Below are 51874 nucleotides of genomic sequence, written 5' to 3' on the forward strand. Positions count from 1 at the left end.
TTTCCTTTTCCACTGCCTAGACTTAAAATAATCCTCTCCAGTTTTCCATTATGAGATTTATAGCTCCACGGCGGCTTTGCCACAGTTGCAATCTTTAATCTATTAGTACTAAACTTCCAATGATCGCTACTATCCATCCCAAACCACCGTAAAAGGGTCGCATTTATGGTTGATATACTTTTTCTATTCATAACCCTAGTTCCCACCACCTGTGAAGTTGTATAATCTGTCCAGATTCACGGCCAGAATCGCCCCTAAAATCCTGACAACCAACCCCTCAAACTAACACTCCTGCTCGGCCTCAGAAGAAACTCAGAAAACTTCGAAAACAAAGTCTCAATCCTCCTGCGAAAGTCAGACAAGTACTTGTAAAACTTCTTCTCCTCCAGATTACTAATCTGATTCCCCCGCTTTACTGGCGTGTAAACAACGCCAAACCTCAGAAATTCCTCCTCGAGCCCCCTGCTAACATACCCCTTATCCAAAAACAGAAAACAGCCGGAAAACTCCTCAACAATCACCCAGAACTTTTCCCGGACAACACTCACATCATGCTTGTTTGCCGGATCAACGGACAGCAAAAGCCAACAGGTTCCCATCAGAGTAACAGGTCAGCTTGTACCCATAGTAAAACTTTTTTTAGAGGGAACAAACCCAACTGCGGGCTTTTCAGAGATGATTTCTGAAGAACCCTTCTTCTCCTTCCTGTTTTTCTGGCCAACTCCTTGGTCTGAATGGGCTTTGAGTCCAGTATTCTAACGTATTCTCTGGCGTGTTTTTGAATAATTCTTCCTGCGCTAGGAGCAGGAGTTTTCGTGCCTGTTCAAGCGTTCTGTTAGTTGTTGTACCTGATTTTGGGGAACAGCTTCATTCTTCGATTAGGACTCTGTAAGCGTGCTTGTAAACTCCGTTAAAAGTGCAAGTGTGCTAGTATTGCGAAGGTTATTAGGTCGTAGAGGCTGATTATTTCCCTGTGAGTGTTTTTCGGGTAGTGTTTGCTGATTATCGGATAGATTTCGGATTTTATGATCAGGATTTTCTTCTGAAAGTTCGTAACAACCACCAATCAACCAAAAGACTTAAGTGCTTATAACTCTAACGATCTAATGGGAACTAGGGTATACCGTATCTTCGGGGGAGAACCCAACGTTGAGGCCCACGAGGCAGCCCCGCTCATGCTCGCGGGGGAATCCATTCTGGCTTTCCTGTGTGTGGCCGCGGGAATATTCCCCGGCGTGATAGCCGGGCTGTTAGACGTCGAGGTCGGAAACCCATGGCTGATTTCGCTCGGTGGAGCGACCTTTAACGTACTGCTCTTTGCAGGGGTGCTGCTCTCTATCATACTCGCAGTGGCAATAGCCTTGCCTACAAAGAAGAATCTGGACACTCCATGGACTACGGGCGAGCCGGCTGAGAAGTTTGAGCAGAGGCCCGAGCACATGTTCGCCCCGGTATCAAGGTGGGGCGAGAAACTCGGTATCATCGGCAGGAAGATTGAGAAGAAGCTCTCAGCCTTCGAAAGGTGGTACTCCTCTAGAGACATGGGATACCTCGACGAGATGGTGTTCATGCCGGTAATCCGACTGATGGCAGGGACTTCCTACGTGATAAGGGAGCTGTCCAAGAACCTGAACGCTCTGCTCGCGGTGACGTTCCTGGTGCTGTTTACGATAATCCTGACGATGGCCGTACTAGTGGGGGTGATCTGATATGGAGATCATCGGGGCAATCATTGCTCCATTTTTACCACCACTGCTGGATGGCGTTGCGAGAAAAGTGAAGGCGATGATACAGAACAGGGTAGGGCCCTCAATCCTCCAGACGTGGTACGACATAATCACGCTCCTCTCAATGGACTCAATACTCCCCACGTCCTCGCTCGCATTTAGACTGGCTCCCTACGTCGCACTCGCGAGCGCACTCTGCATGGCCCTCATGCTGCCCTACGGGTCAGACGCGATAATAAACTTCGGAGGGGACTTGATAGCGTTCATATACGTCTTCACCCTGTTTTCCGCGGCTTTGGTATTTGGAGCCCTGAGCGTGGACAATTCGTACTCCCACGCGGGAGCTAACAGGGAGTTAACGCTCTCGCTGGTATTCAAGCCTCTCTTCGCGATTACGATAGGCATATTCGCCCTCAAGACTGGCTCGCTAAGCATAACTGAGATTGCCCGCTCAATCTCCCTGAGCCCCTCAATCATCGGAGCCTACCTGCTGCTCCTCTACGTTACCTACGTGGAGTCGGGGTTCATACCCTATGACATTGCCGAAGCTGAGACGGAAATCCTAGAAGGTCCCCTCACAGAGTACAGCGGCAGGCTTCTCGGTCTGTTCAAGTGGGCACTCCAAATAAAGAGGTTCGCGATGATATGGCTGTTCGCGTCTTTCGTGGCCCTTCCTGTGGCAAAAGGCGCCGCCGCATTTGCCCTCCAGCTACTGGTATTCCTGCTCACTTACCTGCTGATGGTGACCTACGAGTCCCTGAACGCCCGCCACAGGCTCGACCAGGCAACGAAACAGGGAGTCAAGGGCATCATTATCGGTGTGATAATCATGATAATCGCGTGGCTAGGATGGTGAGACTATGATAAGAGAGTTTGAAGAAAAATTTGGCTCGACGCTTGAGAAAAAGGTCATCGCAAAGAACAAAGTACTTTACACGCTGATGGTGAGGAGAGAGGACTTTCCCAACATAATCAACTACATCCTCAGCAGGCCGAACACAAGACTCTTCACAATGGTCGGAATGGATGAGAGGAACACCGAAGAGGCCTTCAGTGTGACCTACTGGTTCCTTGACTGGAAGGACAACGAAGTCATTGGGATAAGGCTCTACGTCCCCGAAGATGAACCCTACTTCCCCAGCGTGGGAGCTTTTCACAAGGGAGCAATATGGTTCGAGAGGGAAGTTCAGGACTTGCTGGGCCTTAAGGCGGAGGGGCTTCCAGACCCAAGAAGGCTGGTACTCCCTGACGACTGGCCAGAAGGAGTTTACCCGTTGAGGGAGGACTTTCAGTACTGCCACTCCCCAGCTGGAACGAAGAGCTACCCCTACAGGGAGCCGCCCGAAGATTCTACGGTGCACCCGATGGGGCCGTACCACGTCGCGCTGGACGAGCCGGCGCACTTCAGGCTCTTTGTGAAGGGTGAGGAAATCGTTGACGTGGACTATCGCGGCTTCTACTCCCACAGGGGCATAGAAAAGCTCGCAAGGGGAAGGCTAAACTACAACCAGATAGTATTCATCGCGGAGAGGATATGCGGTATATGCGGATTCGCTCACTCCGTAGCGTACGCCCAGGCCGTCGAGGAGGCGGCCGGAATTGAAGTGCCGGACAGGGCGAGGTACATCAGAACGATACTCCTTGAGATTGAGAGGCTGCACTCCCACCTCCTCTGGCTGGGCGTTGCGGCTCATTTAACCGGCTTTGATACAGCATTTATGCGCTCGTGGGAGATTAGGGAGCAGGTCATGGAGCTCGCCGAGAGGCTCACCGGCAACAGGAAGACGTACGGCCTTGTTCTCGTTGGCGGAGTCAGGAGAGACCTCCTGGACTACAGGAAGTCCCTGATTCTTGAGACGCTTAAGAACCTGAAGAGAGAGTTCGACGAGCTCGTTGACATGCTCGTATCAACGAAGAGCTTCGTAAAGAGATGTGAGGGCATCGGTGTGCTCCCGAAGGAGAAAGCAAGGGAGTGGGACACCGCTGGCCCACTGGCGAGGGCTTCTGGAATTGACTACGACACGAGAAAGGGCCTCCCGTACGCGGCATACGATGAGCTGAGCTTTGACGTCCCCGTCTACAAGGACGGAGACGTTCTGGCAAGGGCACTCGTGAGGATTGACGAAGTGAAGGAGAGCATCTCCTTGCTGGAACAGGCCATTGACACTATTCCAGGCGGACCCGTGATGGCGGAGTTCAACGAAATCCCAAGCTGGAAGGAGGGCATATCAGCCGTTGAAGCCCCAAGAGGCGAGAATACCCACTACGTAATGACCGGAGAGGTTAACAGAATCTATAGGTGGAGGGTGAAGGCGCCGACGTACAACAACCTCCAGGCGGTTCCGGACATGCTGAGGGGCTACACAATAGCCGATGCTCCGCTGATAGTAGCCTCGATAGACCCCTGCTACTCATGTACCGAGAGGGTTCAGGTCGTTGACGTGAAGTCAGGAAAGACAAAGGTAATCTCACTGGGCGGAGGGATAGGGACATGCCCGTGACAAAGTACTATCCCTTCGAGCCGGAGCAGGCTCCGCCTGAGTACAGGGGAATCCCGGAGATAGACCCCCGCCTGTGCGTGGGATGCGGCGCATGTGTGAACGCATGTCCCCCTGACGCGCTGATCAAGATAGACGACTACGAGAAGGGGACGAGAAAGATAGTACTCGACATCGGCAGGTGCATAAGGTGCGCGAGGTGTGAGGAGGTCTGTCCAACCGGGGCTATAAGACTAACGCAGGAGTTCGAAGCGGCGAGCGACGACAGAAGCTCTCACGTGGAGGTAATAGAGCTGAGGCTCGCAAAGTGCAGGGGCTGTGGAAAGTACACCGACTACACCGAGAGACAGCTCCAGAAAGTCCTCTCAATGATACCCCCAGGCATCGTTGAGTTCGACAGGGTGAGAGAGAAGCTCCCGCTCTGCAGGAAATGTAAAAGGCTCCTGACGGTTGTTAACGCCACAAAGTTCGAGGAGGAGATGAGAGAATGAAGCTCAGATCCGTTTGGGTCTTTCACCTCAACACCGGGGCGTGCAACGGGTGCGACATAGAGATACTCAACGTCCTCACCCCCTACTACGACGTCGAAAGGCTTGGTGTCAAGCTCGTCTCAACTCCTAGACACGCTCACGCCTTACTGGTCACCGGACCTCTAACGAGGCAGTCATACTACTCCGCTAAGAGGGCCTACGAGGCAATGCCCCCCAAGCCGAGGATAGTCATCGCCATAGGCACCTGTGCCTGTAGCGGCGGAATCTTCTACAACAGTTACGCCGTGAGGCGGGAGTCCGAAAGGCTCGGACTGGAGTACCCGAGGGCAGGAGGAACTTCTGAGTTCCTACCTGTGGACGTGTATATTCCGGGGTGCCCGCCAAGGCCGGAGGAGATACTCTACGGGCTTGCACTCCTGCTCGGGGTTGCCGAGAGGAAGCTCTCCCCGCGCCACTACACAGAGGAAGAGTTCACCCTCCCGCGTACCCAGTTCAAGGCATGGGTTGAGGTAATCCTCAAGGCGAGGATCAGGAAGGAGCTCGGCTACTTCGACGGCTACAGGCTCCTTGAGAGGTTCATGGATCTCGTGGACGCTGCAGAGACGCCGGAAGCCCTCAAGAGGCTTGTCGAAGAAGAGAAACTCAAAGAAAAGGACAGCCGGCTCAGGTACGGGCTGGATAAGCTCTATGAGTACTACCTAGAGGTGGTGAGGACGTATGAAGACATACTTGGTCAGAAAAGGAGAGTATTTAGAGTTCAAAAATGACGTCGCACGGGTGCTCGATCACTTCGAGTCCAACTTTTCAACCGAGGAAATCGTCGGAGAGGTTAGCGAGAGGAGTGCAAAGCTGGTCGAAAAGGGTGTGACAGATATAGATGCCTACCCGGAGGAGGATAAGGAGACGATAGCCAGACTGCTTCCCGAGATAGAAAAGGGTCTCATAGCCGTGAGGAGGGTCTTTAGATGATTGAGACGGCAATTTACGTGCTGTTTGCGGTTTACGGGCTCTCAGGTGTGCTCTATTTCATCAGACTGCTCAGGGGACCAACCGTGGTAGACTCAATCCTCGCCGCGGACTGTGTGTCCCTCGATGTCGCGCTGATAGCGTTGCTCCTGTCAATCTACTACAAGAACTCGTTCCTGGCAGTCGGGGCACTATTCCTGGTGCTCTGGGCGTTTATCCTAGACGTGTTCGCAGCCAAGTACCTCACGAGAGGGGAGGTGGGAACTTGATACTCACAGTCATCGGGCTTATACTCCTCGCTATAGGAGCAGTCTGTGACCTCCTCGGTGCGATAGGAATGCACAGGTTTAACACGTTCTACCTTAGACTGCACGCCGCGACCGTGGGCACCGTCGGAGGAAAGTTCTACCCGCTCCTCGGAGTTGCGTTTATAGCAGCGGAGCAGGGCCTGTGGCCCGTTGTCGGAATCTCGGTACTTGCGGCGCTCCTTGTCCTGGTCACGACCCCCGTGGGAAGCCATGCACTTGCATACGCCGCGAGCAAAGCCAAGATAGTGGAGATGGAGCTTGATGAGTTCAGGGGGGAGAAAGATGTTTGAGCTGGCGGCAATTTTCCTCTTGTGCGCAGTGGCCCTTAGCTACCTCATAGTCACAGAGACAGACCTGCTGAAGGCCATCGCTTATTCTGGCGTCTTCGGGGGACTCATACTGCTGACGCTGTATGTTCTGATGGCCCCCGACGTAATCCTCGCGTACGTTGCGATAGCTGTGGGACTCTCCACCGGCCTTATGGTGTTCGTGGTAAGCAAAACGACGAGACACGAGGTGGTCTGAAGTGAGGAAGTTCATCACACTCTCCCTCATCATGCTGGCGGTCATAGCGGGGGCATACTACCTCTCCCCACACCTGGTCCCCAAGACGGAGCTAAACGCACTTGGCGAGTTTTACCTTAGAAACAGCTACTTCGGGGAGTACTCTGCCGGTTCACCTGAAGTTGTGACCGCGATCCTCTGGGATTACAGAGGGCTTGACACATACTTTGAGACCGCCGTCCTGTTCATGGCAATAATCGGTGCGGTATCAATCTTTAGGAACATGCCCAACGTGAGCTTCCACCCCTATGGCTTCACTGACATCACAAGAACCGGAGTGAAGATAGTTGGCTTAATCACGTTCGTAGCAGCTGCCACAACCGCATTCCACGGCCACATAACACCCGGAGGTGGTTTCCAGGGCGGTTCAATGCTCGCTGTGGTGCCCCTGCTGGTAATAGTTGCATTCTCTAAGAAGGCACTTGAGAAAGCAGGGCTTACCAAGGAGAGGGCCCTCGTCATAAGAACGATAGGCCTCCTCACAATAGCCATCGTTGCGTTCTACCCCCTCCTTGTGGGGGGATACTTCATGCAAAACCTGCCGGTGTACCCGAAGGAGCTCTACGGAATGCTTGTCAGCGGAAGCCTGTCCCTCTTCAACATGGCGGAGTTCTTAGCAGTCGGAGCAGGGTTCACGATAATATTCTTACTTCTTTCAAACCCAGAAGGAGGGAGCGAAGCATGACGTTTGCCCTTGCGTTGATAGTGAGCAGCATAGTCGCGATCATCATAATCTCGCTGTACGGCATAGCGGTGAGACCAAACCTAGTGAAGAAGATAATCTGCCTGGGCATATTCTCCGACATCATCAACGTGGCGGTCATACTGCTTGGCTACCGCGCCGTCGAGAGACCCCTCCCACCAGTGCTTACTGACTACTCACAGAAGGGCGTTGAGGAGCTCGTCAAGGGGGCAGTGGATCCACTTCCGCAGGCCCTCACCATTACCGCAATAGTCATCGGGCTTGCAATAACCGTGCTCATGGCCTATGGCGCAATCCACATCCAGAGGAAGTACGGCACTGTGGACGTTAGAAAGCTCGCGAGGTGGGAGGAATGAGGTTCCTGCCGGTGATGTTGCTCGCGTTCATACTGTACATCATAATAACGGGCTCGGCCACTCCATACGACATTGTAACGGGGGTAATAACAGCTCTCGTCGCAGGCCTGCTCTTCGGCAGATACCTAGTGAAAAACCCCAAGAAAGCCCTCAACCCGGCAAGATGGGTCGCCATGGTGGTCTACTTCATCAAGTACATTACGGTAATCGAGCTCAGGGCCCACTTGGATGTCATAAAGCGCATAATCTTCGGCGATACGAACCCGGGCATCATTAAGGTTCCCATTACCGTGAAGGACGAGTACGCTAGGTTTCTGGTCGCCAACTCAATAACGAACACCCCAGGCACCGTAACGGTGTACATGGACGAGAAATACGCTTACGTCAACTGGATAGACGTGAAGACGAGAGACCCGGACGAGGCCAGGAAGGAAATCCTTGAGGAGTTCGAAAAACATGCAAAGAGGATTTTTGAGGGGTGATCCAGATGGACGCACTGATACTCCCCACGATTCCAATGGCGTTTGCATTCGCGCTCCCCGTATTATCCCAGCTACTTAAGGGCAACAAGAAGTTCGTCAACGCCTACGCCATGATAGTCACGGGGCTAACGTTCGTGCTGAGCCTTGACGTCTTCAGGGCAGCGTACTCCTCAGAAAAGCCGCTGATCTACACCTTCGGTGGGTGGAAGACCCCGATAGGCATAATATATGAGGTAGACAAGTTCGGGGCACTGCTCGCCCTCACGACGTCGTTCCTCATGTTCATAATAACGTTCTACTCGATCAGGTACCTTGAGCACGAGACCGGCGTCGAGTGGTACTACACACTCTACCTCGGGCTTGAGGCGGGACTCCTAGGAATATTCCTCACTGGGGACGCGTTCAACCTCTTCGTAATGCTCGAGGTCACCGCAGTCGCTGCCTATGGGCTTGTGATGTTCTACACGGAGGAAGGCTACCCAGCATACTCCGGTGTTAGGTACGCCATCATAAGCTCCATCGGAACGACCTTCTATTTCCTAGCGCTTGGCGTGCTCTACTACGGCTTCGGCACGGTGAATTTTGCAGATCTTGCAGCGAAGGCAAGGGGCTACCCGTTCCCGGTGTCAGAGGCCGCTGGCAACCTCCTGACGGTGTTCGCCCTCGCAATGGCACTCATAACGTGGGCATTCACCATAAAGTCGGCAATCATGCCCAATCACTTCTGGCTTCCGGGGGCACACTCCTCAGCACCGTCCCCGATATCGGCAGTCTTGAGTGGCCTTGTAGTTAATGCAGGAATTTACGGTTTGGCAAGGTTCATATGGCTGTTCACGGGAATTTCAGAATTCGAAAACGCTGTGAGAGTTGTTTCGACGGTGCTGATAGGACTTGGTGCGGTATCGGCACTGCTGGCTTCCTTAGCAATGACCGCACACGACGACGTCAAGAGGATCGTCGCCTACTCAACAATCCTCCACATGGGATACCTCGCAATGGCGGTTGGCCTGAGGACTGAACTCGGAACCAAGGCGGTGGTCTTCCACATGCTCAACCACTCACTGGGTAAGGCGCTCCTCTTCCTTGCCGTTGGCGTCTTCATCCACGAAGCTGGAAGCAGAAAACTCCAAGATCTCGCTGGACTCGGCAAGAAGATGCCCCTCACCACGGTAAGCCTCGCCATAGCGACGATATCCCTCGTCGGCCTTCCACCGACCAACGTGTTCTTCAGCAAGCTCGTGCTCTACTATGCCTACCTGGAGAAGAGCGTGGCCCTGGTAGTTGTCCTTGTGCTCTCAAGCGTCTTTGCCCTCGTGAGCTACATGAAGATGCTCTACTGGCTCTGGATCAAGAAGACAGAGAACAACACCGAGGTGAAAGAACCCAAGAGCATGGTGGCAGTGCTACTGTTGCTCGCCGTGCTGTGCCTTGCGATTGGAATCCTCTCGCCGCTGATAATCGAAAAAGTAATTGACCCTGCTACAGTACAGGCCCTCGACGTTGAGGGATACATACAGGCAGCCATAAATGTCCTAGGAGGGAAGTGAAATGCCCCTTGAACTCCTGAAAAGGCACTACGGAGACAATCTACTTGCGGTTGCCCAAGTAAGGGATACCCTGCTGGTAATACTCAAGGAGGGAGACAAGGTCGAACTGCTGGCCGATGCAGCTGAAAGCATTTTCGAACCCCTTGCTGAGAAGGGTTACGATGTAATGCTGTGGCTTTCGGACTCAATCGACACCCTCCATCCTGAAGTGTTTGGGGATATGGACGACTTTCGTGTTTTGTATGACCCCGAGGACTTCCTCTCACCCCATCTTTCGAAGTTATTGGAGATGAAAGGAGCCCTTCCAACGCTCAAAAACCTTGACAAGATGCTGATTAAGGAGGTGGTAGAATGAACGGAATGAGATTTGCATTCTTGTGTAGAGAAAAACCAAACCCCACTGGCAAAAAAGTAGCAATAATCGGCGCAGGGCCGGCAGGCCTCAGTGCCGCGGGCTACTTGGTCTGCCACGGCCACGAAGTTCATGTTTACGATAAACTTCCAGAACCTGGAGGATTAATGCTCTTTGGAATCCCCGAGTTTAGAATTCCAATCTACCGCGTCAGGGAAGGATATAAAGAGCTCGAAAACGTGTTCGAAGTCAAATTTTACCCGAACACCAAGGTAAGCTTTGAGGAAGGGGAAGAAGAGGGAGACGATTTCGTCAAGAACGTCGTGAACTTTGACAAGCTCGTCCAGAACTATGATGCAGTTTTAATCGCAACAGGAACATGGAAATCCTCAATTCCAAACATAGAAGGAGTTGAGCTAGAAGGAGTTTACCCAGCACTTGGATATCTGTTCAGGATAAAAAGCGCCAAGCTCGGCCACCTGAGCTGGGATGAAGTCGTTCCAGTAGAAGGGAAGAGAGTGATGGTTATTGGAGCAGGTCACACGGCCGTTGATGCGGCAATGGAAAGCCTGCTCCTTGGTGCAGAAAAGGTCTACATGAGCTACAGGAGGACAATAAAAGAAGCCCCTGCCGGAGCATACGAGATTAACCTCCTCCAGAAGAGGGGTGTTAAGTGGCTTGAGCTGACCGTTCCGGTCCGCATAATAGGAGAGAACGGCAAAGTCAGGGCCATTGAACTCCAAAAGTGCAAACTGAGCGAGCCTGACGAGACTGGAAGGAGGAGGCCCATACCAATTGAGGGCTCGAACTTCCAGATAGACGTTGACTACGTAATCTTTGCCGTTGGTCAGAGCCCAACCCCACCCAAGGGAGCAGAGATTGCCATTGACAATAAGGGCAGGATACTAGTGGACTCACGGCACATGACAAGCATAGAGGGAGTTTTCGCCGCCGGTGATGTTGTTACTGGCCCCTCAAAGGTAGGAAGAGCCGTTTTGGACGGTCTTTTGGCGGCTGAAAGCATGCACCACTGGCTTATGGAGGTGAGAAAATGAGGAGGATACTCCACGTTGACTACAGCCTCTGTATCGGGTGTGAGACGTGCCAAGGAGTCTGTGAGTTCCTTCACCATGGGAAACCAAACATAAAAATCTATTACACCATGAGCGGCCTTCCAATCCCGATAAACTGCCGCCACTGTGAAAAGGCTCCGTGTATGGAGATATGTCCCGTTGGTGCAATCTCAAGGGACCACGATGGCGCTGTAATAGTGGATCCCCAGAGGTGCATTGGATGTTTCATGTGCCTTGCGGTGTGTCCGTTTGGTGTCCCAAGCTTCAACGTGGAAGTGAGAGCCATTACAAAGTGCGACATGTGTGCGGACAGGCGTGAGCTTGGCATGGAGCCGGCCTGTAAGGAGATGTGCCCGGCGGAGGCGATATTCTTCGGAAAGCCAGAGGAAGTCGAGGATAGGGTCAGAAGGAGGACTGCGGAGAAGATAGCGAGGGAGAGGATTTCGTCAGAGTCTTTCGAGAGCTTTGGACAGATGCTTTAATTTCTCTTTTTATTTTCTGATCTTTTCTCTTGCACCAGTATCAATAAGCTCAAAAGGTACATCCCAGAAATTGAATAAAACGCCACTTCATAACCCATCCTATCTATTAAAATTCCAATGAAATATGGGCCAGCAGTCGCTCCCAAAAAGCCCATCATATTCACAAAACCCATAACTGTCCCAAGATTCTCCTCACTCGCATGCTCACTTGTATAGGCGGTAACTATCGGACCAACGGAGTAGAAAAACAACCCCAATAACAAAACCAATACGGGATAAGCGGTTTTTACCAACAGGAAAGACAACAAGGCATTGAACATAAGAACAAAGAAGAGGCTGGTTTTCCCAACCCTATCATACACGTTCCCTCCAGCAATAGAGCCAAACACCCCCACTATTGAAAGAAGCGAAAAGTAAAGAGAAGCTTCTTCTACACTTCTACCTTTGTTTACAAAGAAGTCTGGAAGGAAGGTTAGTATCCCAAAAAAGGCAGCCAAGACTATGAAGTTCATAATGCTGAGCCCAAACACGTTCTTGGGTATAGCGAACTTCGGTTTTTCAACCCGTCTTACTTCTCCCTTGATTATCAGCATAAGCGCTAGTCCAACTGTTAAACTCATAAGCGAGAGAACTAAAAATGAATACCTCCACTCCAAGGCTAAGGCTATTGGAACAACAATTGCTGGAGCAATGGCACTTCCTATTGGAGGCCCAACCATAAAAACGCCCAATGCAGAACCCGTTTTCTCCTTGTAAATCCCACTTATAAGAGCCGTCGCCGGAGCATAATATAAGCCCGCAAAAATCCCGTAAAGGGCCCTAATCCCAATAAGATGCCAGTATTGGCGGGCAAAGATAATCAAGGAACTTGCTAATGAATACCCAACGATGCTGATAACTACGAGCTTTTTTCTTCCGAGCCTGTCTCCAAAATAACCGGCCGGGACTTGGATTAAAGCGTATGGAAGGAGAAGGGATGTCATTAGAAGTCCAGCCTGAGCGTTTGTTATAGCTAACTCTTCTTTGATTAGTGGAATAAGGGGAGGAATAGCCATTCTGTGAGCATAATTAAATATCCATCCAAGAGAGAGCAGGAGGAGAAGTTTTTTCTGCATATGATCGAGGAAGAAGCAAGTATTTAAAAAACTTATTCAAAACAGTTAGATATAAAAAGAGTGAGGTATAGGGCTGATTGAGAGCCATGGTGAGCAAACTTCTTGCACTTGAAATCTATCCAAAGCTGAAGGATTTGGATTTCAGGGTACTCAGAGGGGTAGAGCTTAATATGCGCCATTACGAGTGGGTACCCCTTGAGGTAGTGGCAAAATTTTCCAGAGTGGACATTGAGACGGCTTCTTATCGTCTGGGGAAGCTCGATAACTGGGGACTCGTGAGAAGGAGAAGCGATATGGGGTATATAGGTTATCAGCTCACTATACATGGATACGATGCTCTGGCAATAAGAACATTCGCCCAAAAGGGGATAATCAAGGCAATAAGCCAGACACAGATCGGGGTAGGGAAAGAAGCGGACGTTTATGTTGGAATAACCCCCAATGAAGAAAAAGTGGCCGTTAAATTTAATCGGATAGGAAGAACGAGCTTCACAAGGATAAAGCTCTACCGGCCAGATTTTGTTAACAAAAGGCACATCTCGTGGCTCTACGTTTCAAGACTCGTTGCCCAAAGGGAGTACGAAGCCCTTCAGCTCTTGAGCCCAATAGCCAAAGTTCCCAAACCTATTGCCTGGAACAGACATGCGATTGTTATGGAGTTTATAGAAGGGGTCGAACTTGTAGAGCTTGCAGACACGGATTTGACAAAAGAAGAAGCATCGGAGATACTGGATAAAGTTCTGGAGGAGTATAAGAAGATAGTCGAATTTGGGATAATTCACTCCGACATGAGTCTTTACAACATAGTCCTTAGGAATGACGGAGACATACTAATAATAGACTGGCCTCAATACGTAACAACGGCTTTTCCAGATGCCAAGTACTACCTGGAGAGAGACCTTAGAGTCCTCTTGAACTCATTTAAACGAAAATGGCAGGTAGAAAAAGACTGGGATGAAATTTGGAGAGAATTTGAAGAAGCATTTAAAAAGAGTCTAAGAGAGGCATGAGCATGGCAGAGGAAGGATTTATTGTATCTCTCCTGAAGGAGGCGCAAGGGGCATTAAATGAGCGAAAAATTGAAGTTGCAAAAAGGAAATTCGAAGAAGTTATGCATTTCTCAAAAGACTCCCATCCATGGATTTATTTTGAAGCCTGTTTTGGATTGGTCGAGGCTTTTATCGAAGAGGGCAACTACAGCGGTGCTGTAAAATGCTCAATTAGGGCACTCCTAAATGCTTCAGATGGAGAGATGTTTTCACTTGGAGTTGAGAGACTAAAAAACGTTCTTGCAATAATCAAGAAGAATAATAAATTCGATCTACTCAAGGGTAGACTGGAGATTTTGCTCCCTCAAACATCCGCTAACAGAGATCTCCACACCTTTGTACTGGCATTAGATGCACTTACAAAAGGAAATGCTAAAAAAGCACAGCTTTTGGCCAAAGATATAGGCTCAGAAAAACTCAAGGAAATTATAGAATCACTCATGGAATAGTCTACCCAATAATCTTTCAAACTGTTTCTTTTCAGGCCTTACCGGAAAGTTATAGGGCTCTTTGCTGGGCTTCTCGTTGTAATAGGGTCGATTACATCCGGGACAGCCGTGAGTCATGAATGCACTCTCGTCGAGAACCTTCAAAAGTTCCTCTTTGGAAAGACCAAAATCTACAAGCCTCTCACTCTCAAACCTAAACTCTTCGACCCTTGCGATCTTGTTTTCAATTAAATAAACCCCAATTTGCATCAACCTGTACCTATTTGGGTCTGGAGGGGCCTTGTTTTCTAGTATAGTCCCTTTAATTGGGGTAAATGCAAAAATTGAAACCTTAGCCTTTGAATCATACACTCTTTGAACTGCTTGTAAAAACTCCTCTTCGCTCTCGCCCAATCCAAAGATTAAATGGACAAATGCTCTCCCTTCGCCAAAAACATCAATAACCTCATCAACAAACCGCCACATATCCTCCCAGGAGTACATGGAATCTTTCACCTTGTTATACACCCTCTCACTTGCCGCATCTATCCCTACACCAACATAGTCCACTCCAAGCCTTTGAAAATCTCTAAGAGACTTTTTGTCAACAGGAGTTATCGAGAGAGAAACTGGAAGACCCAATGGGTAAAAAGCTTTTAGAATCTTTAAGACGTCTTCCCTTAAATTCGGATAATCTATAGTTTGCAGACATATTCTCGCAAATTTTGAACTTTTTAATTTTTCCACAACTTCATCCAACTCAAATGCAGGCCAAGTTATTCTCGAAAGCTTTTCTACATCTGCCCTGCTCTCTCTAGCCTGAACACAAAAGGCACAATTGTTCAGGCATCTCCCCTCATAATAGGTCATAAAATACGCCGTTGTGGGCTTTGCAAACATTTTTCCCTTCTTAAGTCCCAAGACAACTGCAGTTCCGTATGAAGCCCTTATTTTCATGATCTTTTCCTCCCCAGCATCTTGAGCAATATGATGTTAGATAGAGATAAAAATGTTAGCATAGGGAGGAAAAGGAATATCCTCTCATACCCCTCAATTTCCGCCAGATAACCAAGGGCCAAAGGTCCAGAAAGGTAGCCCAAATCAAAAAACATTGTGTAGACACTCGAACCTATTCCCCTTATATTCTTTGGAAGATTAGCTAGAGCCAGCATTTGAAGAGAGGGAACAGTTAACCCGAATCCCATTCCCAGAACAACCGCGCTTAGATACGCTTCGGGAGGCAGAAGGTGGAAGAATAAGATAACATAAGCGGATGTTATTAAAAGCAATCCAGAAGAAGCTACTGGAATTGGCCCCCTTTTATCCGCTTCCCTCCCACCAAAAACCCTTGTGAGAAGGCTAAAACCACCCATGATACTCGCGTATATTCCAAAGATACTAGTGCCCAATCCAAGGATCTTATAGTATGCTGGAAGAAACGTGTACATACCACTATAGGCGAAGACCATAAAGAACAGCGAAATCGAAGCACCAACAAAAGATATATTGATCAGATCCTTGTAAGAACCCTTCTTTTCCTCGCTTTCTTTGACCGGTATCTTGGCCCTAACTTCCCTATATGCATTTGAGACAAATAGGAAGCCCACTAAAGAAAACAAGATTGCAAGAACAAAGGCTGAATGAAATCCGAAGTAATCTGCAACTAGCCCCCCTACAGCTGGACCAATGAGCTGGCTCAGAGAGAACATAGTTCCTCTCCACCCCAAAGTCTCCCCGACTCTTCCTTTAGGGGCTAGGTTTATGGCGGTTGAGAGAGAGGATGGAAAGAAAAACGCCGATGCAGCACCATGAACCGCCCTCCCTATGGCAAAAATAGTCAAACTTCGCATGAAGAATGAGAGGAGATAGAATCCCCCCGCAACAGCTCCAAGAATCGTCCCAATCATCATTGCCTCAAAACTTTTTCCCTTATCTCCCAAGATACCTCCCACGGGCTTTAGTACAAAGGCGAATATTGAAGACACTGAAGCTACGAAGCCAACTAAGAATGGACTAGCACCAAACGTTATGGCAAGGGGGGAAATTAGAGGTGCCACTAGGATATATCCCAAGAAGAAGAAAAGTGTCGAAAAGTGAAGGAGCCACAGGTCTTTTCTCTCCATTATCTTCCCCCTAAATTTCCGCTACTGGACTTTCCATGCCATCTTTCATGTACGCAACGCTCATGTGCTTGGTATTCTTGGCGAATCCTATATTTCCTTCCCTATCAACCATAATTATTCCCATATTGTCCTGCCCAAAGTGTTTAGTTGCAAGCTCTATTGCAGCTTCACTGGCCTTTTGTGCATTCAATCCGAACCTAACAAAGTCTGTAGCGGTTTTTGCGAGGGACAGCTTTATGGCGACTTCTCCAAGCCCAGTGCATGAAGCTCCGGCAAATTCATTAGCATAAGTTCCGGCACCGATTATTGGAGTATCGCCAACCCTTCCAAACATCTTCAAGAAAACTCCTCCCGTTGAAGTGCCTGCCACTATTTCCTGGCCATCGAAGGCAACTGCCCCGACGGTACTCCTTAAAACTTCAGGATATTCCTTTATCAGCTCGCTAATCTTTTTCCAGTGGGGGATGTTTCCATCTTCAAGAAGTTTTTGTCTAAGCTTTTTCCACTGTTCAATTCTTTCCTCTGTTACGGGATTATACTCCTCAAACCCCATCAAACGGGCGAATTTAAGGGCTCCTTCCCCAGCAAGGAGAACGTGATCAGTTTTTTCCATAACCTTTCTTGCCACGCTTATGGGATTTTTAACCCCCCATATGCTCGCAACTGCACCAGCTTCAAGATTGGAGCGCATAATAGCGGCATCCATCTCAACCCTGCCATCTAATGTCAAAACGCTACCCGTTCCGGCGTTAAAGATAGGATTGTCCTCCAGTACTTTAACGGCTTCTTCAACGGCATCCAGAGCAGAACCTCGTTTTAACTCTTTCCAGCCTGCCAAAACCGCTTCTCTAACCCCTTCAAGGATTTTTGGAATTCTTTCTTCATTTTTTATTGTCCCGGCACCACCATGAACAATAATAGCAACCATTAGAACCACCACTACGTAATGCCTTCGAAAGGTTAAAAGCATTATGGAAACGAAAAGAGAGAAGTTTCATCAGCTCAGGCTCATGTTTATTATTGTCTCCCCTATATTCTCAAGGTACTCCAGTATTCTCCGATAGCTGTCCATGGCAACGGACTTTCTGTAGTCTATAGATTTTATACGAGCCTTTAGTTCAAGCATTATTTTGTCAATCTTTTTCAGGTCTTTTTGGATTATTTGATCTATAACCTTTTGGATTATCTCCCTCAAGTACGAAATATCCAAATCAGGATCAAAGTTTTCAGCTATTCTGACCATGTGGTCTCCTATTCTTTCAATATTGCGCACTATAAAGAGGACTCCCAAAAGATCGAAATTCCTCTTAATAAGTTCATCATCCCTCGCTATGCTACCCCCAGAGAGAATCTTATTCACCGTCCTCAGTGTCAAGAAATAAAAGCGGTCCAGTTCGTTTTCGAGACCATTGATGTCCCTAAGAACTTCCTTTTTTTCAAATTCTCCTATAAGCATAAGGTCCTCTATCATTGAAAGCAAAATAGAGGCCAGTCTTTCTATTATTTCCCTCAGATTTACTTCTTCATCCGCCAGCAGGCTTTTGCTTATAATTCTAAGGGGCTCTTCTAAGATTATTTCCAATCCTGGGAGGTTCTGAATTGTCCCTCGTATCTTCACTTTATATAGCGGCATGTCCTCCGTGAATTTTACATCAATAACGTCATACCCCTGTATGTAGGCGGAAATCAGAAGCCTAATCGCCATGTCTGGTGAAATGTCCTTAGAAATAATAAGTTCCTTACTCTCGCTAACTTCTTTAGGCTCTTTGGGAAGTATCATCAGGGAACCATCGGGATTAATCACTATCGGGACAACATCCCCCTGCTTCAGATTATTTTCCTTCACCCACTTTTTTGGAAGTGAGATGATATATGAGCTTCGTCCTGTGAACTGTATCTTCCTAAACTCCATACCACGCACCCAATCTATATAGAATTCCTGCAATATAAATATTTTGACGTTTCGGCTTTACTCCCCTACTTCCAGACTCTCTTCGCCATGATTGCGTGTGAGTAGCATAATCTCAATAGTCTTCAGGAACTCCCTAAGGAATTCTAAGCCTCCACCATAGTTAACAGCCCCCGGATGGAGGGAGAGATAAAACATAAACCCTTCCTCAGAAGCTTTCTTATAATCATAAAGAGCTACAGATAGCCTCTCCTGTACCTGAGTCTCGTTGATATACCATGTGTACTCCCTGTTCACGATCCGCTCGCTACTGCCGTTAGGGAATATCAAGTAGTCTCTCGTCACCACTGTGAGGTTGTGCTCTAGAATAGCCCTCAGAGTTTCGTTGTTTAATGCCCACGCCGGCGGAAGAAAGAGTGATGGCTTTCCAAAGCCCAATGAGAATACCAGCGAAGTGGCGTTGTCGAGTTTCTCAGCAGCTAGCTCATAGGAGCAGTTGAACTCGTGATATGTATGGGCGTACCCGTGGAGCTCCACTCTATATCCTTTCTCCCGTAGTTCGTGAAGATACTCAACAAATTCTGGGTGCTTCCTTAAATCCCACGTGCCATTATAGTGCGTGGTATCGAAGACTGGAACTACAAACAGAATTGTGGAGGTTGAATAGTTAAACTCGTCGAGAATGGCTATTATCTCGCGGATTTCATCAAAATAAATGGGAGCAACATCGTGAATCAATATTGTTGGCCTCTCATAGTGGATGATTTCGTGAGTTATATCCCCACTTGGGCCGCGATCAAGCAGCTCTGTTTCCTCTGCATTCCCTCCCGAAGGAGTACTCTCCCGATGGTAAGTAACGTTTCCCACCAATATTGCGAAGACAAAAATTACAAGCATTAAGACGGCAAGGTACCTTTTTTCCACTAGACCTACCACCCAGTAATCTAAGGTATGAAATATAAAAAAGGTTACCGTTTCAAGGAGGTCAGTCTATAATCCTTTCCATCCAGCTTCCCCTTAGGAACCAGAGAAAAGCGAATAATCCGGCAATAACATTACTAAGGCCCATACCCAGAAAAAATACTCACTGAAGACCCTATGACCACACATAATCCAAAAGGTAGCGAGTGTTTGAGAAAACCGTCGCTATGGCGGCACCTGCAACACCAAGCCTTGAAACCCAAAAAACTAAAGGTCGAAAACAAGGTTGTTGAGAATTAACGGCCAAGATAACTTGAAGAGAGTTTTCTCAATGTTGGCCTCTAAGATTTCCGTTCTTATTTCTGCTATTCCAGCCATGACAAAAATATATAAATTTAATGGCCTATTATACGCTTCATCCAGCTTCCTCTAAGGAACCACAAAAAGCCAATTGTTGCTGCCAATACATTGCTTAGACCCATTCCAAGCCATACACCTGTTGTATCTGCCATTAATTTTCCAAGGAAGTATGCTAAGGGAATCCTAAGCCCCCACAGCCTCAGCATGCCAAGCAACATGCTCTTTTTGGTATGTCCAGAGCTCTGGAAGACATTGTTTACAGCTGAAAAAATACCAAAAAACGGCAATGAAAATGCAAAATACCTAACAAACTTAGCACTCTCCGCTAAAACTCTTTCATCCCTCACAAAGAACCCAAATATTTGGGCCCTGAACACAACCACTATGAGAGTTCCAATAGTGAGGACAATTAAATTGGTCAGCATAGCCATTTCAGCAATCTTCTTTGCCCTCTCATACTTCTCCGCACCAACATTTTGCCCAACCATAGTTCCCATTGCCATGCTTATGCCATCGGCTATAGCAAACATAAAGTTGGTAAGGCGGTTAGCTATGGTGTAAGTAGCAAATGCGACAGTTCCATAGATGTAAATTATCCTTGTAAGCACTACGAATCCAAAGGCATCCGTGGAGAAACCTACACTTGAAGGCAGCCCCACTCTAAAAATCCGCTTGTAAAAGTCCCAATCCGGTTTGAGGTTTTCCAACGTTAAGTGTATCCCTACTTTTCCTTTAAAGAGCAGGTATCCACCAATTAAAGAGCCAATGCTGTTGGAAAACATCGTAGCAACTGCAGCCCCCACGACCCCCAGTCTAGGGAATCCCAGCCATCCAAAAATTAAAAGCGGGTCTAGGATAATATTAAGAAAAACTGTAAACATGTTAATCTTAACAGGTGTTTTAGTGTCCCCCACCCCTCTCAGTAGAAAGTTAAAGGCAAAAAGAGTAAACGAAAAAGGTATTCCAATGAATATTACCCTAATATAGTTTAATGCATATGGATAAACCTCGGGAGTCACTTTCATAAAATCAAGCGCAACAGGTGCTATTATTAACCCAAAAACTGCCACAAACGCCGAAAAAAGCATCATTGAAGAATATAATGCACCAGCGGCTCTATTGGCCTTCTCATAATCTTTGGCTCCGATATATTGGCTCACAAAGGCAAAGCCTGCAGTCGCAAAGCCCATTCCAATGCTCATAAAAAACCACACGAGAGGCCAGGCTGTCCCTGGGGCAGAGAGTTCTTCCGTACCTAATCTTCCTAGCCAGAAAGTATCTGTGAGGTTGTAGAGAACCTGAACCATGTTGTTAATTATCAAAGGATAGGCTAACTTCAGCATTGTTTTCTCTATGTTGCCTTCCACTATTTCCTGCCTCATTGCTTGGATTTTTTCTCCATCCATTGTGATCCCCTAATACTCGCTTAGTGCTCAAAGCATATCTTACTTCTGCTCAAAAGTGCCCACTTTACTATCAAACGAAAATCGAAGCGTTATTATAAAAAGCTTATCATGGATAAATTATCCTTAGAATGGTGTGTCAAAATGGAAATTTAGAGATTTAAATTAAGAAGTGAAGAAAAGAAGTTAGAGAGCTCAGAACTCGAGCTCGTCCTCATCTTTGTAGAGCTGTCTTCTGGCGTTCTCCAGCATTATCTTCTGCTCTTCTCTTGCCACTACTTTCCTTATGAGCTCAACAGCATCTGGGTTTGCTGAGATGCTGTCAATGCCGAGTCTAACGAGTATTCTTGCCATCTTTGGATCACTTCCAGCTTGTCCACAGATGCTTGTCTCGACGCCATACTTCTTGGCGACCTTAATGACGTGCTTGATGAGCTTGAGCACTGCTGGGTGCTTCTCGTCGTAGAGCTTGAAGACTCTCTCGTTGTCTCTGTCGATTGCAAGTGTGTACTGGGTGAGATCGTTTGTACCGAAGCTTACGAAGTCGAGGCCTTCCTTACAGAGGTCCTCTATAATCAGTGCTGATGCTGGTGTTTCGATCATGACACCAAATTCGACATCCTTGTGTGGTTCAAGGCCTACTTCTCTTGCGATTCTCTTTGCTTCTCTGAGCTGCTCGACGTGGCTGACGAGTGGGAGCATGACACCAATGTTGTCGTAGCCCTCATCAACAAGCCTCTTGATAGCCTTGAACTCAGCCCTGAGGAGCTCTGGTTGGTCAAGACCTCTTCTAATTCCTCTCCATCCGAGCATTGGGTTTCTCTCTTCTGGCTCGTCTTCTCCACCTGGGAGTTCTCTGAACTCGTTAGTTGGGGCATCGAGGGTTCTGTACCAAACCCTTCTTGGATAGAATGCCTCTACGACCTTTCTGATGCCCTCAACAAGCTTCTCAACGAGCTCATCTTCCTTACCCTCTTTGATGAACTTAACTGGGTGAACTCCGATACCAAGGATCATGTGCTCTGCTCTAAGGAGTCCAACACCATCAGCGCCGGTTGCAGCGGCCCTTTCTGCAACTTCTGGCATTGAAACGTTTACTTTAACTTCTGTGGCTGTGACAAGTGGAGCTCCTGCAACTACAACCTGCCCTCCAGCGCCAGCTACTTTCTCTTCTTCTTTCTTTCCAACAAGGCTCTTGACTATGCCCTCGTATACTACACCTCTTGTACCGTCAACTGTTACGAGCATTCCGTCCTTGAGAACCTTTGTAGCGTTCTTTGTACCAACAACGGCTGGGATTCCAAGCTCTCTTGAGACGATAGCAGCGTGGCAGGTTCTTCCACCTTCATCTGTAACGATAGCAGCGGCTCTCTTCATTGCTGGAACCATATCTGGGTTGGTCATTGTGGTAACGAGGACGTCTCCTTCCTTGACCTTGTCAATCTCGCTTGCGTCGAAGATAACGACGACTCTACCAGCACCAACACCTGGTGATGCACCAAGTCCCTTGAGGAGAACCTTCATCTCTTCGGTCATCTCGGCTTCCTCCGCCTTGACCTCGTCTTTCAAGGTTGTGATTGGTCTGCTCTGGACGATGTAGAGCTTGCCATCGTCCTTATCGTAAGCCCACTCAATGTCCTGTGGCCATCCGTAGTGCTCCTCAATCTTAGCACCCATCTTTGCGACTTCAACTATCTGCTCATCTGTGAGAACCTGCTTCTCAACCCACTCTGGGCCGAGGTACTCAGCAACTGGGACTTTAACTGTTCCCTTACCTGTCTCTGGGTTTCTAACAATCATTATTTCTTTCTTAGCAATGATCTTCTCCTTAATCTTCCAGGTGCCCTTCTCAACAATGTACTCGTCTGGGGTTACGGCACCGCTAACAACAGCCTCGCCAAGTCCCCATGCAGCGTTAATCATTATCTCGCTTCTATCGTTTGTGACTGGGTTTGCAGTGAACATAACACCGCTTGTCTCGCTGTTAACCATCTTTTGAACAACAGCGCTCAGGTAAACCTTTGAGTGGTCAAATCCTTGCTTTGCTCTGTAGAATGTTGCTCTTGCAGTCCAAAGTGAAGCCCAGCATCTCTTTACCTTGTCCTTAACATCATCTGCACCAAGAACATCCAAGTAGGTCTCTTGCTGTCCAGCGAATGATGCCTCCGGAAGGTCTTCAGCTGTAGCGGAGCTTCTAACAGCAACATAAACCTCGTCTTTACCAAATCTCTGGCTGAGCTCCTTATAAGCTTGTTCGATTTCCTTGGCAATTTCCTCAGGCATTTCAAGGGAAATTATCTTTTCCCTAATCTTAGCGGTGTTCTCCTGGAGCTGCTTGCTGTCATCAACATTGGTTTTGCTTATAATATCCATAATCCACTCCTGGAGAGTCCTTCCGTCTTCAACTTTAACGTTTTCAACAAAGTATTTGTATGCTTCAGCTGTAACACAGAACCCCGGTGGGACTGGGATTCCAGCTTTTGTCAGTTCTCCAAGGTTTGCACCCTTTCCGCCCACAAGTGGGACGTCTTCTTTGCCCAATTCTTCAAACCATTTTATGAATCTGTACGCCATCTCGACCCCTCCTTTTAGAATAACCGTGGGTGATATAGAGAGAGCCTATTTAAAATTAACTGTCCAAAAATGGCTTTTGAGCCCATAAAATAAAACATCATAAGGCTAAAAAATTAAAAGTTCTGCGAGGCTAGAATCTCATTGAGGGTTTCAACAGCGTTCTCAATCCCATACGCATATTTTAAAGCCCTAAAAATATCCAATGTGGCTTGGAGAGGCCGGGGTTCCCTCTACCAGATAACCGAATCAACGATTAAAGGGTTAATTCTTCCCTTAAAATTGTGGTTTTGTGGATTAGTATTTGGTTGGTTTGTTCATTGAGATTGGTGATATTGTTGTTTACTTCAAAGGAAACTTGGGGAAAGGTCTTGAAGTTGTTTGTGGGAACTCTCACAAGATTTCGAGGGATAAGCCTGTTAAAATTTACCCCTAACTTGCCCGTCAATATGCCTAATGTGGTTGAATGCTTGATCTCCTGGCTAGTTAGCACAAGTTTTTTATAGATTTCAAGTCCAAAAAGCCCTTGGTGATGAGCATGGAGAATAAAAACGTCTTTGCGCTAATAGTTGTAATTGCTTTCCTTGGCTTTGTGGTTAATTACTACACCGACCACTATCGAGGCGGAGAAATCTACGAAGCCGCGAATAGAGGCTTTACTTTACTCACACAAGGATTTAACGTTACTGTTTTTGTGGAAACTGTGGATGGAAAAACTTTAGAGGGCGAGCTTTTTTCGGTTAGCGGCTCAACAATTTACATCATCAAGGATGGAAAGACGCTTGCTATAGGGGGACCATCCGCCACAAAGGAGGATATAAGGGCAAAGCATATTGAGATTAAAGCAAAGGGAAGTGTTTACGTTTATGAGCTCCCTCCCAGGAGCGGCAAGTGCAGTGAAGTCATTGAGCAACTCAAGGTGGACGCCTACTCCGAGCGCTTTTCGGGGATAATATTCGTAAAGGGCCTTACTGACCCCATAGAGATAGGAAAGCTCAAATACAACGTGGATTACCTCACTTATGGTTCCATTGATGTAAAGCAGTCCCTCCAAGATGGCGTGATTTTGACGGCAGGAATGGTGCCAATTGAGATGCTGGAGAAGTACATTGGAGATAAGGAAGTTTACATGTACGGGACGCTCTACGTGAACTCAGAGGAGCGCAATTTGCCCCTCAGGGTGCTAGGGGTGAAGACCCTATGAGGCTGAAGCTCCCTCTTGTAATTCCCATCCTCTTCATGACGTTTATAGCTTTAGGCACCGCTTCATACAAGACGCTCCTAGTAGGCACCCTTTTCGCGATGGCTTTTTCGTACGGGATTTTTAAAGGCGAAGAGACGCCTTGGAAAGAGAAAGAGTTCAAAGTCATAAAGGAAGAACACTTAGTTTGGGCTTTTTTAATATCGCTGCTTTTGATCGCGCTCCAGATATTTATGATTAAGAAGGTACCCCTCTTGGATTCGTCAGCTAGGCACCTATTAAATCCCCACCTAACAGCTTTAACATACTTTTTAGGTGTTCCCTCAAGCGTATATCTTTTTTCAAAAGGGAAGAAATATTCGCTCGTTTACCCATTTCTCGTAGCATTATATGGGTATAGAACTCCTGTTTTAGTGAGCTTTTTAGCGTTTGCAGTCGCTTATTTTGATGGGAAAGACATCGAATTAAAGCACTTAGCAGGCTTCTCGCTCCTAATTTTGGCTGGGCTTGTAGGGATTGCTCTCGCGAGGGGAGAAGCATTAGGCACGCAACTCGTTAGGGTTCAAGCGACGACTTCTGTTTTAGATGTCATAATCGATAGGACTCCTTGGCACGGTTTTTATCACGGTTATCTCCAGTGGACGGGAATTAGATCATACCTCCTGGGTGGTTATTCACCAAGGGTCCTAGTGGCACGCTTTTTGCACATGACGACGGGTGTTTCAATAACACCAACACTTTTGGGGGGTATGTACTTGGATTTTGGAGTTTTCTCAATCATTGAAGGCTTTTTGCTCGGAGTGTATTACGGCATGATAAGCAAGGCTAAGAGTCTTCTTTTGAAAGTGATTTACTACACTACTCTCGCCTACGGCATCGTAGGTGTTGAGACGGGAATTTTGGATTTACCAGTTTATTTGTTCTTCTTCGTAGGCTTCTACGCCTTGATAAGGGGTAAATACGCCGTAAGGGTGATGAAAGTTGAAGAGTGATAGAATCTTTGCACTCTTTTTAGCCACCTACCTCTCGCTTGCACTACTCGGAAAGTTCGCGTTTAAGAGTTATCTCGGCGAGCTTAACTTAAGTGCCCTCCTCTATGCCTTGACGTTTTCTTTGACGCTATTCTTGGGGTATAACAGTGAAAAGAGGTTTAACCTTCCATTTGAGCGGGCTTATGTTTACCTCATACTTAGCATTTTAGTCAGTTCAGCGGCGGGAATTTTGGGGGTTGTGGCTGTTTTGACCGTTCTCTTTGGCGGGATGCTTATTCTAAGAAGAAGCGTGGATGGGTACTATAAACACGCTTACTACGCCGGAATAGCTTTGGTGGTGATCCTTCCCCTCTTGGCGATGTGTAAAGGCGTAATCCCCATTCTAAACCCCCAAACGAGGTACAGTGATTTAAAAGACCTATACTTGGCATCTGCCCTTTTTGCTTCTTTCCTCCTTGCATATAAGCCGAGCCTCATTGTTTTCCTCGTGGGGGAAGCTTTTGCAGTAGTTTCAACTTTTAGGAGCAATGCGCTCATAATTTTTTTAGCCTACTTGTTTAGGGCTGAGAAAAAGGAGCTCAAACGGCTTTTAATAATTGGCGTCCCTTTGGTGGGTTTGGCGTTCTTAGCGCGCTTCTACGCAACGAAGAGTGTGTACTCCATTTGGAAGCTCGGCTTTGCTCAAAGTTTGGTTTATAGGGCTGGTTTCTCGTACATGGTTTACGAAAAGCTCTTCTCATTAGGCATGCCTGTTGGGAAGTTCGGACTTCTCCTCAACCCGAATGCGAGAGAATACGTCGCGGCCCTTTTTGGCAAGGCAAACAATTACACTTATACAATTTTTGGGCAGCCGGCTTATGATTTGGGTATTTTTGGGCTTTTTGAAGCTTTCCTCATGGGAGTAGCATTGAGAGACTCTGAGAGGTTGCCCGCGTTTAAAGCCCTCAGTTTGACTTTTTTAATCTTGGCAATTGAGAATGGTTTTGACGCTTTAAACTTTGGGATTTTAATGGTTTCAGCCTACTTTGCCTTATTTCTTAGTAAAGACATTGCCACTATTGGAGGGATAGAAAATGCATGTTAATAAAGTGAAGAGGGTTGTTGGGAGCAATTTGGTTTTAGTTTGCATATTTCTAGTGGCTTTGAGTCTAAGCTTACTTTTTCAGCCTCCTAAGTTGAGTATAACCTACGATGAGGCTCTCTACATGATCATTGCAAGAAACCTCGCAAAGGATGTCTCGAGCTTTACATATCAAGGAGCATATATGATGTACCGCCCTCCTCTATACCCCTACACCCTCTCAATTTTTTATCGCCTTTTTAGCTATGATCATCACCTGAGAATAGCGAGAGTAATTTCTGCAATTTTCTACGCACTAACCGCCACGTTAGTATACCTCTTCACAGTAGGGCTTTTCAAGGATCAGAAGAAAGGTGTTGCTGCAAGTATCTTCTACATTCTAAACCCCTTAAGCTTCACAATGTCAAATAGGGCCCTAGTCCACAGCGAGTTTTCCTTTTTCTACACTTTAGCAGTTTTTTTATTATACAAGGGATATAGGGACAGAAACAATAAAACAATTTATGCATCCTTCGTATCAGCAGGTTTGGCAGTTTTAACACGTTATACGGGACTTTCCATAATTGGAGTTTTTGTAGCATATCTATACTTAATCTCCCACTGGAACTGGCTCAGGAAGAGAGAAACTTACATAGGATTTGCACTCTTTGCCTTAACTCTAGCACCTTGGCTGTATTTAGCTCACACTCGTTATGATGGTGCTCTTAAACCATTCTCAGTTGCAATGGCGGTTGTTACAAAAGATACACCAGTTTCAACATTCAGGTACCTTAGTGAAGTTTTGGAAATCTTAGGAGTTCCAATCATAATATTAACCCTCTTAGGATTTGGAAGTCTTAAAAAAGACGATATTGGGTGGTTGACAATCAGCTGGGGAATTGTTGGCATCTTTGGGATATTAACCGTCACGCACAAAGAGCCAAGATTTCTGACTTTTCTAATGCCTCTAGTGGGAATCCTTTGTGCACAAGGTGTTTTCTCGGTGAGTGAGTTATTTTTCAAGCACGTTTCATTTTTAAACCGATTCAAAATGGTGTTTTTAGTTCTAATTATTGGAATTGGTCTTGTATCATCTATCCATCATTTGCTTCAATATAAGCAAACTTGGGACATTCAATACCTTGAAGAGGGGAAGGCTTTTCAATATGCTAGTGAGAACTTCAATCCGAGGTTTATTGGAGTAAGCCCTAGACTTTACACTCTGGCTGGTTATTACTTCCCTAACTCCAGAGTTTATCCCTTGCTCTTGACAGATTACATAAAAACTAGCGTTAAGAATGGGAGGTTTGACTTGATAGTGTGGCAGTGTAGAAACAGTATAATAAAAGATATAGAGGAATCCCACAAATACAAACTCGTCAATGAATTCAATGATGGAAAAATAAAGATTTTTGTCAAGATAACTGTGGCATCACCTCCTGAAGCCACTCAGTCAAATTACCAAGAGATTACGAAAACAAATTGACGTTCAGACAAGCCTTAATCGGACTACCAGTTTTCTTATTTGTTGTCTTCTTAAGTGGAAATCTTGAAGCCCTTTTGGTCAGAATGGGATTTACATTCTTGATTTTCCACAACATAGTTTCAGTCTCTCTCCCATTTGGCTTTTTCCACGGCAAATTGTTACTCCACAGCGACCCAAGGTGGAGAGTTGCATTTATGTTTACCCTTAATGGTAGGTACACTTACTTCCTCTTCGGCCAGCCAATAGCGGATTTTGGAATCCTTGGGGTAGTTGAGGCGTATCTATTTGGAAGTTTGCTTAGATTATCAGAAACTGACAAAAAAACCGCAAGTGTTGTTTTGGCGACGTTAATATATGCCCTTGAGAGCGGAGTGGATGCCTTTATTCTTTCCATGTTGTTGCTTTTTGGCGGGGTTTATTCAAAGTACGCATCGAAAGGCTAAAATACAAATTTGAACTTAGTCACATCGGTGAACTTCAATGAATCCTCTTAAAGAAGCCCTCAAAATTAAAGACCAGATAATTGCCTGGCGCAGGGATTTTCACATGTATCCCGAGCTCGGCTATGAAGAGGAAAGAACCTCAAAAATTGTTGAGGAACACTTGAGAGAGTGGGGATACATAATTAAGCGCGTCGGAACTGGAATAATAGCGGATATTGGCAAAGGAGAAAATACTATAGCTTTGAGGGCTGATATGGATGCTTTGCCTGTTCAGGAAGAGACTGACACTCCCTATAAGTCCAGAATTCCGGGAAAAATGCACGCTTGCGGTCACGATGCTCACACAGCAATGCTCCTCGGAGCAGCGAAAATAATAGCTGAGCACAAAGATGAGCTTCCCAACAGAGTAAGGCTAATCTTTCAGCCAGCAGAAGAGGGAGGAAACGGAGCTCTGAAAATGATAGAAGGAGGAGCTTTAGAAGGCGTTAACGCCATCTTTGGCCTCCACGTATGGATGGAGCTGCCGAGCGGTGTTGTTGGTATAAGAGAAGGCCCCTTCATGGCAGGAGTTGGGAGATTTGACATCGAAATAGTTGGAAAAGGCGGACATGGAGCTTCGCCACATGAAACCATCGACCCGATTCCAATAGCGGCCCAAGCTGTTTTAGCTTTCCAGACAATCATAAGCAGGAACCTTAATCCCCTGGAGAGCGGGGTTGTGAGCGTGGGCTCAATAAAAGCCGGAGAAGCCTTTAACGTGATTCCAGAAAGGGTTTATATGAACGGAACTTACAGGTTCTTCACGCCAGAAACAAAAAGCCTTGTTGAAAAAAGAATTGAAGAGATTTTAAAGGGCACAACATTAGCCAACAATGCCTCGTATAAGCTCAAAATAGAGGAAGTTGGTCCACCAACAATAAACAACCCACAAATGGCCTCTCTCGCCAAGAGAGTTGCCCAAAATCTGGAATTGAAAGTGGAAGAAGTTCCAAAGACCATGGGGGCTGAAGACTTTGCATTCTATCTCCAAAAAGTACCGGGAGCATTTATAGCCCTGGGTATCAGAAACGAGGAAAAGAGAATAATTTATCCACATCACCATCCAAAGTTCGATGTTGATGAAGATGTTCTTCACTTGGGAACTGCGTTGGAAGTGGGATTAGCTTTTGAAAGAATTTGATTGAATTATTCTTCATCTTTTGTATAATATCCAATGCCTACTGAAATTTATGCATAAGTTTTGACTTCTTGCTAGTGATACCCCATTAACAAACTTATATCATTGTAGAACAACTAAAACAGCTTGAGGTCATCTTCATACAGTAATGCCGAAATGCTTATATTGATGGACATTATAATCATTTAATGAATTAGTCTTATGGGGGGGAGTCGATGAATAAAAAGACCCTAAGTGTTTTTGTAATGCTCTTAATGGTACTTTCAGTAGTACCAGTAACCTTACCAGTGGTAGTAGCAACTACTGCCTCAATGCAACAAATTGAGAATTCCCAACAAACTACCGCAGAGAGTCCCAACAATTTCATACCTGGAGAAGTTCTCCAGAAAGAAATTCAGAGAATACTGAAAAGCGACGAGAAGATTGTACGCCTGATAGTTGCTCCAGACAAGGAACATGCTAGGAATGTTTTTAATGCTCTCAAAAGCCTTGGAAAGATCGATCCCATCAGCAAACCAGAATTTCAGTTTATAGTCGTTGAAATGCCAATTTCAAACGTTGAGAAGCTTGCTAATATCCCTGGAATACTTCACGTCTGGAAGGACAGGACTGTCAAGCTTCTGGAACCAGTCGCACTTGAGCCGGGAATAGAGAATGTAAAGCCCACTGTTGAGGAACCTAAGCTTCCTGATATGTTCATGAGCATCTTCACGATTCGTGCCTACGACACGTGGATTAACTACGGCGTCCTTGGAGACAATGTCACCGTTGCCGTTCTTGACACAGGTGTTGACGTTGCACATCCGTTCCTTCAGGTCACTTTCGACGGAAGGCCAAAGATTATCGACATATACGACGCGAGCGATGAGGGAATAGCCCAGCTGTTTTATGTTACCAACACCACCCAAAACGGCACAATAGTTGTCAATAAAAACGTTACCCTGTATATGGGTTACTACTCTGACCTCTACTACGATCACCCCTCAAAATACAAAACTTACACTCTTACAACTTATATTGTAGGAAGCATTCAGGGTGACAAGTACTATGTGGGCGCTCTTCCCGAGAGGTACTTTGACATCAACTTTGATGGAGACAAAAAGGAAGTTTACCCTGTCCTCATCGTCAATCAGAGCGGAAACTTCATTGCCTACATAGACTACAACCTCAACAACAACTTCACCGACGACCAGCCCATAGGACTGTTCACAGAGACCGGTGACTACTTCCAGACTCCAGACACTCTCGTGAGCATAGCCCTCGCAAGGGTTCACATTGGCGACATGGATAACCCCGAAAACTATCCGTACATCGTCCCCTATGGAGACGGTATAGGCTACGCCATGTTCATGTGGGATGCCCACGGTCACGGAACCCACGTCAGCGGTACCGTTGCCGGTGTTGGTCAGCCTGATGATCCAATGTTCAGTGGAGTCTACGGTGTCGCTCCAAACGCCCAGCTCATCGAGGTTAAGGTTCTCCCCGGTGAGGTGGGATTTGGTAGAACCAGCTGGATCATCAACGGAATGTTCTACGCAGCTCTCAAAGGTGCCGACGTCATCAGCATGTCCCTTGGCGGTGGAGGGGAGATAAACGACGGCATAGAGAATCCCGAGAACTTCTATGCTAACATGATAACCGACTTGTTTGGAGTCGTTTTTGCAATAGCCGCTGGAAACGAAGGGCCATCAACCAACACCGTTCACTCACCCGGTACGAGCGACCTCGTCATAACGGTCGGTAACTACGTGGGCAACGAGAGGGAGGCCTACTGGTACAGAGTTGACTTGGGTATCATGAGTGGACCTTCAATGAGCTCAAGCAGGGGACCAAGGGACGACGGTATGCTCGATCCGGATGTCATGGCCCCCGGTACGGACATATTCTCAAGCCTGCCGATGTGGTACACTGTGCTCTATGAAAACCCGTACAGGTACTACGGAATCTGGAGCGGTACCTCGATGGCCACCCCGCACGTCAGCGGTGCAGTTGCCCTCATGATAAGCTACGCCAAGGCCCAAGGACTTAGGTACGACCCGTTCATGATAAAGCGCGCCCTCGAGCTCAGCGCAAAGCCCACCAACCAGACGCTCATCGACCAGGGCTTCGGCCTTATACAGGTTGACAAGGCCATTGAGAAGCTTGAGGAGCTCAGCCAGGAGCCGACCACCTACATCTACGGCGGAACCACATTCACCAGCTTCAAGAACCCGATTGAAGCTCCACTTATTCCGATATCACCGGCTTACATTGACTTCAATGGTTACTTCCAGAACATGTTTGGATTACCGTACCTATACCGCGGTGTTTACATTAGGAACGAGTATCCTGCGAGCGTCCCAATATACTTCTATCCGATGGACTATATCCCGGGATGGGGGCTTAACTACACTGCCACGGAGAAGAAGTACACCATAAGCGCAAACGTTGACTGGATCATCCCGAACACTACCGAAGTCGTTGCAGGAAACACTACCTTTGGCAAGTTCTCAATTAACATCGACTACTCCAAGCTCCAGAAGACCGGAACCTACGTTGGGCTCATCTATATTGATGATCCCGACACCAGTTACATCGATGGCTACGTCCCTGTTACTGTTGACATCCCAATGAATTCGAACGGCGAGACCCACATCAAGTTCTCAGACACTGAGAAGCCAGGAGAGGCCAAACACTACTTCGTGAAAGTCCCGAGAGGAACCAAAGAGCTCCGTGTCACACTTCGCGTGCCAGCTGACGAAAACGGAATGCCTATGGGTAGAACCAAACTCGTCATAGCAAGACCCCTTGGCGGCGTTGAGTATGACGGCGTTCCGGATTACTACTACGTTGGAGCCAACCCCTCTGGATACCTTTACAACTACACCTGGGTAGTTGAAAACCCGGTCGAGGGCACCTGGGAGATAACAGCTTACTCAAGCACGTTCACCAAGTACTACAGTGGCTACTCTGAGTCCCACTATGAAATAGAGGTCGAGCTCGCCTCGGTCTCGATATCGCCGCAGCTCATAAAGAAGGACGTCGGTTCGCCTTCACTAGTTGACGTGAGCGCTGTGGTCACCAACAACTACGGAACCTTCAACGCGAGTGCCGTTGGCTACGGTGTTGGCAGGCTCGATGAGGCCTATGCATTCGTAAGCGAAGTTAATCAGAGTGACTGGGATGTAATCGAACTAGTTTATGTCGACCCAACCACGTACTTCATAAGGTTCGGCATCACCCAACCAGAAGACCCCAACGCAGACCTTGACCTGTACGTCTACTACTTCCCAACCTACGACGACTATCTCAACTTCGAGAACTACACTCTCTACGATGAACAGATTGGCCCAACCAGCGATGAGGTCTTCGAGCAGTTTATGCCAGCTCCAGGCTACTATCTTATAATGGTCTATGGATACGATACAGTTGGCTACAACCCGATACACTACTTGTTCTACTACCAGATACTGGGAGACAACGGCGACGTAACCATCGATTCGACACCCTTCACATTCAGCCCCGGATCAAAGACGATAAACGCACAGGTTAACCTGAGCGATGAGGGAACCTACCTCGGCGTGCTTGGACTTGTTGACGCCGACACTGGAGATTCAATGGTCTACGCTCCAATGATATTCCAAGTCGGTCAGCCAGAAATGTATGTGGGGCTAATGGGAACTCCCACAATAGGAGAACCTACAACTATGACACTCAAAATACTTGATAAAGCCACACTTGAGCCTATTCAGGGAGAAGTGAAGGTATTCATAGATGGCAAAGAGTACTACGCAGTTGATGGTGAGCTCAAGTTTATATACACAGCAACCTCCCTTAATGACGCTATCTTTAACGTCAAAGTAATCAGCGACAAATACAAAGACTTTGAAGGACAGTTTAGGGTCTCCGTCAAAGAACCGTTTACTGAATTTGCAAGTGAAAGCAACATAAGTGCAGCAGTTCTCACAGGTCCCGGAGAGATTACAAACTTCCAGGCAGTTCACGGAAAAGTCTCGGTAACTGTAAGCGGAGAGACAGGCACTACATCCACAGTTAGAATAACACTACCGCTGGATGCCTACTTCATCGAAGTCCAGAGCGACCATGTGGTTAACTACTACATCGAGAAAGGAAAGTATGCACAGTACCTCTTTGTCACAGTGAAATTTGCATCAGAGGTTACTATAGAAGTAACTTACAAGACAAGCTATGACATAATGAGAACAATGTACATGACTTGGTACCTCCTCTACAACAGTTATTCCAGAAAGTTTGACGACCTATATGCAAAAGCCATAGAACTGGGAGTTGACAACGAAACACTACAAGAAGCCCTCACCTACAAAGAGCTCGCCGAAGAAAACTACAATGCAATAGCAGAGAAATTTGGCATTCCAATACAACCAAAGATACAAGCAATTCCATATATAAGAAGAGCATACATCAACATAAAAACGGCGTATGAAATTCTAAGTGAAGCCATAGAAGACCTCGAAACCTCTTGATAGTTCTCCCTTAATTTTTTAAATCCTCTTTCTATTTTTACCCTGTGATGACTCATGAAGATTTACGTGAAAGTTTACCGTGTTCAGGGAGAAGTTCTTGTAGCAGCATGTGATGAAGAGCTTTTAGGTAAAACCTTCAGAGAAGGCGAGCTCAAATTAGAGGTAAAAGAGAGATTCTACAAAGGTGAACTCAGAGAAGTTGAAGAGCTTGAGTCCCTGCTGGAAGAGGCCACAATAGCAAACCTCACCGGGGAGAGGTGCGTAAAAAAGGCCATTGAGCTGGGCTATGTAGATGAAGGGAGAGTCCTTCGCATTCAGGGAGTACCCCACGCGCAGATGGCGAAAATACTATATTGAGCTTTTTAACCACAGTGTAAAGGGTGAGAGAAATGAGCGAGAGATTTTGCTACAAGTGTGGAATCAGTGAGAGTGAGGGTGGGCCTTTGATAGAGGGTCTCTGTCAGGTGTGCTTTAGAAAAGAAAACCCCGTGCTCCTCATAGAAGATGAAATAAATACCGAACTCTGTCAAAACTGCGGGAGTTATAAAGTCAGGGGGACATGGGTTGATCCAAAAACTTACAACCTTGAAGAGCTCATCTTCGAAGTTGCGGATAATGCTCTCGTTGAGAATCTACTCCTTGATGAGAGGATTAAAGAAGTAAAGATAGTTCCCAAAGATGAACTCGAAGAAATAACAGAGTTACCAGTAGGAACTGCATATGTGAGCTTTGAGCCCGTTGACTGGCACATAGAGTACTTTCCGGCAATAATCAACTATGAAGTGGAGGTTAAAGCGAGAATCCACGAAATGCAAAAGGAACTTCACCATGAAAAGAAGATGTTAACAGTCTATGTAAGGCAAACAGTATGTCCAAGGTGCCAAAAATTCCTAGGAGGTTATTTCGAGGCAATTTTGCAGGTTAGAGCTGAAAATAGAGTCTTAACAAAAGAAGAGAAAGATGAAATCTCAAAACTAGTTGAGGAAAAAGTTGACGAAATAATGAAGCGAGACAGAATGGGCTTCATTCAGGACACCATAGAGAAAGAAGAAGGAATAGACTTCTACATGGGCTCAACGAGTGCCGCAAGAAAGCTCGCCCAAATGATACGGGACAAATACGGCGGAAGTATAAGCGAGGCATATCAGCTGGTCGGGCAGGACAGAATGACAAGCAAAGAAGTTTACAGGACGAGCGTTAGTGTTAGAATCCCGAAGTTTAAAGTAGGGGACATCGTTGAGGACAAAAAAGGCAACATATACAGGGTTGAGGGAGTTAGCGGGAAAGGCTTGTCTCTGAAAAATCTTTCCACACATGAAAACGAACACAAAGACTGGAAAACAGTAAAGCGAGATGAAATCGATACAGTGGAGCATGAGAGATTAGAGGCCATGGCAACGAGCTCGACCCCACGAGAAGTCCAGTTTATGGACATGAAAAACTATGAGACCTTTGAACTCGAAAAGCCAGAATTTGAAATAGAAGAAGGAGAAGTTTACAAACTTGTCAAGGTCAAAGGAAGATACTACATCGAAGAAAAGAAGTGAGACAAGCTTTCTTAGAATTCTATCTTTCTCTACTTGGGTGAGAGGATGAGGGTTGTAGGCGTTGATCCAGGCACGAAGAGCTTCGACATTATTGGCCTTGAAAATGGAAAGATAAAGCTCGACCTCAGCTTTCCGAGTGAGATAGTTGCGGAAGAACCTAGCAGAATCGTCAAATCAATAGAGGATTTTGAAGCAGACCTTATAGTTGGTCCTTCGGGATACGGTGTTCCCCTCAAGCATATAAGCGAACTAACCGATAGAGCCCGCTTTGAAATGACTCTTGTTAGAGAAGAAGAGATGAAGAGAATACCTGTCCTTATTGGACTGCAGAAGATGATAGATGAAATGGCAGAAAAGAATATGAACGTCTGGTTCATTCCCGGCGTTATACACCTTCCAACGGTTCCAGAGTGGAGAAAGTACAATAAAATTGATATGGGAACTGCGGATAAGATGGCCTTAACTGTTCTTGCCATTTATGACCAGGCAAAAAGGCTCGGGATTGATTACTCCAACGTCTCCTTTGTCCTCCTTGAGGTTGGCTTCGGCTACAACTATGCGGGAGCCGTTGAAGAAGGGAAAATAGTTGACGGAATTGGTGGCACAATTTTTCCGGGGCCTGCATATGTAAACAGCGGTGCTCTTGATGGAGAGGTAGCTTACTTAATGGGAAACATCAAGAAGTGGCACCTCTTCTGGGGAGGGGCAAGCATAATTGCTGCAGAAAAGATATTGCCGCCAGAGGAATTTGCAAAAAGGCTTGACGAAGAGCCCTTTGCAAAGGCTTGGGAGGCCATGAAAGATGGATTTGTTAAGGCTGTCGCCAGCGAGCTCGCAGTTGTTAGGGAAGCAAAGGAGATAATACTCTCAGGCAGGCTTATGCGCATAGATGAGCTTAGGAAGGACGTTGAAGACTTATTCGAGGAGCTTTTTGGCATTCCGGTAGTTAAACAGCGCGGCCTTGAAGGTAGGGCAAAGGAAGCCGCTCAGGGGAGCGCAATAATTGCGGACGGACTTGCTGGGGGAGAGTTTAAGGAGCTTGTGGAGCATGTTGAAATAAAGAAGAGCTACGGGAGCGTCCTTGACTACGTGAAGCTTCCCTTGAACATTTGAGTTTTCATTAACTTTTTAACCTTAGGTTTACAACCCTTTTTTGGTGATGAGTATGAAAAAGACAGTCGTTATCATAGGTGGCGGAGCTGCTGGAATGAGCACCGCATCGAGAGTGAAGAGACTAAAACCTGAATGGGATGTTAAAGTCTTTGAGGCTACTGAATGGGTAAGTCATGCTCCATGCGGTATTCCTTACGTCGTTGAGGGGATTTCTCCGAAGGAAAAGCTCATGCACTATCCGCCGGAGTTTTTTATCAAAAAGAGAGGAATCGACCTGCACCTGAATGCAGAAGTGATAGAAGTTGAGCAGGGAAGCGTGAGAGTAAGGGAGAATGGTGAAGAGAGAACCTACGAGTGGGACTACCTGGTTTTTGCAAACGGTGCCTCGCCCCAAATTCCTCCGATAGAAGGGGTAGGGCTGGAGGGAGTATTTACGGCTGACCTGCCCCCAGATGCTCTCGCAATAAGGGATTACATGGAAAACACCGATGTAAAGGACGTCGTTGTAATTGGAACCGGCTATATAGCGCTTGAGATGGCAGAGGCTTTCGTGGCTCAGGGAAAAAACGTAACACTCATCGGCAGAAGCGAGAGAGTCTTGAGAAAAACCTTTGACAAGGAGGTAACTGACATAGTGGAAGCAAAACTAAAAGAGCATTTGAACCTTCGCTTGAACGAGAAAACTCTCGCAATTGAGGGAAGAGAGAGGGCCGAGAAGGTAATTACCGACGCAGGAGAATACAAAGCCGATCTGGTTGTCATAGCCACCGGAATAAAGCCAAACACAGAACTTGCACAACAGCTGGGAGTCAAGATTGGAGAGACAGGAGCAATATGGACGAACGAAAGGATGCAGACGAGCGTTGAGAACGTTTATGCTGCGGGAGACGTTGCAGAGACAAACCATATGCTCACAGGCAAACGGGTGTGGATGCCTCTTGCTCCAGCAGGAAACAAGATGGGCTACGTGGCCGGGAGCAACATAGCAGGTGTTGATGTAACATTTCCTGGTGTTCTTGGAACGGCTATAACCAAATTCATGGACCTGGAAATTGGAAAAACCGGGCTAACAGAAGATGAGGCACTAAAAGAAGGTTACGAGGTTGAAACAGCATTCATAGAGGCAAATACAAAGCCCCATTACTACCCGGGAGCAAAGAAAATATGGCTCAAAGCCGTGGCAGACAAAGAGAGCAAAAGGCTCTTAGGATTGCAGGCAGCTGGGGCAGAAATACTCCCAAGAATAGACGCATTTGCAGTCGCTTTGCAGGCAGGATTTACGACAAAAGACCTCTTCTTTGTAGACTTAGCATATGCGCCACCCTTTGCTCCGGTCTGGGATCCGCTGATTGTTATAGCCAGAGTCTTGAAGTTCTAGCTCTTTCTTAATTTATAATTTCTGAATGCCTAAGCGTACTATTCCTGTCCACAATGGTTCACAAAGACAGGAGAAGATAGAAACTCAAAAAAAGTCCCAAAGGAAAGACAAAACAAATGAAAGATGGAAACTTCATTGCCACTTCTCCAAAAGGTAATCTTTCTCCTTTAAGAAAGTCTCTGCCCTTTCTAAAACCAGCTTTTCAGCTTCCTCCGTTGTCATGTCCCTTGTTTTTTCCACGAAGTCTGCAGTTTTTGCAAAGTAGAGCGCCACTAAAGGTTCGGCATTCTTGAGCACTCCGTTCTTATATGCCACCGCCCCATCAAAGAGAACGTGGCTCCAAAGGACGTCATCAAACTCGAACGTTTTCAAGGCTTCTGTAACCTCTTCAAACGTTTCTTTTGAGAGTGCCTTCTCTAAAATCGGCTTATTTTCCTCAAAAAGATTCCTTGCCTTTTCTTTTAACAGATCTAAGCTGACTTTAACTGGTTCCGGTTCCCTAACCTCCATCTCGCCGAAAACCGGGACAGGTTTTATCTCTCTGACGTTTCTCCAGTTATCCTCATACTTTTGCATCAGCATGAATAGAGTCCCCACGACCTGGTTGAACATTGGTCCCAGAGAAGCTGCTGGGTCCTTTGGATCGTGAATCTTAACTCCCAGAGCAGCCTGGGTAACTCTGAATCCTTCTGCTATTGCCGTGGTTGTAAGGAATATATCCACTCCAAATCTTGCTACATCGCTTTTCCAAACCTCTTCGTCACTAAGGTATGTATCTATAAGCTTTGCGCTGATTCCAAAGTCGCCTCCTATTGGCTGTCTGATATTGTATCCATAGAGAGAAGCTGTCATTGGATACGCTATGTTGTTTGTTATTGTTCCGTCATATTTGTGTCTTAAATACAGAGGGGCAACGAAATGATATCCCTCCTCAAGTGGTTTAGCTAATTTGTAAATCCACTCCGGGGTTATGCTTCTCAAGTCGCTATCAACAAACACTACCGCATCAGCACCTTCATCTTTTGCTATTTCCAGGACTTCTTTCATGGCACTGCCCTTGCCAGATATCGGCCACCTGTAGACCAAACTTCTTACTTCAACCCCTTCTGGTACTGGAGTTTTCATAACAACATCTCTCGTACCGTCACTACTTCCACCGTCCGAGTTGATAATTAATCCTCCTCCAAAATATTTCTTTAGTCCTTCTGCAGCTTGTCTAACAACGTATCCAATTGTATCAGCGTTGTTGTAACTTGGAATACCTACAATGACCTTCATCGCCCATCACCAAAATACAACCATTCATAGTGGTTTTAAAATAAAAATGCTTAAATATCTTTTGGTACGTATATACTCATGAGGGATCCCTCATGGGAAAGCTGAAAGTTGGGATAATAGGATGCGGAAATATATTTAATTTGGCCCATAAAAACGCTCTTAAAAATCTAAAAGAAGTAAAAGTCGTTGCTTGCATGGATATCAAAGAGAAAAGGGCAAAAGAATGCGCAAAAGAGTTTAATGCTAAGCCATACACAAATTTAGATGAGTTCCTTGATCTGGACTTGGATGTTGTTGAAATTCTAACTCCAACTTACACTCACGCCGAATTAGCCACAAAAGCTCTAAAAAGCGGCAAACACGTGATTGTAGAAAAACCCATAGCTCTTACAACTGAAGATGCCCAAAAAATGATAAAAACTGCAGAAAAAGAAGGACTGTGGCTTCTGGTTGGTCATACGAGAAGATTCGATAAAAGGTGGGTACAGATAAAGGAAGTAATAAAAAAGAGAAACATCGTGCCAATGCAGATAAGAAAGGCGGAAGTCCAAAGATTGCCGTTTCCAGAGACTGCATGGTACTGGAAGCCTAATAAAGGAGGAGGAGTTGCAATAGACTTAGGCGTTCACGTTACAGATTTTCTCAGGTGGTACTTCGAGAGTGAGCCTGTAAAAATCCTTGGAATCGGAAAAGCCATAAGAAAAGAGGCAAAGGTAAATGGAACATATGACCACTTTTTGATGATGATAGAGTTTGAAGGGGGTAAAACCGGATTAGCAGAGGTAAGCTGGGCTTACTCTTATCCAGCCCGCTATGGGGTCTTTTACCACCACCTAGATATCCTAGGAAAGAACGGAAGGATAAGATACACTCCCCTAGACACCCCTGTTGTTGGAGTGGTAAAGAGCCACTTTGAAATGCCACGCTTTTCACCATTGCTCTCAGCGTTCCCTGAGGCATTTGAAGCCGAACTGAGACATTTCTTCAGAGTAATAATGGGAGAAGAAGAGCCCGTGATAACTGCAAAAGACGCACTAATAGCCCTCCAAATGGCAGAGACGGCGATAGAATCAGCAAAGAGAGAAGAACCATTGGAGTTTAAGGGGGTGATAGAATGATAAATGTTGGAATAATCAGCTACGCTCACCCCCACGCACTTAGGTACGGAACAACCTTTGCCTCCAATCCCAAAGCAAGACTCTACGCGATTTCCGGTGATGGAGCAAACAGAGACGTTGCTAAGTTAGAAGCAGAAAAACTGAAGGCAAGATTTTACCAAAACTACGAGGCCCTTCTTAAAAACGATAAGGTGGATGCCGTGTACATAGCAATTGAAACCTATAGACATAAAGAGGTTGCCATAAGGGCTGCCGAAGAAGGGAAGCACATACTTTTAGAAAAGCCTATCGCTTTAACTCTCGAAGACGCCGATGAAATTATTAAAGCAGCTAAAAAAGCCGGTGTAAAGCTCATGGTTCCCTTCAATCCCCGGTTCACAATACCCCTCAGAAAGGCAAAAGAAATGATAGAGGCCGGAGAGATAGGAGAGCTCGAGTATATATATTCAATCTCGGAGTACGTTAAACCTCCAGTCTTCCTCGAAGGCCTGGATATGAGCTGGTTCTTAGACGTTAAAAAAGCAGGCGGCGGGGGGTTCATGGATACTGCACCCCACGGAATAGATTCTCTGCTCTGGCTTACAAACAGCGAACCAAAGAGCGTTTACGCAGACATTGGTTCAAAAATATATGGATTTCCAGTAGATGATATAGGAACTGCAGTGTTGAAATTCAAAAATGGTGTGGTGGCAGTTCTAAACGCTGGATGGGGCAATCCGAAGGGATACTCATATGGACTGGAAATCAAGTACTACATACTCGGAAAGGAGGGATTCCTTGACGTCAGAACTGCATATCCCGACTTTACCGTGTATCAAGACAGAGCAGAAAAGATATACTGGGAGAGAGCCGATGTTAATGGCATCGTGAACTCATTCTTAGAATCGATAATAGAAGACAAAGAGCCACCAATAACTGGAGAGCTTGCCAAAAAGAACCTAAGGATAATTCTAGCCGCTTATGAGTCTTCAAAAACTGGAAAAGTTATCAAGCTCTGAGTTTCCATTTTCACATTTTAAATACAACTACAAAAAGTGGTTTATATCACAAAATTTATATATTTTGAGTTAGCAAAATCAAACAGAATACTTCAGAGGTGATAGGCCATGAGCCGAAAAGTACATTTGGTAGGAGTTTTGGTTTTGGTTCTTTTAGGAGCAATAGTGAGTGGTTGCATTGGGGGAGACCAAACCACAACACAAACAACCACCACAGAAGAAGTCACAGTAACATGGCTTTCAACACAGTTAAACCCCCCAGAGGAGAGGGCTTTTGTACAGGAGCAATTAGTTAAAGAGTTTAAGGATCAAACGGGAATTGATGTAAACTTTGTACCTATCAGTTATGCCGATTTGGCCACAAGACTTGAGGCGGAGGAAAAAACTGGCAAGGTAACCATCGATCTGATAGCCGATCTCCACGGTGGATTGGACTTCTTCGCCTCAAAGGGATGGCTTGAAGACCTAAGCGGAAGAAAACTTGAAGGAAGAACCTTCATAAGCACCTTCGAGAAATATGCAACCATAAACGGAAAGAAAGTTTACATCCCATGGATGAGTGCCACCTATGTAATGGTTGTAAATAAGAAAGCGTTCGATTACCTGCCAGCTGGACTTACCCAAGAGGACGTCATGAAAGGGACAGAGAAGTGGACGTACGACGCTCTTCTTGAATGGGCTAAGAACTTGAAAGATGCAACAGGACAACCACAGCTCGGATTCCCAGCTGGACCAAAGGGTCTCTTGCACAGATTCCTCCACGGTTACATCTACCCAAGCTTTACCGGCTACCAGGCTAAAAACTTCGACAGCCCAGAAGCCGTAGAAATGTGGAAGTACCTTAGAGAGCTCTGGCAATATGTCAACCCAGCAAGCACAACATGGGACGCTATGGGTGAGCCGCTCCTTAGGGGAGAAGTTATGATTGCCTGGGATCACACCGCAAGAATAAAGAACGCAATAGAAACCAACCCAGATCAGTTCGCAGTAGTCCCAGTGCCAAGAGGGCCAAAGGGAAGAGGGTTCATCCTCGTAGTTGCAGGATTGGCAATTCCAAAGAATGCTCCTCACCCAGATGAAGCTTGGAAGTTAATAGACTACCTCACAAAGCCAGAAACCCAGGTGAAGATCCTCGAAAACGTTGGATTCTTCCCGACAGTCCAAGAAGCAACTGGTGCAATCCCCTCAGGTCCACTTAAAGTCATCGCAGAAGGTGTCACTGCACAATCAGCAACTCCCGATGCAGTTGTAGCCATGATTCCAAACCTCGGCGAAAAGGGAGGACAGTTCACAGACGCTTACAGAACTGCATTCCAAAGGATCGTCCTTAAAGGCGAAGACCCAGAAGCAGTAGTTAAAGAACTCGGCCCACAAGTAAAGCAGCTCTTCCAAGAGATGGGACAAGAGATTCCATGAGGGAGGTGCCATGAAGGTCAAATCCTCCTACATTCCTTATCTTTTAATTTTACCCGCATTTGCATATCTGCTGTTTTTTGTTGGATATCCCCTTGTTCAAGCCCTCTATACTGCGTTTACCCAAAATGGGCAGTTTTCTCTCGCAACTGTTAGAAAAACATTTGCCGATCCTTATTTTTGGGAGGCTTTAAAATATACCATAGCCCTTGCGGGAGTTATTGTCCCAACCCAAGTTGGGTTAGCCCTTATATTGGCCCTTGCTGTTAACAGGGCATTTAAAGGAAAGGATCTTACTATTTATGCCCTTACAATCCCGCTAACGATAAGCGACGTAGCTGCGGGTTTGATATGGTATTCCATGCTCTCCCCAAGCGGATTCTTAAATAAGCTTCTTCTGAATATTGGACTTATCCATCAGCCTATCTACTTCTTTGGGTATCAATATCGCCATATGGAGTTTCTGGCTATTGTTTTAGCCGAGCTCTGGAGGGCAACATCAATAGTTTTTGTCATAATCCTTGCCGGACTTCAGATGATAAGCAATGAGTATCTAGAGGCAGCAGAGGTCTTTGGAGCAGATTACTGGACAAGGCTGAGGAAGATAGTGATTCCCCTCTTAAAGCCAAGCATCCAGAGTGCTTTGATCATCAGAACCCTTTTCGCAATGCAGATATTCGGTATTGTATGGATTTTGGCTGGAAGAGACATCCCAATCCTGGCTGGAGAAGGTTTCTATAGGCTAACAGAGCTCAAAGAATACGACGTGGCATCAATTTACGCTCTAGTAATAGCGGGACTTTCACTGTTGCTTGGAGCACTCTATATTAAGTTCATGAAGGCTGAGTATCTGGAGGTGAGAAGATGAACCAAGAAACAAAGTTCATGCTAAAAAGGCTAGCCTTCTATGCGTTTATTTTTACTGTAGTTGCTTGGATAGTAATCCCGATAATAATCTCAACGCTTTATGGCTTTGCTCTTCCAAAAGACTATTACGATCCGAAGAAGGTCATCCCAACAAGCTTCACAATAAAATACGTCAAAACCCTTCTCTTCACGCTCGGAGCATTAGATGGAATTAAAAACAGCGTTATTGTTGCACTTATCACAATAGCAATAAGCTTCGCCTTTGGAATTCCCGCAGGTTACGCAGTTGCAAAGTTTATTTTCCCTGGAAAGGACACCATAAAACTATCAATAGTAGCCCTTAGAATGTTCCCAATACCTGTGATGGCAATTCCCCTCGTAATCCTTTACATAAAGCTCAACCTCATTGATACTCTACTGGGAGTTGCACTTGCCCACACAGCAATGGCACTTCCCTTTGTAGTCTTAATAACCTCAAGCATCTTTGCAGGTGTTTCAACCGAGCTTGAGGAAGCCGGCATGGTGTTTGGACTCACGAGGTTAGGTTCGTTCTTCAGAATTACCCTGCCCCTAGCATTACCCGGCTTAGCTGCTGCGGCTATGTTTACCTTCGTCATGTCGTGGAACGAGGTTTTTGTAGCGTCAATTTTAACCCTATCCCACAGAACTTTACCGGCTCAAATTCTGTCAATAATGGCCGGAGCGAGTGGAGGGGCAGCACCGGATTACTACAAGTTCGCAGCGGCATTCATCATGATAATACCCGCTATAACGTTCATATTCTTTGCTAGGAAGTATTTGGTAACAATGTGGGGTATAACACTGAAATGAGGTGTTAAAAATGGTGGAAGTCAGGCTTGAAAACCTCAAGAAGTATTTTGATAAAGGAAGGGTAAAGGCCGTTGATGGAATAAACCTAACTATAAAAGACGGAGAATTCCTTGTACTCCTCGGACCGAGCGGTTGTGGTAAGACCACAACGCTTAGAATGATAGCAGGCTTAGAAACGCCAACAGGCGGAAAGATATGGTTTGGGGAGAGAGATGTAACTTACCTTCCTCCCAAAGACAGAAACATATCAATGGTTTTCCAGAGCTATGCCGTATGGCCCCATATGACGGTTTATGACAACATAGCATTCCCATTGAAGATTAAGAAGTATCCAAAAGAGGAGATAGACAAAAAGGTCAAATGGGCTGCGGAACTGCTCCAAATAGAGGAGCTTCTCGATAGGTATCCTGCCCAGCTCAGTGGTGGTCAGAGACAGAGAGTGGCCGTTGCAAGGGCAATAGTGGTCGAACCGGATGTTCTGCTTATGGATGAACCGCTCTCCAACCTCGATGCTAAGCTCAGAGTTACAATGAGGGCGGAAATCAAGAAGCTCCAAACGAAGTTAAAGGTCACCACAATATACGTTACCCATGATCAAGTTGAGGCCATGACAATTGGAGATAGGATAGCGGTAATGAACAAAGGGAAGCTCCTTCAAGTCGGACCTCCAACGGAGGTTTATTTGAAGCCCAACTCGATATTCGTTGCAACGTTCATAGGCGCTCCGGAGATGAACTTACTTGAGGTGAGTGTTAAAGAGAAGGATGACTCCATTATCCTAGAGGGAGAAGGGTTTGAGATTCCACTTTCAAGGGACTTTAAAGAGCTCCTAGAGAGGTATATCGACAAAACAGTTGTCTTCGGTATAAGACCTGAACACATGACTATAGAAGGTATCTCATCTCTAGAGCACGTGAAGAGAAGCACAACAATAGAGGGAACAGTAGATTTTATTGAGGCTTTGGGAACAGACACGATCGTCCATGCCAATATAGGAAGCGGCCAAATCATAAAGGTAAAGCTCCCAGGCCACATACCCCTTGAGGTCGGGAGTAAGGTTAAAATAGTGATTGACCTAGATAACATCCACGTATTTGACAAGGACACTGAAAAAGCCATAATATGAGGGAGAGCAAATGGAGGAAGGCGAGCTCAAGGCGCTCTTGAAGGAGTTGGGATTGAACAAATATGAGGTAAATGCATACCTTACTTTAATCAAGCAAGGACCCCTCACAGCAGGCGATCTCGCCTCCCTCTCAAAAGTTCCCCAGCCAAGAATATACGACGTTGTGCGGAGTTTAATGAGCAAGGGCTTTGTTGCAATAACAAGTGAAAGGCCAAAGAAAATAGTTCCACTCGATCCGGAAAAAGTTCTCGACGAAATGGAGAAGGGCTACCTGAAAAAGGTAGAGCTCGCAAAAAAAGAATTAAAAGCCATGTACACCCCCCACGAAAGCCGGAGAGAGGTAATAGTAGTAAAAAGCAAAACAACATTGGAGAACTACATAACAGAGGCAATAAAGAACGCCCAGTACCACCTTTCCCTTGCAATTCCTTCACAACTTTTGGAAAAGCTGGCACCATTTTTAAAGGCAAAAAACAAGGAAGTCACAATTGACCTCTTTTTGTATGGAAAGAAGGAAGTTCCAAAAATTGCAGACAAAATCAAGGTAAGAGAAGTAGAGGACCCAACAATAGTAATACAAGACAAAAATCTGGGCATTTACGCTCCCCCCGAAGCGTTCAAATCAAAAGAACAAACAATAAGGGGCTACGCCTTAATAATAATGGACAAAAATCTCCTTTTCATGCTCGATAGATACTTTTACCATGCACTGTGGCCCACTGGAGAACTAGTCTATAAGAAAAAAGAAAAAAGGATAAAGCTTCCAAAGAGCTACATACATATTAGAGCTCTCGTGGAGGACATAAGGGATCACAACCTAATTGGAAGTGAGATAGAAGTACACGGAAAGTTCGTGAAGACCCAAGAACCCGTCCATTTAATTGGAAGGATAGTTGACTTCTTTGAAAATGAAGGAAAGGTTATCTCAAACATAACAGTTGAAACAAAAGATGGAAAAAGGTATGTAGTGGGAGGATGGAACGCATCTCTAGAGGACATTGAAGCGGAGATAATGATCCTTAAAGGCTAAACTATCAGCGATACGAGGTCTCTTATTGCTTTTTCTGGGTCTTTGGCTTTTGTGACGCCACTCGCTAAGAGAACTCCAACCGTCCCCAATTCTAGAGCTTTCTTCACATCTTCTCCAGTTGAGATACCGGCCCCGGTAAGAACCTTAACCTCGGGGTTTACCTTCCTAACGAGCTCCACTGTGTTGGTTATCACCTCGGGCTTTGCCTTGCTGACTGGAATTCCAGTACCAATAAGCTCCGGCGGTTCAACAGCAACGTAATCCGGATTTAAAGCAGCAACTGCCGCACTGACTGCAGGGTTATTGCTACAGACCATTGTCATTAAGCCGACTTCCTCAGCCCTTCTTATTGCAGCTTCTAAATCCGCAAGGATCATTCTGTTCTCGGAGTGGTTGAGCAAAGTCCCAACGGCTCCGGCCTCTTTTACTGCCTCCGGCAAAACGTGGCCTGTATGGCTTCCGGGTTTTATCGGGTCTATATGTTGAGCAAAGACCGGAATCTCAACTTCTTGAGCAATTCTATAAAGATCTACCAGCTGTGGGGCTACGACAATTGTTATTCCGGTTTCTTTGTAAACCTTTTCCGCCGCCTTGGCTATCTTTAAAGCCCTTTCCCCGGTGGCCTCAATATACGCCTTAAAATTTATGGCTATAATCGGCTCCTTCAACATCTTTACCACCTCTTTTAGATAAAGTTAAAGCAAAAAATTAAAGAGTCCAATCAACTCCCAAAATTCTGCTGTATTCTGCCAAAACCCTTCTAAGGTACTCCTTTGCTGTCACAACTTTGTCTTTCTTAAACTGATCTGCCCACCTCTCGTTGCCAAACTCTTCTGCACCTTTTGCAATCAAATCTACAACTCTCATTGAATCCCAGAATACCGGCTCATAACCGGCCTTTTTGAGGAAGTTAACGAGTTTTCTTATCGTCTTTTTGGCCTGTTCTTCCATGTCTACATTTTCTCCATAAGCTTCCATGAAGAGTGCTCTCAACACAGGTGTCGCCCATCCACGGTGGAACCTGCACCATCCAACGTTGTCGTACCAGTACTCATTAAGGGCACTTGCAACTATCTTGTTTGCAAGCTCTTCAGGCTCAAGAAAGACTCCAAACTGGTAGAAAGTCCAATAGCGGCCCTGAATTGGCAGAGGTATGTAGTTTCCTATCGCCCAGTACATAGTTGGTACCATTTCCCCATTCGCCCCGAGCGGGGTATAAACTCCATAATCCTTGAAGCTCTCTCCATAACTCAGCCTGTCCTTGAACTTCTCGTCGAGTACCTCGCTTGCCCTCCTTATACCCTCTCCAATTATCTTGGCAATTTCCGTTTCAGCAAAAGCAACCCTACGGGCTAATTCAGCAACAAGCTTGGCATTCTTTTCACTGGTCTCGACAGGCTTTAGGAGAAGGGAGTCCTTATCAAATTCGGGCTTGTCGCTGATTCCAACTTCCTCTGGCTTGAGCAGTCCTCTATAGACAAGCTCCAAAACCCATGCGGCAGTGCCTCCAAAGCTGATAGCATCAAATCCCATAGCATCAACTGCGTGAACGCTTACATCACTTGCCCTAAGGGTTATCACACCGCTTAAAGGCCCATTAGCTTCTCTCGGCTCGTACTCTATGTGGTGACCGTTGGCGTATTTCTTACACACTACTGGACAGGGTTCCCCACAGTTAGTCCAGTTTTTGGGCTCTATTGCCTCTTTGTTAAAGGGCTCCCAGTAATATTTCATTATGTTCTCGTGGATTTTAATACGGTCTTCTTTTGGAATGTAGGGCATCTGCCAGTTGAGTATGGGCACTAAATCTCCTTCAGCTGGATAGTTTCCTCCAAAGGTTCCTCCCGTGTTGAGCTTAGGATTGTATTTGTATTTCACGGTCTTTTCTGATATGACCTCGTTCATGGGCTTCTTGTGAACGCCTTCAACTATCTGCTTTGCCACCGTTATGTTGCTTATATCACCCTTTGGGAACTTTCTCTTTGCTCTTCCACCAAATATTACGGCAACAACGTTGTGTGCCCTTAGCAGAACGCTTCCGGTACCCCCTCTTGCAGCCCAGTCCTCACTTCCGACGACTCTTTTGCCGTTTCTCAAAGTCTGAGAGAACACCGCTCCCATATGGGTGTTTAGAGAAGCCGGCCCAACACAGGCTATTCTATACTCCATGCCGTCAAACTTGTTGTGGAAGTTATCTATGAGGTATTGAGTGAGAGCATAAACCCCCTCTTCCCCTTTGTAGCCCTTCCATATCTCGATTACCTTTTCAAGTTCAATCTCATGAAGCTCAACATTCAGGTTTTCTCCGTCATTGGAAAGCACTATTACTGTGGGCTTTTCCCTTTTGCCCTCAAGAACCACAAAGTCTACTCCAACCCTTTGAAACTGATAAGCCGCACCGCCCATAGTTGATGGGAAAACCCCTCCGTACTGGGGTGACCTATAAACAAAGGTCATTCTATGAGAACCAGGGAGAACAGAACCAGCAAAAGGTCCTTTTCCAAAAACCATAACGTTCCTCGGGTCATAGGGATTCTTGAGCTCGTAGGTCTTATAAACTTCATCGTGCAAGTACAAGGCATAATCAATTATGCCGTAAATTCCCTCTCGCTCAAATTCTTCACTTTCAACTTTCTTTTCATCGAGGTTTATCTTAAGCACTGAAAACCTCATATCCCTCCCTCCCATATCACTCTAAGTGTTATGTAGAAGAACAAATTATTTAAGATTTTTGGATAATGCAAGTGAATTTCATAGATTCTTTAGAACCAAAAAAAAGAAGATTAGCAAAGGAAGATCAAACCGGCTCAAACCTGTCCTTAAGCCTCTCCAGAACACCAGGCAAGGTTGTGTATTCCATTTCCTCCAGCGGTAGGCGATGTGGCTCAAAGGGTCCATGTCTTCTTATGTAATCTGCAATTTCCACTGCCTTCTTTCTTGCGTCATCAAATGCTATATCATCAAAGAGGTCAACCGGACCTATCAGCTTTCCATCCTTGTTGATCTGCCATCCTAACGCTACAACCCTTGGAGGTCCATCGAATCTTGAGGGAGTTGCATACTTGAGGGGAACGGGCATTATTGGGCCGTTATGACTTCCTCTCATCCATCCACTCACAAGGTGTGGGAACGCAAATGGCTCCAAGACTTCTCCAAGGGCAGGGAGACCGCTTTGAGCCCTTACTATTGCCACTGGGTCATCTTTTCCCACGTATTCCCCCGCAATTTCATACAGCTTTTCGGTGCTTATAACTGCCACCGGCTCGTCTTCGGGCAGATTGTGCCCTTTCTTTGGATACACGCGCTTTATTACGTATCTCGACTTTGCGCCTATGAGGGCCAAGATGTCATAAAGTTCTTCGGGTGAATTCAGGATAACTCTCTTGTGCTCCTTTATGTCCCATATCTCAAACCTGAAGCCCATATGCATGTGAGGATCGATGACAAGTCCGGCGGTGTTGAATGGATCGGCAAACATCCTGAAGATCGGCAGGTTGAATGCTCCCGGTTCTGTCTTATCCATGTGAAACGTAACTATGGGCTCGCTTTTTCTCAGGGTAATCTCCATCTCAGCTACTCCGGGGCCCATTCCCCTGACATTTCCGCTGAAAGCATCTTTAAGCAAATCCTGGCCAGCCCCGTAGAGACCGAGCTCTTTTGCTATTTCAGTTGCCTCTTTAAACACATCCCAAGCCAAGCCATGTACTTTCTCACTATCAACACCGTGTTTGTGCGTCATAATGAGCTGCAGATCATCACCACAATATGTGGCGTAGAAATCGATTATCGTTCCTTCTTCTTTTGCCTTACTCAAAATCTCGTTGGCCTTATCTATCAACGCTGGATGAACCTTGCAGTGTCCTGGCCATCCTCCGATATCAGCCTTTATCACACTAATGGTTATTTTTTCTCCAACCGCCACATAGCATCACCAATAATATGTTTACTTTCAGTTTTATAAAATTTTACCACCATAAAATATATCACTTCCAATGATACCAAAGGAAAAACAAAAGAGTTCAGCAGATATCCGTCCAGCCGAATTCCTCTCTTGCAACTCTTATAAGTTCCCTAAGTTCCTCTTTCTTGATGTTGACGCTGCTTACCGCGCCCACAACAGCTATAATTCCATGAACTTCCTCCTGGACCTGAATGACGTCGTCACTTATCTTTGTCACCTTAAGCTCCCTTCTTGCAACTTCCTCCTCTGTAATCCTGAACTTGTCCTCCCCAATTTTTACATGCTTTATCTCCGTCATGGATATCCCTCAAATAACATACGATTTCAAATATGATAAGCTTTACTATAATGTTGAACAATGTAAAGATAAAAGCACCAAAGTGATTAACATCAAGGATTAAAGAGAACAACAGTGAAGGCAGTTTTAGCTCAGAAAAAAATAAATGGCGACGTATTTATCGATTAAACCCATCAAAGCCGATTCTTATGGGAGAGAAGTGGAACACAAGAAAAAGCACGAGAAAGGATGTGAAGAACATGCAATGTAAAGTATTTATATTATTCCGTTTGAGGCAGAAAAAAAGGGATCTTTAAGCTTCGCTTTCGACTCTGGCACTTTTTGAATGAATTTAAGAGAATAATATCCCCCTATTATCGTACGCAGTATCGTTCTCACAGTCAGGGCGTGTTTATAGTAACCTTTATTAGGGTTTTTGCTGAATTCTTTCAGGTGGTTGTCGTGATCCCCAGATGGGATCACAGACTCAAAGACCCTGAAAGCGTGGCATTCGCAATTCTTGACGTTTTAGCAGACTTCGAATCAGAAGGAAAGCTGAAGAACCTGCCAAAATCCAAAAAATTTCCAGTAAAAACAATACTGGCAATACTCCTCTTTAAACAATACTACAACCTACCCCTCAGAGACGCCCAGCACTACGGCGGA

General features: G+C 46.0%; 50 protein-coding genes and 2 pseudogenes. 37 read left to right on the forward strand and 15 right to left on the reverse strand.

Going from position 1 to position 51874, the window contains the following annotated elements; genetic code table 11:
- Positions 1-206, reverse strand: a pseudogene (locus THEPK_RS13610) (hypothetical protein); the annotation flags it as partial.
- Positions 196-1063 (reverse strand): annotated as a pseudogene (locus THEPK_RS12660) (IS982 family transposase). The pseudogenes THEPK_RS13610 and THEPK_RS12660, both read right to left, overlap by 11 nt.
- Positions 1064-1106: 43 nt before the next feature.
- On the opposite strand from THEPK_RS12660, the gene THEPK_RS07320 reads away from it, so the two are divergent.
- Genes THEPK_RS07320 through THEPK_RS07395 form a run of 16 tightly spaced genes read left to right on the forward strand, consistent with a single transcriptional unit; the run spans position 1107 to position 11549 of the window.
- Positions 1107-1709, forward strand: coding sequence for a hypothetical protein (locus tag THEPK_RS07320; RefSeq protein WP_042700105.1), 603 nt, complete (start codon positions 1107-1109; stop codon positions 1707-1709).
- Position 1710: 1 nt separating this feature from the next.
- A complete protein-coding gene (locus THEPK_RS07325; protein ID WP_042700109.1) occupies positions 1711-2583 on the forward strand; it encodes a respiratory chain complex I subunit 1 family protein in 873 nt (290 codons plus the stop codon).
- Positions 2584-2587: 4 nt separating this feature from the next.
- Entirely contained in the window at positions 2588-4228 is a 1641-nt protein-coding gene (locus THEPK_RS07330; RefSeq protein ID WP_042700112.1) for a hydrogenase large subunit, read from the forward strand.
- Entirely contained in the window at positions 4219-4716 is a 498-nt protein-coding gene (locus THEPK_RS07335) for a 4Fe-4S dicluster domain-containing protein (RefSeq protein ID WP_004068374.1), read from the forward strand. The genes THEPK_RS07330 and THEPK_RS07335 overlap by 10 nt, the downstream gene beginning before the upstream one ends.
- Positions 4713-5483, forward strand: a complete 771-nt coding sequence (locus tag THEPK_RS07340) for an NADH-quinone oxidoreductase subunit B family protein (RefSeq protein ID WP_042700116.1) — start codon at positions 4713-4715, stop codon at positions 5481-5483. The genes THEPK_RS07335 and THEPK_RS07340 overlap by 4 nt, the downstream gene beginning before the upstream one ends.
- Positions 5434-5685, forward strand: a complete 252-nt coding sequence (locus THEPK_RS07345) for a hypothetical protein (protein ID WP_004068376.1) — start codon at positions 5434-5436, stop codon at positions 5683-5685. Before THEPK_RS07340 ends, THEPK_RS07345 begins: the two co-directional genes overlap by 50 nt.
- Positions 5682-5951, forward strand: a complete 270-nt coding sequence (locus tag THEPK_RS07350) for a monovalent cation/H+ antiporter complex subunit F (protein WP_004068377.1) — start codon at positions 5682-5684, stop codon at positions 5949-5951. Before THEPK_RS07345 ends, THEPK_RS07350 begins: the two co-directional genes overlap by 4 nt.
- Positions 5948-6280 carry a monovalent cation/H(+) antiporter subunit G gene (gene mnhG / locus THEPK_RS07355; RefSeq protein ID WP_004068379.1) on the forward strand — a complete coding sequence of 111 codons (333 nt, stop codon included), beginning with the start codon at positions 5948-5950 and terminating at the stop codon, positions 6278-6280. The genes THEPK_RS07350 and mnhG overlap by 4 nt, the downstream gene beginning before the upstream one ends.
- The gene (locus THEPK_RS07360) at positions 6273-6515 is read left to right on the forward strand and encodes a Na(+)/H(+) antiporter subunit B (RefSeq protein WP_042700120.1); all 243 of its coding nucleotides are present in this window, start codon (positions 6273-6275) and stop codon (positions 6513-6515) included. Before mnhG ends, THEPK_RS07360 begins: the two co-directional genes overlap by 8 nt.
- Position 6516: 1 nt before the next feature.
- The gene (locus tag THEPK_RS07365; RefSeq protein WP_042700123.1) at positions 6517-7239 is read left to right on the forward strand and encodes an MnhB domain-containing protein; all 723 of its coding nucleotides are present in this window, start codon (positions 6517-6519) and stop codon (positions 7237-7239) included.
- Positions 7236-7613 carry a sodium:proton antiporter gene (locus THEPK_RS07370; protein WP_042700126.1) on the forward strand — a complete coding sequence of 126 codons (378 nt, stop codon included), beginning with the start codon at positions 7236-7238 and terminating at the stop codon, positions 7611-7613. Before THEPK_RS07365 ends, THEPK_RS07370 begins: the two co-directional genes overlap by 4 nt.
- Complete coding sequence (locus THEPK_RS07375) at positions 7610-8095, forward strand: Na+/H+ antiporter subunit E (RefSeq protein ID WP_042700128.1); 486 nt, start codon at positions 7610-7612, stop codon at positions 8093-8095. Before THEPK_RS07370 ends, THEPK_RS07375 begins: the two co-directional genes overlap by 4 nt.
- Before the next feature lie 5 nt (positions 8096-8100).
- On the forward strand, positions 8101-9642 hold the full coding sequence (locus THEPK_RS07380) for a proton-conducting transporter transmembrane domain-containing protein (RefSeq protein ID WP_042700131.1): 1542 nt from the start codon (positions 8101-8103) through the stop codon (positions 9640-9642).
- A gap of 1 nt (position 9643) precedes the next feature.
- The gene (locus THEPK_RS07385; protein WP_042700133.1) at positions 9644-9997 is read left to right on the forward strand and encodes a hypothetical protein; all 354 of its coding nucleotides are present in this window, start codon (positions 9644-9646) and stop codon (positions 9995-9997) included.
- Entirely contained in the window at positions 9994-11049 is a 1056-nt protein-coding gene (locus THEPK_RS07390; RefSeq protein WP_042700136.1) for an FAD-dependent oxidoreductase, read from the forward strand. The genes THEPK_RS07385 and THEPK_RS07390 overlap by 4 nt, the downstream gene beginning before the upstream one ends.
- Positions 11046-11549: a 4Fe-4S dicluster domain-containing protein gene (locus THEPK_RS07395; protein ID WP_042700139.1), complete on the forward strand. Its 504-nt coding sequence runs from the start codon at positions 11046-11048 to the stop codon at positions 11547-11549. Before THEPK_RS07390 ends, THEPK_RS07395 begins: the two co-directional genes overlap by 4 nt.
- On the opposite strand, the gene THEPK_RS07400 is transcribed toward THEPK_RS07395, so the two are convergent.
- The gene (locus THEPK_RS07400; RefSeq protein ID WP_042700142.1) at positions 11546-12664 is read right to left on the reverse strand and encodes an MFS transporter; all 1119 of its coding nucleotides are present in this window, start codon (positions 12662-12664) and stop codon (positions 11546-11548) included. The genes THEPK_RS07395 and THEPK_RS07400 overlap by 4 nt on opposite strands.
- Before the next feature lie 86 nt (positions 12665-12750).
- Between THEPK_RS07400 and THEPK_RS07405 the strand changes: the two genes are divergently transcribed.
- A complete protein-coding gene (locus tag THEPK_RS07405; RefSeq protein ID WP_042700145.1) occupies positions 12751-13674 on the forward strand; it encodes a serine/threonine-protein kinase RIO2 in 924 nt (307 codons plus the stop codon).
- A gap of 2 nt (positions 13675-13676) precedes the next feature.
- Positions 13677-14162, forward strand: coding sequence for a hypothetical protein (locus THEPK_RS07410; protein ID WP_156882156.1), 486 nt, complete (start codon positions 13677-13679; stop codon positions 14160-14162).
- Here THEPK_RS07410 and THEPK_RS07415 read toward each other — a convergent pair.
- The 7 genes from THEPK_RS07415 to ppsA form a co-directional block, all read right to left on the reverse strand.
- Positions 14148-15098 (reverse strand): radical SAM protein, encoded by a 951-nt coding sequence (locus THEPK_RS07415; RefSeq protein ID WP_042700148.1) that lies wholly within the window; start codon positions 15096-15098, stop codon positions 14148-14150. The two genes, THEPK_RS07410 and THEPK_RS07415, sit on opposite strands and share 15 nt — an antisense overlap.
- Complete coding sequence (locus THEPK_RS07420) at positions 15095-16264, reverse strand: MFS transporter (RefSeq protein WP_042700150.1); 1170 nt, start codon at positions 16262-16264, stop codon at positions 15095-15097. The genes THEPK_RS07415 and THEPK_RS07420 overlap by 4 nt, the downstream gene beginning before the upstream one ends.
- Positions 16265-16274: 10 nt before the next feature.
- Complete coding sequence (locus THEPK_RS07425) at positions 16275-17192, reverse strand: isoaspartyl peptidase/L-asparaginase family protein (protein WP_042700152.1); 918 nt, start codon at positions 17190-17192, stop codon at positions 16275-16277.
- A 69-nt stretch (positions 17193-17261) separates the two neighbouring features.
- The gene (locus THEPK_RS07430) at positions 17262-18176 is read right to left on the reverse strand and encodes a phosphate signaling complex PhoU family protein (RefSeq protein ID WP_042700155.1); all 915 of its coding nucleotides are present in this window, start codon (positions 18174-18176) and stop codon (positions 17262-17264) included.
- 57 nt (positions 18177-18233) lie between these two features.
- Positions 18234-19109 (reverse strand): DUF2334 domain-containing protein, encoded by an 876-nt coding sequence (locus THEPK_RS07435; RefSeq protein WP_232194555.1) that lies wholly within the window; start codon positions 19107-19109, stop codon positions 18234-18236.
- A gap of 380 nt (positions 19110-19489) precedes the next feature.
- Positions 19490-20860, reverse strand: a complete 1371-nt coding sequence (locus THEPK_RS07440) for an MATE family efflux transporter (RefSeq protein ID WP_042700158.1) — start codon at positions 20858-20860, stop codon at positions 19490-19492.
- 192 nt (positions 20861-21052) lie between these two features.
- Positions 21053-23431: a phosphoenolpyruvate synthase gene (ppsA, locus tag THEPK_RS07445; RefSeq protein ID WP_042700161.1), complete on the reverse strand. Its 2379-nt coding sequence runs from the start codon at positions 23429-23431 to the stop codon at positions 21053-21055.
- A gap of 535 nt (positions 23432-23966) precedes the next feature.
- Between ppsA and THEPK_RS07450 the strand changes: the two genes are divergently transcribed.
- From THEPK_RS07450 to cdr, 11 genes are all read left to right on the forward strand, one after another.
- Complete coding sequence (locus tag THEPK_RS07450; protein WP_004069902.1) at positions 23967-24632, forward strand: phospholipase D-like domain-containing protein; 666 nt, start codon at positions 23967-23969, stop codon at positions 24630-24632.
- The gene (locus tag THEPK_RS07455; protein ID WP_004069901.1) at positions 24629-25621 is read left to right on the forward strand and encodes a hypothetical protein; all 993 of its coding nucleotides are present in this window, start codon (positions 24629-24631) and stop codon (positions 25619-25621) included. Before THEPK_RS07450 ends, THEPK_RS07455 begins: the two co-directional genes overlap by 4 nt.
- A complete protein-coding gene (locus THEPK_RS07460; protein ID WP_004069900.1) occupies positions 25611-26705 on the forward strand; it encodes a hypothetical protein in 1095 nt (364 codons plus the stop codon). Before THEPK_RS07455 ends, THEPK_RS07460 begins: the two co-directional genes overlap by 11 nt.
- A complete protein-coding gene (locus tag THEPK_RS07465; protein ID WP_004069892.1) occupies positions 26695-28167 on the forward strand; it encodes an ArnT family glycosyltransferase in 1473 nt (490 codons plus the stop codon). The genes THEPK_RS07460 and THEPK_RS07465 overlap by 11 nt, the downstream gene beginning before the upstream one ends.
- An 83-nt stretch (positions 28168-28250) precedes the next feature.
- Positions 28251-28610: a hypothetical protein gene (locus tag THEPK_RS07470; RefSeq protein WP_232194556.1), complete on the forward strand. Its 360-nt coding sequence runs from the start codon at positions 28251-28253 to the stop codon at positions 28608-28610.
- A 37-nt stretch (positions 28611-28647) separates the two neighbouring features.
- The gene (locus THEPK_RS07475) at positions 28648-29790 is read left to right on the forward strand and encodes a M20 metallopeptidase family protein (protein ID WP_042700168.1); all 1143 of its coding nucleotides are present in this window, start codon (positions 28648-28650) and stop codon (positions 29788-29790) included.
- A 212-nt stretch (positions 29791-30002) separates the two neighbouring features.
- Positions 30003-34271 carry a S8 family peptidase gene (locus THEPK_RS07480; protein WP_042700170.1) on the forward strand — a complete coding sequence of 1423 codons (4269 nt, stop codon included), beginning with the start codon at positions 30003-30005 and terminating at the stop codon, positions 34269-34271.
- A 54-nt stretch (positions 34272-34325) separates the two neighbouring features.
- Positions 34326-34628, forward strand: coding sequence for a DUF424 domain-containing protein (locus THEPK_RS07485; protein ID WP_042700172.1), 303 nt, complete (start codon positions 34326-34328; stop codon positions 34626-34628).
- A 32-nt stretch (positions 34629-34660) separates the two neighbouring features.
- The gene (locus THEPK_RS07490; RefSeq protein ID WP_042700174.1) at positions 34661-35818 is read left to right on the forward strand and encodes a 60S ribosomal export protein NMD3; all 1158 of its coding nucleotides are present in this window, start codon (positions 34661-34663) and stop codon (positions 35816-35818) included.
- Between the two features lie 45 nt (positions 35819-35863).
- Positions 35864-36931, forward strand: coding sequence for a DUF1464 family protein (locus THEPK_RS07495; RefSeq protein WP_042700176.1), 1068 nt, complete (start codon positions 35864-35866; stop codon positions 36929-36931).
- A gap of 52 nt (positions 36932-36983) precedes the next feature.
- Positions 36984-38309: a CoA-disulfide reductase gene (cdr, locus tag THEPK_RS07500; protein WP_042700179.1), complete on the forward strand. Its 1326-nt coding sequence runs from the start codon at positions 36984-36986 to the stop codon at positions 38307-38309.
- A 132-nt stretch (positions 38310-38441) separates the two neighbouring features.
- Here cdr and THEPK_RS07505 read toward each other — a convergent pair whose 3' ends face one another.
- The gene (locus THEPK_RS07505) at positions 38442-39587 is read right to left on the reverse strand and encodes a glycosyltransferase (RefSeq protein ID WP_042700182.1); all 1146 of its coding nucleotides are present in this window, start codon (positions 39585-39587) and stop codon (positions 38442-38444) included.
- Positions 39588-39679: 92 nt separating this feature from the next.
- Here THEPK_RS07505 and THEPK_RS07510 point away from each other — a divergent pair, with 92 nt between their 5' ends.
- The 7 genes from THEPK_RS07510 to THEPK_RS07540 all read left to right on the forward strand — a co-directional run bounded on the left by THEPK_RS07510 (position 39680) and on the right by THEPK_RS07540 (position 46970).
- Positions 39680-40705: a Gfo/Idh/MocA family protein gene (locus tag THEPK_RS07510; RefSeq protein ID WP_042700184.1), complete on the forward strand. Its 1026-nt coding sequence runs from the start codon at positions 39680-39682 to the stop codon at positions 40703-40705.
- Positions 40702-41703 carry a Gfo/Idh/MocA family protein gene (locus tag THEPK_RS07515; protein ID WP_042700187.1) on the forward strand — a complete coding sequence of 334 codons (1002 nt, stop codon included), beginning with the start codon at positions 40702-40704 and terminating at the stop codon, positions 41701-41703. Before THEPK_RS07510 ends, THEPK_RS07515 begins: the two co-directional genes overlap by 4 nt.
- Positions 41704-41811: 108 nt before the next feature.
- On the forward strand, positions 41812-43119 hold the full coding sequence (locus THEPK_RS07520; RefSeq protein ID WP_042700189.1) for an ABC transporter substrate-binding protein: 1308 nt from the start codon (positions 41812-41814) through the stop codon (positions 43117-43119).
- A 10-nt stretch (positions 43120-43129) separates the two neighbouring features.
- Positions 43130-43984 carry a carbohydrate ABC transporter permease gene (locus tag THEPK_RS07525; RefSeq protein WP_004068036.1) on the forward strand — a complete coding sequence of 285 codons (855 nt, stop codon included), beginning with the start codon at positions 43130-43132 and terminating at the stop codon, positions 43982-43984.
- On the forward strand, positions 43981-44814 hold the full coding sequence (locus THEPK_RS07530; RefSeq protein ID WP_042700192.1) for a carbohydrate ABC transporter permease: 834 nt from the start codon (positions 43981-43983) through the stop codon (positions 44812-44814). Before THEPK_RS07525 ends, THEPK_RS07530 begins: the two co-directional genes overlap by 4 nt.
- 10 nt (positions 44815-44824) lie before the next feature.
- Complete coding sequence (locus THEPK_RS07535; RefSeq protein ID WP_042700195.1) at positions 44825-45940, forward strand: ABC transporter ATP-binding protein; 1116 nt, start codon at positions 44825-44827, stop codon at positions 45938-45940.
- A 10-nt stretch (positions 45941-45950) separates the two neighbouring features.
- Positions 45951-46970 (forward strand): TrmB family transcriptional regulator, encoded by a 1020-nt coding sequence (locus THEPK_RS07540; RefSeq protein WP_042700197.1) that lies wholly within the window; start codon positions 45951-45953, stop codon positions 46968-46970.
- On the opposite strand, the gene tpiA is transcribed toward THEPK_RS07540, so the two are convergent.
- From tpiA to THEPK_RS07560, 4 genes are all read right to left on the reverse strand, one after another.
- A complete protein-coding gene (gene tpiA / locus THEPK_RS07545) occupies positions 46967-47641 on the reverse strand; it encodes a triose-phosphate isomerase (protein ID WP_042700200.1) in 675 nt (224 codons plus the stop codon). The genes THEPK_RS07540 and tpiA overlap by 4 nt on opposite strands.
- Positions 47642-47678: 37 nt before the next feature.
- Complete coding sequence (gene gor / locus THEPK_RS07550) at positions 47679-49643, reverse strand: glyceraldehyde-3-phosphate:ferredoxin oxidoreductase (RefSeq protein ID WP_042700203.1); 1965 nt, start codon at positions 49641-49643, stop codon at positions 47679-47681.
- Positions 49644-49767: 124 nt separating this feature from the next.
- Positions 49768-50892 carry a fructose-1,6-bisphosphate aldolase/phosphatase gene (gene fbp, locus THEPK_RS07555; protein ID WP_042700207.1) on the reverse strand — a complete coding sequence of 375 codons (1125 nt, stop codon included), beginning with the start codon at positions 50890-50892 and terminating at the stop codon, positions 49768-49770.
- A gap of 97 nt (positions 50893-50989) precedes the next feature.
- Positions 50990-51229, reverse strand: coding sequence for a hypothetical protein (locus tag THEPK_RS07560; protein WP_042700209.1), 240 nt, complete (start codon positions 51227-51229; stop codon positions 50990-50992).
- A 387-nt stretch (positions 51230-51616) separates the two neighbouring features.
- On the opposite strand from THEPK_RS07560, the gene THEPK_RS13415 reads away from it, so the two are divergent.
- The coding region (locus tag THEPK_RS13415; RefSeq protein ID WP_198011298.1) for a hypothetical protein at positions 51617-51874 on the forward strand (258 nt) is incomplete at its 3' end.

The sequence above is a fragment of the Thermococcus sp. PK genome (genome assembly GCF_000430485.1).
Classification (GTDB): domain Archaea; phylum Methanobacteriota_B; class Thermococci; order Thermococcales; family Thermococcaceae; genus Thermococcus_A; species Thermococcus_A bergensis.

Bases quoted from the DNA above. Each gene is read 5' to 3' on its own strand.
- THEPK_RS07390 (WP_042700136.1), top strand. From the start codon at position 9,994: ATGAACGGAATGAGATTTGCATTCTTGTGTAGAGAAAAACCAAACCCC.
- THEPK_RS07515 (WP_042700187.1), top strand. From the start codon at position 40,702: ATGATAAATGTTGGAATAATCAGCTACGCTCACCCCCACGCACTTAGG.
- THEPK_RS07360 (WP_042700120.1), top strand. From the start codon at position 6,273: ATGTTTGAGCTGGCGGCAATTTTCCTCTTGTGCGCAGTGGCCCTTAGC.
- THEPK_RS07505 (WP_042700182.1), bottom strand. From the start codon at position 39,587: ATGAAGGTCATTGTAGGTATTCCAAGTTACAACAACGCTGATACAATT.
- THEPK_RS07475 (WP_042700168.1), top strand. From the start codon at position 28,648: ATGAATCCTCTTAAAGAAGCCCTCAAAATTAAAGACCAGATAATTGCC.
- THEPK_RS07385 (WP_042700133.1), top strand. From the start codon at position 9,644: ATGCCCCTTGAACTCCTGAAAAGGCACTACGGAGACAATCTACTTGCG.
- gor (WP_042700203.1), bottom strand. From the start codon at position 49,643: ATGAGGTTTTCAGTGCTTAAGATAAACCTCGATGAAAAGAAAGTTGAA.
- tpiA (WP_042700200.1), bottom strand. From the start codon at position 47,641: ATGTTGAAGGAGCCGATTATAGCCATAAATTTTAAGGCGTATATTGAG.
- THEPK_RS07320 (WP_042700105.1), top strand. From the start codon at position 1,107: ATGGGAACTAGGGTATACCGTATCTTCGGGGGAGAACCCAACGTTGAG.
- THEPK_RS07470 (WP_232194556.1), top strand. From the start codon at position 28,251: ATGGGATTTACATTCTTGATTTTCCACAACATAGTTTCAGTCTCTCTC.
- THEPK_RS07395 (WP_042700139.1), top strand. From the start codon at position 11,046: ATGAGGAGGATACTCCACGTTGACTACAGCCTCTGTATCGGGTGTGAG.
- THEPK_RS07530 (WP_042700192.1), top strand. From the start codon at position 43,981: ATGAACCAAGAAACAAAGTTCATGCTAAAAAGGCTAGCCTTCTATGCG.
- THEPK_RS07440 (WP_042700158.1), bottom strand. From the start codon at position 20,860: ATGGATGGAGAAAAAATCCAAGCAATGAGGCAGGAAATAGTGGAAGGC.
- THEPK_RS07525 (WP_004068036.1), top strand. From the start codon at position 43,130: ATGAAGGTCAAATCCTCCTACATTCCTTATCTTTTAATTTTACCCGCA.
- THEPK_RS07330 (WP_042700112.1), top strand. From the start codon at position 2,588: ATGATAAGAGAGTTTGAAGAAAAATTTGGCTCGACGCTTGAGAAAAAG.
- THEPK_RS07495 (WP_042700176.1), top strand. From the start codon at position 35,864: ATGAGGGTTGTAGGCGTTGATCCAGGCACGAAGAGCTTCGACATTATT.
- THEPK_RS07380 (WP_042700131.1), top strand. From the start codon at position 8,101: ATGGACGCACTGATACTCCCCACGATTCCAATGGCGTTTGCATTCGCG.
- THEPK_RS07535 (WP_042700195.1), top strand. From the start codon at position 44,825: ATGGTGGAAGTCAGGCTTGAAAACCTCAAGAAGTATTTTGATAAAGGA.
- THEPK_RS07560 (WP_042700209.1), bottom strand. From the start codon at position 51,229: ATGACGGAGATAAAGCATGTAAAAATTGGGGAGGACAAGTTCAGGATT.
- THEPK_RS07455 (WP_004069901.1), top strand. From the start codon at position 24,629: ATGAGGCTGAAGCTCCCTCTTGTAATTCCCATCCTCTTCATGACGTTT.
- THEPK_RS07350 (WP_004068377.1), top strand. From the start codon at position 5,682: ATGATTGAGACGGCAATTTACGTGCTGTTTGCGGTTTACGGGCTCTCA.
- THEPK_RS07510 (WP_042700184.1), top strand. From the start codon at position 39,680: ATGGGAAAGCTGAAAGTTGGGATAATAGGATGCGGAAATATATTTAAT.
- THEPK_RS07540 (WP_042700197.1), top strand. From the start codon at position 45,951: ATGGAGGAAGGCGAGCTCAAGGCGCTCTTGAAGGAGTTGGGATTGAAC.
- THEPK_RS07490 (WP_042700174.1), top strand. From the start codon at position 34,661: ATGAGCGAGAGATTTTGCTACAAGTGTGGAATCAGTGAGAGTGAGGGT.
- THEPK_RS07520 (WP_042700189.1), top strand. From the start codon at position 41,812: ATGAGCCGAAAAGTACATTTGGTAGGAGTTTTGGTTTTGGTTCTTTTA.
- ppsA (WP_042700161.1), bottom strand. From the start codon at position 23,431: ATGGCGTACAGATTCATAAAATGGTTTGAAGAATTGGGCAAAGAAGAC.
- THEPK_RS07405 (WP_042700145.1), top strand. From the start codon at position 12,751: ATGGTGAGCAAACTTCTTGCACTTGAAATCTATCCAAAGCTGAAGGAT.
- THEPK_RS07340 (WP_042700116.1), top strand. From the start codon at position 4,713: ATGAAGCTCAGATCCGTTTGGGTCTTTCACCTCAACACCGGGGCGTGC.
- THEPK_RS07485 (WP_042700172.1), top strand. From the start codon at position 34,326: ATGAAGATTTACGTGAAAGTTTACCGTGTTCAGGGAGAAGTTCTTGTA.
- THEPK_RS07400 (WP_042700142.1), bottom strand. From the start codon at position 12,664: ATGCAGAAAAAACTTCTCCTCCTGCTCTCTCTTGGATGGATATTTAAT.
- THEPK_RS07325 (WP_042700109.1), top strand. From the start codon at position 1,711: ATGGAGATCATCGGGGCAATCATTGCTCCATTTTTACCACCACTGCTG.
- THEPK_RS07415 (WP_042700148.1), bottom strand. From the start codon at position 15,098: ATGAAAATAAGGGCTTCATACGGAACTGCAGTTGTCTTGGGACTTAAG.
- THEPK_RS07410 (WP_156882156.1), top strand. From the start codon at position 13,677: ATGGCAGAGGAAGGATTTATTGTATCTCTCCTGAAGGAGGCGCAAGGG.
- cdr (WP_042700179.1), top strand. From the start codon at position 36,984: ATGAAAAAGACAGTCGTTATCATAGGTGGCGGAGCTGCTGGAATGAGC.
- THEPK_RS07430 (WP_042700155.1), bottom strand. From the start codon at position 18,176: ATGGAGTTTAGGAAGATACAGTTCACAGGACGAAGCTCATATATCATC.
- THEPK_RS07465 (WP_004069892.1), top strand. From the start codon at position 26,695: ATGCATGTTAATAAAGTGAAGAGGGTTGTTGGGAGCAATTTGGTTTTA.
- THEPK_RS07370 (WP_042700126.1), top strand. From the start codon at position 7,236: ATGACGTTTGCCCTTGCGTTGATAGTGAGCAGCATAGTCGCGATCATC.
- THEPK_RS07345 (WP_004068376.1), top strand. From the start codon at position 5,434: ATGAAGACATACTTGGTCAGAAAAGGAGAGTATTTAGAGTTCAAAAAT.
- THEPK_RS07335 (WP_004068374.1), top strand. From the start codon at position 4,219: ATGCCCGTGACAAAGTACTATCCCTTCGAGCCGGAGCAGGCTCCGCCT.
- THEPK_RS07480 (WP_042700170.1), top strand. From the start codon at position 30,003: ATGAATAAAAAGACCCTAAGTGTTTTTGTAATGCTCTTAATGGTACTT.
- THEPK_RS07375 (WP_042700128.1), top strand. From the start codon at position 7,610: ATGAGGTTCCTGCCGGTGATGTTGCTCGCGTTCATACTGTACATCATA.
- THEPK_RS07450 (WP_004069902.1), top strand. From the start codon at position 23,967: ATGGAGAATAAAAACGTCTTTGCGCTAATAGTTGTAATTGCTTTCCTT.
- THEPK_RS07420 (WP_042700150.1), bottom strand. From the start codon at position 16,264: ATGGAGAGAAAAGACCTGTGGCTCCTTCACTTTTCGACACTTTTCTTC.
- THEPK_RS07425 (WP_042700152.1), bottom strand. From the start codon at position 17,192: ATGGTTGCTATTATTGTTCATGGTGGTGCCGGGACAATAAAAAATGAA.